67 protein-coding genes, 3 tRNA genes and 1 pseudogene (2 of these 71 only partly in view) are annotated in these 54,666 nt (G+C 51.9%); 53 read left to right on the plus strand and 18 right to left on the minus strand.

All coding sequences use genetic code 11. The features are described from left to right. The 6 genes from lolD to JOE25_RS04240 form a co-directional block, all read left to right on the plus strand. Positions 1–389, plus strand: the 3' portion of a protein-coding gene (gene lolD, locus JOE25_RS04215; RefSeq protein ID WP_209632859.1) for a lipoprotein-releasing ABC transporter ATP-binding protein LolD. Its footprint begins 316 nt before the window's first position; only the last 389 of its 705 coding nucleotides appear in the window; its start codon lies off the left edge, out of view; it ends in the stop codon at positions 387–389. Further along, on the plus strand, positions 389–1,636 hold the full coding sequence (lolE, locus tag JOE25_RS04220; protein ID WP_209632860.1) for a lipoprotein-releasing ABC transporter permease subunit LolE: 1,248 nt from the start codon (positions 389–391) through the stop codon (positions 1,634–1,636). Before lolD ends, lolE begins: the two co-directional genes overlap by 1 nt. A 55-nt stretch (positions 1,637–1,691) precedes the next feature. Continuing rightward, the gene (nagK, locus tag JOE25_RS04225; RefSeq protein ID WP_209632861.1) at positions 1,692–2,612 is read left to right on the plus strand and encodes an N-acetylglucosamine kinase; all 921 of its coding nucleotides are present in this window, start codon (positions 1,692–1,694) and stop codon (positions 2,610–2,612) included. Between the two features lie 11 nt (positions 2,613–2,623). Further along, positions 2,624–3,460 (plus strand): Sir2 family NAD+-dependent deacetylase, encoded by an 837-nt coding sequence (gene cobB, locus JOE25_RS04230; protein ID WP_209632862.1) that lies wholly within the window; start codon positions 2,624–2,626, stop codon positions 3,458–3,460. 257 nt (positions 3,461–3,717) lie between these two features. Further along, the gene (gene pepT / locus JOE25_RS04235; RefSeq protein WP_209632863.1) at positions 3,718–4,947 is read left to right on the plus strand and encodes a peptidase T; all 1,230 of its coding nucleotides are present in this window, start codon (positions 3,718–3,720) and stop codon (positions 4,945–4,947) included. An 85-nt stretch (positions 4,948–5,032) separates the two neighbouring features. Then, entirely contained in the window at positions 5,033–6,121 is a 1,089-nt protein-coding gene (locus JOE25_RS04240) for a malate/lactate/ureidoglycolate dehydrogenase (protein WP_209632864.1), read from the plus strand. Positions 6,122–6,171: 50 nt separating this feature from the next. Here the strand turns inward: JOE25_RS04240 and JOE25_RS04245 are convergent, their stop codons facing one another. The 3 genes from JOE25_RS04245 to phoP all read right to left on the minus strand — a co-directional run bounded on the left by JOE25_RS04245 (position 6,172) and on the right by phoP (position 9,713). Beyond that, the gene (locus JOE25_RS04245; protein WP_209632865.1) at positions 6,172–7,293 is read right to left on the minus strand and encodes a cupin domain-containing protein; all 1,122 of its coding nucleotides are present in this window, start codon (positions 7,291–7,293) and stop codon (positions 6,172–6,174) included. 285 nt (positions 7,294–7,578) lie between these two features. After that, complete coding sequence (gene phoQ / locus JOE25_RS04250) at positions 7,579–9,036, minus strand: two-component system sensor histidine kinase PhoQ (RefSeq protein WP_209632866.1); 1,458 nt, start codon at positions 9,034–9,036, stop codon at positions 7,579–7,581. 5 nt (positions 9,037–9,041) lie between these two features. Further along, positions 9,042–9,713, minus strand: a complete 672-nt coding sequence (gene phoP / locus JOE25_RS04255; RefSeq protein ID WP_020826469.1) for a two-component system response regulator PhoP — start codon at positions 9,711–9,713, stop codon at positions 9,042–9,044. Between the two features lie 411 nt (positions 9,714–10,124). Here phoP and JOE25_RS04260 point away from each other — a divergent pair, with 411 nt between their 5' ends. From JOE25_RS04260 to JOE25_RS04270, 3 genes are all read left to right on the plus strand, one after another. Then, entirely contained in the window at positions 10,125–11,642 is a 1,518-nt protein-coding gene (locus tag JOE25_RS04260; RefSeq protein WP_209632867.1) for a PLP-dependent aminotransferase family protein, read from the plus strand. A 121-nt stretch (positions 11,643–11,763) separates the two neighbouring features. Next, a complete protein-coding gene (locus tag JOE25_RS04265; RefSeq protein WP_209632868.1) occupies positions 11,764–12,216 on the plus strand; it encodes a GNAT family N-acetyltransferase in 453 nt (150 codons plus the stop codon). Positions 12,217–12,229: 13 nt separating this feature from the next. After that, positions 12,230–12,931, plus strand: coding sequence for a GNAT family protein (locus JOE25_RS04270; RefSeq protein ID WP_209632869.1), 702 nt, complete (start codon positions 12,230–12,232; stop codon positions 12,929–12,931). Positions 12,932–12,976: 45 nt separating this feature from the next. On the opposite strand, the gene purB is transcribed toward JOE25_RS04270, so the two are convergent. From purB to rluE, 6 genes are all read right to left on the minus strand, one after another. Continuing rightward, a complete protein-coding gene (gene purB, locus JOE25_RS04275; RefSeq protein WP_061807620.1) occupies positions 12,977–14,347 on the minus strand; it encodes an adenylosuccinate lyase in 1,371 nt (456 codons plus the stop codon). 22 nt (positions 14,348–14,369) lie between these two features. Continuing rightward, complete coding sequence (gene hflD, locus JOE25_RS04280) at positions 14,370–14,996, minus strand: high frequency lysogenization protein HflD (protein ID WP_209632870.1); 627 nt, start codon at positions 14,994–14,996, stop codon at positions 14,370–14,372. Between the two features lie 2 nt (positions 14,997–14,998). Next, complete coding sequence (gene mnmA / locus JOE25_RS04285; protein WP_209632871.1) at positions 14,999–16,102, minus strand: tRNA 2-thiouridine(34) synthase MnmA; 1,104 nt, start codon at positions 16,100–16,102, stop codon at positions 14,999–15,001. 95 nt (positions 16,103–16,197) lie between these two features. Then, complete coding sequence (locus JOE25_RS04290) at positions 16,198–16,644, minus strand: NUDIX hydrolase (RefSeq protein ID WP_209632872.1); 447 nt, start codon at positions 16,642–16,644, stop codon at positions 16,198–16,200. Between the two features lie 9 nt (positions 16,645–16,653). Continuing rightward, positions 16,654–16,989, minus strand: coding sequence for a hypothetical protein (locus JOE25_RS04295; protein WP_209632873.1), 336 nt, complete (start codon positions 16,987–16,989; stop codon positions 16,654–16,656). 21 nt (positions 16,990–17,010) lie between these two features. Next, on the minus strand, positions 17,011–17,637 hold the full coding sequence (gene rluE, locus JOE25_RS04300) for a 23S rRNA pseudouridine(2457) synthase RluE (protein ID WP_209632874.1): 627 nt from the start codon (positions 17,635–17,637) through the stop codon (positions 17,011–17,013). 132 nt (positions 17,638–17,769) lie between these two features. Between rluE and icd the strand changes: the two genes are divergently transcribed. Continuing rightward, positions 17,770–19,023, plus strand: a complete 1,254-nt coding sequence (icd, locus tag JOE25_RS04305; protein ID WP_037420531.1) for an NADP-dependent isocitrate dehydrogenase — start codon at positions 17,770–17,772, stop codon at positions 19,021–19,023. 123 nt (positions 19,024–19,146) lie between these two features. Here the strand turns inward: icd and JOE25_RS04310 are convergent, their stop codons facing one another. The 8 genes from JOE25_RS04310 to JOE25_RS04345 all read right to left on the minus strand — a co-directional run bounded on the left by JOE25_RS04310 (position 19,147) and on the right by JOE25_RS04345 (position 26,056). Beyond that, a complete protein-coding gene (locus JOE25_RS04310) occupies positions 19,147–20,274 on the minus strand; it encodes a phage integrase Arm DNA-binding domain-containing protein (protein WP_209632875.1) in 1,128 nt (375 codons plus the stop codon). After that, on the minus strand, positions 20,255–20,500 hold the full coding sequence (locus tag JOE25_RS04315) for an excisionase (RefSeq protein WP_209632876.1): 246 nt from the start codon (positions 20,498–20,500) through the stop codon (positions 20,255–20,257). Before JOE25_RS04315 ends, JOE25_RS04310 begins: the two co-directional genes overlap by 20 nt. A 261-nt stretch (positions 20,501–20,761) precedes the next feature. Further along, positions 20,762–21,265: a siphovirus Gp157 family protein gene (locus JOE25_RS04320; protein WP_209632877.1), complete on the minus strand. Its 504-nt coding sequence runs from the start codon at positions 21,263–21,265 to the stop codon at positions 20,762–20,764. Continuing rightward, positions 21,262–23,379: a hypothetical protein gene (locus JOE25_RS04325; protein WP_209632878.1), complete on the minus strand. Its 2,118-nt coding sequence runs from the start codon at positions 23,377–23,379 to the stop codon at positions 21,262–21,264. The genes JOE25_RS04320 and JOE25_RS04325 overlap by 4 nt, the downstream gene beginning before the upstream one ends. A 14-nt stretch (positions 23,380–23,393) precedes the next feature. Beyond that, the gene (locus JOE25_RS04330; RefSeq protein WP_209632879.1) at positions 23,394–23,714 is read right to left on the minus strand and encodes a hypothetical protein; all 321 of its coding nucleotides are present in this window, start codon (positions 23,712–23,714) and stop codon (positions 23,394–23,396) included. A 98-nt stretch (positions 23,715–23,812) separates the two neighbouring features. Then, positions 23,813–24,250, minus strand: coding sequence for a hypothetical protein (locus JOE25_RS04335; protein ID WP_209632880.1), 438 nt, complete (start codon positions 24,248–24,250; stop codon positions 23,813–23,815). Between the two features lie 124 nt (positions 24,251–24,374). Beyond that, positions 24,375–24,668, minus strand: a complete 294-nt coding sequence (locus tag JOE25_RS04340) for a hypothetical protein (protein WP_209632881.1) — start codon at positions 24,666–24,668, stop codon at positions 24,375–24,377. An 812-nt stretch (positions 24,669–25,480) separates the two neighbouring features. Beyond that, positions 25,481–26,056 (minus strand): helix-turn-helix domain-containing protein, encoded by a 576-nt coding sequence (locus JOE25_RS04345; protein ID WP_209632882.1) that lies wholly within the window; start codon positions 26,054–26,056, stop codon positions 25,481–25,483. A 104-nt stretch (positions 26,057–26,160) separates the two neighbouring features. Between JOE25_RS04345 and JOE25_RS04350 the strand changes: the two genes are divergently transcribed. From JOE25_RS04350 to JOE25_RS26720, 27 genes and pseudogenes are all read left to right on the plus strand, one after another. Then, positions 26,161–26,397 (plus strand): YdaS family helix-turn-helix protein, encoded by a 237-nt coding sequence (locus JOE25_RS04350; RefSeq protein ID WP_089187134.1) that lies wholly within the window; start codon positions 26,161–26,163, stop codon positions 26,395–26,397. 10 nt (positions 26,398–26,407) lie between these two features. Then, positions 26,408–26,839, plus strand: coding sequence for a toxin YdaT family protein (locus JOE25_RS04355; RefSeq protein ID WP_209632883.1), 432 nt, complete (start codon positions 26,408–26,410; stop codon positions 26,837–26,839). 215 nt (positions 26,840–27,054) lie between these two features. Beyond that, positions 27,055–27,285, plus strand: coding sequence for a cell envelope biogenesis protein OmpA (locus JOE25_RS04360; RefSeq protein WP_209632884.1), 231 nt, complete (start codon positions 27,055–27,057; stop codon positions 27,283–27,285). 39 nt (positions 27,286–27,324) lie between these two features. Next, positions 27,325–28,254, plus strand: a complete 930-nt coding sequence (locus JOE25_RS26545; RefSeq protein WP_245209694.1) for a hypothetical protein — start codon at positions 27,325–27,327, stop codon at positions 28,252–28,254. Next, entirely contained in the window at positions 28,255–28,653 is a 399-nt protein-coding gene (locus tag JOE25_RS04370) for a zinc-finger-containing protein (RefSeq protein ID WP_085337051.1), read from the plus strand. 16 nt (positions 28,654–28,669) lie between these two features. Beyond that, a complete protein-coding gene (locus JOE25_RS04375; protein ID WP_209632885.1) occupies positions 28,670–29,095 on the plus strand; it encodes a hypothetical protein in 426 nt (141 codons plus the stop codon). 7 nt (positions 29,096–29,102) lie between these two features. Then, positions 29,103–30,725: a class I SAM-dependent methyltransferase gene (locus tag JOE25_RS04380; protein ID WP_209632886.1), complete on the plus strand. Its 1,623-nt coding sequence runs from the start codon at positions 29,103–29,105 to the stop codon at positions 30,723–30,725. A gap of 4 nt (positions 30,726–30,729) precedes the next feature. Beyond that, positions 30,730–31,569, plus strand: a complete 840-nt coding sequence (locus JOE25_RS04385) for a chromosome partitioning protein ParB (protein WP_209632887.1) — start codon at positions 30,730–30,732, stop codon at positions 31,567–31,569. Beyond that, positions 31,562–31,741, plus strand: coding sequence for a hypothetical protein (locus JOE25_RS04390; RefSeq protein ID WP_209632888.1), 180 nt, complete (start codon positions 31,562–31,564; stop codon positions 31,739–31,741). Before JOE25_RS04385 ends, JOE25_RS04390 begins: the two co-directional genes overlap by 8 nt. After that, positions 31,734–31,964, plus strand: coding sequence for a hypothetical protein (locus JOE25_RS04395; RefSeq protein WP_209632889.1), 231 nt, complete (start codon positions 31,734–31,736; stop codon positions 31,962–31,964). Before JOE25_RS04390 ends, JOE25_RS04395 begins: the two co-directional genes overlap by 8 nt. Continuing rightward, positions 31,961–32,191: a hypothetical protein gene (locus JOE25_RS04400; protein WP_048796141.1), complete on the plus strand. Its 231-nt coding sequence runs from the start codon at positions 31,961–31,963 to the stop codon at positions 32,189–32,191. The genes JOE25_RS04395 and JOE25_RS04400 overlap by 4 nt, the downstream gene beginning before the upstream one ends. Beyond that, positions 32,188–32,838, plus strand: coding sequence for an HNH endonuclease signature motif containing protein (locus JOE25_RS04405; protein ID WP_209632890.1), 651 nt, complete (start codon positions 32,188–32,190; stop codon positions 32,836–32,838). Before JOE25_RS04400 ends, JOE25_RS04405 begins: the two co-directional genes overlap by 4 nt. Further along, entirely contained in the window at positions 32,828–33,157 is a 330-nt protein-coding gene (locus JOE25_RS04410; RefSeq protein WP_209632891.1) for a hypothetical protein, read from the plus strand. Before JOE25_RS04405 ends, JOE25_RS04410 begins: the two co-directional genes overlap by 11 nt. A 693-nt stretch (positions 33,158–33,850) precedes the next feature. Continuing rightward, positions 33,851–34,450: a DUF1367 family protein gene (locus JOE25_RS04415; protein WP_048796143.1), complete on the plus strand. Its 600-nt coding sequence runs from the start codon at positions 33,851–33,853 to the stop codon at positions 34,448–34,450. Then, positions 34,447–34,743, plus strand: coding sequence for a Ref family recombination enhancement nuclease (locus JOE25_RS04420; protein ID WP_209632892.1), 297 nt, complete (start codon positions 34,447–34,449; stop codon positions 34,741–34,743). Before JOE25_RS04415 ends, JOE25_RS04420 begins: the two co-directional genes overlap by 4 nt. Then, positions 34,740–35,420: a bacteriophage antitermination protein Q gene (locus JOE25_RS04425; RefSeq protein WP_209632893.1), complete on the plus strand. Its 681-nt coding sequence runs from the start codon at positions 34,740–34,742 to the stop codon at positions 35,418–35,420. Before JOE25_RS04420 ends, JOE25_RS04425 begins: the two co-directional genes overlap by 4 nt. A gap of 105 nt (positions 35,421–35,525) precedes the next feature. After that, positions 35,526–35,801 carry a hypothetical protein gene (locus tag JOE25_RS04430; protein WP_209632894.1) on the plus strand — a complete coding sequence of 92 codons (276 nt, stop codon included), beginning with the start codon at positions 35,526–35,528 and terminating at the stop codon, positions 35,799–35,801. A gap of 62 nt (positions 35,802–35,863) precedes the next feature. Next, positions 35,864–35,940: transfer RNA gene (locus tag JOE25_RS04435), tRNA-Ile, on the plus strand. Positions 35,941–35,942: 2 nt separating this feature from the next. After that, positions 35,943–36,017: transfer RNA gene (locus tag JOE25_RS04440), tRNA-OTHER, on the plus strand. Between the two features lie 2 nt (positions 36,018–36,019). Further along, positions 36,020–36,094: transfer RNA gene (locus JOE25_RS04445), tRNA-Gly, on the plus strand. A 273-nt stretch (positions 36,095–36,367) separates the two neighbouring features. Further along, complete coding sequence (locus JOE25_RS04450) at positions 36,368–36,745, plus strand: putative holin (protein WP_048794968.1); 378 nt, start codon at positions 36,368–36,370, stop codon at positions 36,743–36,745. Next, a complete protein-coding gene (locus JOE25_RS04455) occupies positions 36,735–37,013 on the plus strand; it encodes a phage holin family protein (RefSeq protein WP_061069060.1) in 279 nt (92 codons plus the stop codon). The genes JOE25_RS04450 and JOE25_RS04455 overlap by 11 nt, the downstream gene beginning before the upstream one ends. Before the next feature lie 5 nt (positions 37,014–37,018). Further along, on the plus strand, positions 37,019–37,405 hold the full coding sequence (locus tag JOE25_RS04460; RefSeq protein WP_209632895.1) for a M15 family metallopeptidase: 387 nt from the start codon (positions 37,019–37,021) through the stop codon (positions 37,403–37,405). Then, positions 37,402–37,788: a DUF2570 family protein gene (locus JOE25_RS04465; RefSeq protein ID WP_209632896.1), complete on the plus strand. Its 387-nt coding sequence runs from the start codon at positions 37,402–37,404 to the stop codon at positions 37,786–37,788. Before JOE25_RS04460 ends, JOE25_RS04465 begins: the two co-directional genes overlap by 4 nt. A 153-nt stretch (positions 37,789–37,941) precedes the next feature. After that, complete coding sequence (locus JOE25_RS26550; protein ID WP_245209696.1) at positions 37,942–38,349, plus strand: hypothetical protein; 408 nt, start codon at positions 37,942–37,944, stop codon at positions 38,347–38,349. Positions 38,350–38,695: 346 nt separating this feature from the next. Beyond that, positions 38,696–39,136: pseudogene (locus JOE25_RS26715) on the plus strand (ParB/Srx family N-terminal domain-containing protein); the annotation flags it as partial. Positions 39,137–39,430: 294 nt separating this feature from the next. After that, positions 39,431–40,123 (plus strand): DNA methyltransferase, encoded by a 693-nt coding sequence (locus JOE25_RS26720; RefSeq protein WP_348539681.1) that lies wholly within the window; start codon positions 39,431–39,433, stop codon positions 40,121–40,123. On the opposite strand, the gene JOE25_RS04480 is transcribed toward JOE25_RS26720, so the two are convergent. After that, entirely contained in the window at positions 40,120–40,344 is a 225-nt protein-coding gene (locus JOE25_RS04480; RefSeq protein ID WP_209632898.1) for a hypothetical protein, read from the minus strand. The two genes, JOE25_RS26720 and JOE25_RS04480, sit on opposite strands and share 4 nt — an antisense overlap. A 68-nt stretch (positions 40,345–40,412) precedes the next feature. On the opposite strand from JOE25_RS04480, the gene JOE25_RS04485 reads away from it, so the two are divergent. The 16 genes from JOE25_RS04485 to JOE25_RS04560 all read left to right on the plus strand — a co-directional run. Beyond that, positions 40,413–40,676, plus strand: a complete 264-nt coding sequence (locus JOE25_RS04485; protein WP_209632899.1) for a hypothetical protein — start codon at positions 40,413–40,415, stop codon at positions 40,674–40,676. Next, entirely contained in the window at positions 40,676–41,680 is a 1,005-nt protein-coding gene (locus JOE25_RS04490; RefSeq protein ID WP_209632900.1) for a terminase small subunit, read from the plus strand. The genes JOE25_RS04485 and JOE25_RS04490 overlap by 1 nt, the downstream gene beginning before the upstream one ends. Continuing rightward, positions 41,670–42,941 (plus strand): hypothetical protein, encoded by a 1,272-nt coding sequence (locus tag JOE25_RS04495; RefSeq protein ID WP_209632901.1) that lies wholly within the window; start codon positions 41,670–41,672, stop codon positions 42,939–42,941. The genes JOE25_RS04490 and JOE25_RS04495 overlap by 11 nt, the downstream gene beginning before the upstream one ends. Positions 42,942–42,952: 11 nt before the next feature. After that, positions 42,953–44,374, plus strand: a complete 1,422-nt coding sequence (locus tag JOE25_RS04500; RefSeq protein WP_209632902.1) for a phage portal protein — start codon at positions 42,953–42,955, stop codon at positions 44,372–44,374. Next, complete coding sequence (locus JOE25_RS04505) at positions 44,371–45,192, plus strand: hypothetical protein (RefSeq protein ID WP_209632903.1); 822 nt, start codon at positions 44,371–44,373, stop codon at positions 45,190–45,192. Before JOE25_RS04500 ends, JOE25_RS04505 begins: the two co-directional genes overlap by 4 nt. Positions 45,193–45,204: 12 nt before the next feature. Then, complete coding sequence (locus JOE25_RS04510) at positions 45,205–46,827, plus strand: NUDIX hydrolase (RefSeq protein WP_209632904.1); 1,623 nt, start codon at positions 45,205–45,207, stop codon at positions 46,825–46,827. 15 nt (positions 46,828–46,842) lie between these two features. After that, positions 46,843–47,703 (plus strand): hypothetical protein, encoded by an 861-nt coding sequence (locus JOE25_RS04515; RefSeq protein WP_209632905.1) that lies wholly within the window; start codon positions 46,843–46,845, stop codon positions 47,701–47,703. 16 nt (positions 47,704–47,719) lie between these two features. Beyond that, a complete protein-coding gene (locus tag JOE25_RS04520; protein WP_209632906.1) occupies positions 47,720–48,751 on the plus strand; it encodes a DUF2184 domain-containing protein in 1,032 nt (343 codons plus the stop codon). 66 nt (positions 48,752–48,817) lie between these two features. Beyond that, the gene (locus JOE25_RS04525; protein WP_209632907.1) at positions 48,818–49,300 is read left to right on the plus strand and encodes a hypothetical protein; all 483 of its coding nucleotides are present in this window, start codon (positions 48,818–48,820) and stop codon (positions 49,298–49,300) included. Beyond that, entirely contained in the window at positions 49,297–49,725 is a 429-nt protein-coding gene (locus JOE25_RS04530; RefSeq protein WP_197837755.1) for a hypothetical protein, read from the plus strand. The genes JOE25_RS04525 and JOE25_RS04530 overlap by 4 nt, the downstream gene beginning before the upstream one ends. Beyond that, positions 49,722–50,156, plus strand: a complete 435-nt coding sequence (locus tag JOE25_RS04535; protein ID WP_201895423.1) for a hypothetical protein — start codon at positions 49,722–49,724, stop codon at positions 50,154–50,156. Before JOE25_RS04530 ends, JOE25_RS04535 begins: the two co-directional genes overlap by 4 nt. Further along, positions 50,140–51,081: a hypothetical protein gene (locus JOE25_RS04540; protein ID WP_209632908.1), complete on the plus strand. Its 942-nt coding sequence runs from the start codon at positions 50,140–50,142 to the stop codon at positions 51,079–51,081. The genes JOE25_RS04535 and JOE25_RS04540 overlap by 17 nt, the downstream gene beginning before the upstream one ends. A 4-nt stretch (positions 51,082–51,085) precedes the next feature. Continuing rightward, positions 51,086–52,480: a hypothetical protein gene (locus tag JOE25_RS04545; RefSeq protein WP_209632909.1), complete on the plus strand. Its 1,395-nt coding sequence runs from the start codon at positions 51,086–51,088 to the stop codon at positions 52,478–52,480. A gap of 3 nt (positions 52,481–52,483) precedes the next feature. Then, on the plus strand, positions 52,484–52,921 hold the full coding sequence (locus tag JOE25_RS04550) for a hypothetical protein (RefSeq protein WP_201895420.1): 438 nt from the start codon (positions 52,484–52,486) through the stop codon (positions 52,919–52,921). Continuing rightward, positions 52,921–53,508 carry a hypothetical protein gene (locus JOE25_RS04555; RefSeq protein ID WP_201895419.1) on the plus strand — a complete coding sequence of 196 codons (588 nt, stop codon included), beginning with the start codon at positions 52,921–52,923 and terminating at the stop codon, positions 53,506–53,508. The genes JOE25_RS04550 and JOE25_RS04555 overlap by 1 nt, the downstream gene beginning before the upstream one ends. 123 nt (positions 53,509–53,631) lie before the next feature. Beyond that, a protein-coding gene (locus JOE25_RS04560; RefSeq protein ID WP_201895418.1) for a lytic transglycosylase domain-containing protein crosses the window boundary here: on the plus strand, positions 53,632–54,666 show its 5' portion. The gene runs 987 nt beyond the window's last position; the window shows 1,035 of its 2,022 coding nt (coding positions 1–1,035); the start codon lies at positions 53,632–53,634; its stop codon lies beyond the right edge, outside the window.

A 54,666-nucleotide genomic window follows, 5' to 3' on the forward strand; every position in this document is an offset into this window, starting at 1 on the left:
TGGAAAACGCCGCAATGCCGCTGTTGATCGGCGGTATAAAGCCGGCACAGGCGCAAGAAAAAGCGCTGGAGATGCTGGCGGCGGTCGGGTTGGCAAAACGCAGCAAGCACCGGCCTTCAGAATTGTCCGGCGGTGAGCGCCAGCGCGTGGCCATTGCGCGTGCGTTGGTGAATAACCCGTCGTTGGTGTTAGCGGATGAGCCGACCGGTAATTTGGATAAACGTACGGCCGACAGCATCTTTGATCTGCTCGGTGAGTTGAACGTGCGCCAGGGTACGGCGTTCCTGGTGGTAACCCATGATCTGCAACTGGCGAAGCGTCTTAGCCGCCAATTGGAAATGGCCGACGGCCATCTGCAGGCCCAGTTGACCCTGTTGGGGGCTGAGTAATGGCGGGTGCGTCACTTTCCTTTCTGACGGCTCTGCGTTTCAGCCGTGGGCGCAAGCGCGGTGGCATGGTGTCGTTGATCTCGGTGATCTCCACCATCGGGATCGCCTTGGGCGTTGCCGTGCTGATTGTTGGCCTGAGCGCGATGAATGGTTTTGAGCGCGAACTGAAAAACCGTATTTTGGCCGTGGTCCCCCATGGCGAAATCGAACCGGTGAAACAGCCATTTAAAGATTGGCCGTCGATTCTGCAACGGGTAGAAAAAGTGCCAGGCATAGCGGCTGCCGCGCCTTATATTAACTTTACCGGCCTGATGGAAAATGGCGCGCAACTGCGTGCGGTCGGGGTCAAAGGGGTTGATCCGCAGCAGGAAAACCAACTCAGTGCGTTGCCGAAATACGTCCAAGGCGATGCCTGGGCTAATTTTAAAAGCGGTGAGCAGCAGGTGATCCTGGGTAAGGGCGTTGCTGATGCATTGGGCGTCAAGCAGGGCAGCTATGTGACGGTGATGATCCCTAACAGCGATCCGCAAATGAAGCTGTTGCAACCGAAGCGTATCCGTTTGCACGTAACGGGTATTTTGCAGCTCAGTGGCCAGCTCGATCACAGCCTGGCGATGGTGCCCCTGGCCGACGCTCAGCAATATCTGGATATGGGCGACAGCGTGACGGGGATTGCCATCAAGGTTAACGATGTGTTTGCCGCCAATAAGCTGGTGCGCGATGCGGGCGAAGTCACCAACGCTTATGTTTATATCAAGAGCTGGATTGGTACCTATGGCTACATGTACCGTGATATTCAGATGATTCGCGCCATCATGTATCTGGCAATGGTGCTGGTGATCGGCGTCGCCTGTTTCAATATCGTCTCCACGTTGGTGATGGCGGTGAAAGACAAGAGCGGTGATATTGCGGTGCTGCGTACTCTGGGTGCCAAAGACGGCTTTATTCGCGCCATCTTTATCTGGTACGGTCTGCTGGCCGGGCTGGTGGGCAGCGTCAGCGGGGTCGTGGTGGGGGTTATCGCGTCGTTGCAACTGACCAACATCATTAAAGGAGTGGAAAAACTGATGGGGCATTCATTCCTGTCGGGCGATATCTACTTCATCGACTTCCTGCCTTCTGAGTTGCACTGGCTGGACGTGTTGATTGTACTGGTGACGGCGTTGGTGCTCAGCCTGTTGGCAAGTTGGTATCCAGCCAGGCGTGCCAGCCGTATTGATCCGGCACGCGTATTGAGCGGTCAATAATCAAAATCAGGGGAGGCAGCGATGCCGCCCCATTTTTTTAGCCTAAGGGTGGGTTATGTACTACGGTTTCGATATGGGCGGCACCAAGATTGAGCTGGGCGTGTTTGATGCAGACCTGCAACGCATTTGGCAAAAAAGGGTGCCGACACCGCGTGACGATTATCAGCAGCTGCTGGCAACGTTGCGCGATCTGACCTTTGAGGCGGATGCGTTCTGTGGCCAACAGGGCATGGTGGGTATCGGCATTCCGGGGCTGCCCAACGACGATGATGGTACGGTATTCACGGCTAACGTCCCGGCGGCGATGGGGCAACGCTTACCACTGGATCTGGCTGAGCTGATTGGTCGTGACGTGCGTATTGATAACGACGCCAACTGTTTTGCGCTGTCGGAGGCCTGGGACGACGAGTTCCGTCACTATCCAACGGTGTTGGGCATTATCCTTGGCACCGGGGTGGGCGGCGGGTTGATCGTCGACGGCAAAGTGGTCTCCGGGCGTAACTATATCGCTGGCGAATTTGGCCATTTCCGCCTGCCGGTGGATGCGCTTGACGTGCTGGGGCATGATATACCTCGCGTTCCTTGTGGCTGCGGCCATCAAGGTTGCATCGAAAATTACATTTCTGGTCGCGGTTTTGAGTGGATGTACGCCCACTTTTATCAGCAGCACTTGCCTGCACAGCAGATTATTGCGCATTATCAGTCGGGTGAGCCGCAGGCGGTGGCTCATGTCGAACGTTTTATGGATGTTCTGGCGATATGCCTGGGCAATTTACTGACCATTATTGATCCACATCTGGTGGTGATTGGTGGCGGGTTATCGAATTTTGAAGCCATCTACCAGGCGTTACCCGAGCGTTTACCCGCGCATCTGTTGCGTGTGGCCAAGTTGCCACGAATTGAAAAAGCGCGCTATGGGGACGCGGGTGGCGTACGTGGGGCTGCGTTCCTCAATTTGGTTCACAGGGAAAAGTAAGGAGAGAGTTAATGCACACTCGCCATCGGCTGTGTCAGTTTCGCAAGAGTAAGCATGTGCTGCATCAGCGCTTTCGTTCGCGGATTTTTCATCGCGATACCATGGCGGCGGCCGAGCTGAAGAAGCCGTTTGTCGTGGTGTTGACCGGGGCCGGGATCTCGGCCGAGTCAGGTATCCGTACTTTCCGCGCCGCAGACGGTTTGTGGGAAGAGCACCGTGTGGAAGATGTCGCTACGCCGGAAGGCTATCAGCGCGATCCGCAACTTGTGCAGGCGTTTTACAATGAACGCCGCCGGCAGCTACAGTCCCCGGAGATTGCCCCTAATGCGGCACACCGCGCATTGGCGGATCTGGAAGCCTGGTTGGGGGATAACTTCCTGCTGGTGACGCAGAATATCGATAATCTGCATGAGCGTGCCGGCAGTTCGCGCGTGTTGCATATGCACGGTGAACTGTTGAAAGTCCGCTGCACCAGTTCCGGGCAGGTATTCGACTGGCCGGAGGATCTCAGCGTGGACGATCGCTGCCATTGCTGCCAATTCCCGGCGCCTTTGCGGCCACACGTGGTGTGGTTCGGCGAAATGCCGCTGGGCATGGATGAAATCTATCAGGCGCTGGCCAAGGCCGATTTCTTTGTGGCTATTGGCACTTCGGGCCACGTTTATCCGGCTGCGGGTTTTGTACACGAGGCACGCTTGGGCGGCGCGCACACCATGGAACTGAATCTGGAGCCCAGCCAGGTAGAAAGTCAGTTTGATGAAAAACACTATGGTCCTGCCAGTGCGGTAGTACCACGGTTCGTGCACAAATTCCTGGTTGGGAAAGTCGAAAGAGCCGATCAACCTTAACGCTGGTTTCAGGGCGCAGCCTGTGGCGTCCTGAACTTTCTCCTTCACACCTTGATGTTTGCCCGCCTGCTTAGCCGCTTTGCGCCACCGGCCTACCCATGTTGTTCAACGCTCCACCATCGATGAACGAACCCGCACCGCTGTAATTATCACTGCAATTAATGATTTCCGTTAAATCTGGGTAAAAATGACCTGTCTCAATATTTGATCCGAACCGGTTCCGCATAATGAAACGCGATATTCTGAGGGCGGATACCATGGATAAACTACTAGATCGCTTTTTTAACTACGTCTCATTCGACACGCAATCTAAAGCGAACGTCAAACATGTGCCGAGCACCGACGGGCAATTGAAGCTGGCGCGCGCGTTGCAGCAGGAAATGATTGAATTGGGGTTTGAACGGGTGTCGCTCAGCGAGCATGGCTGCGTTATGGGCACCTTGCCGGGGAACGTTGCCTGGCCCGTGCCGGCAATTGGGTTTATTTCGCATCTGGATACGTCACCAGACTTTAGCGGAAAGCACGTTAACCCGCAGATCGTCGAGAATTACCGCGGTGGCGATATTGCGCTCGGCATCGGCGATGAAGTGTTATCACCGGTGATGTTTCCGATCCTGCACCACATGTTGGGGCAGACACTGATCACCACCGACGGTAAAACGCTGCTCGGTGCTGATGATAAAGCGGGTATTGCCGAGATATTGACCGCCATGGTGCGGCTACAACAGCGTAAGATCCCACACGGTGATATCCGCGTGGCCTTCACGCCGGATGAAGAGGTCGGTAAAGGCGCTCGGTTGTTTGACGTTGCAGAGTTCAATGCCGAGTGGGCCTATACCGTAGACGGTGGCGGCGTGGGTGAACTGGAGTGTGAAAACTTCAATGCGGCGTCAGTAACGGTGAAAATTGTCGGTAATAACGTGCACCCGGGGAGCGCCAAAGGGGTAATGGTGAACGCACTGTCTCTCGCGACCCGTATTCAGCAGGCACTACCGGCGGACGAAACCCCGGAAACCACCACGGGTTATGAGGGGTTTTATCATCTCAGCAGCCTTAAGGGGAGCGTTGAACGCGCCGAGATGCACTACATTCTGCGAGATTTCGAGCGTGACGGTTTTGAAGCGCGCAAACGCCGGATGATCGAGATCGCTCAGCAGGTGGGTAAAGGCCTGCCGCGTGATTGCTATATTGAGGTGGCGATCGAAGACAGTTATTACAACATGCGCGAGCAGGTGGCTGAGCATCCCCATGTGATTGCGCTGGCGCAACAGGCAATGCGCGACTGTGATATTGAACCTGTCATGAAGCCCATTCGTGGCGGCACCGACGGGGCACAGCTGTCGTTCCGCGGTTTGCCGTGCCCGAACTTGTTTACCGGCGGTTATAACTACCACTGCAAGCATGAGTTTGTTTCCCTGGAAGGGATGGAGCAGGCGGTGGCGGTTATTATGCGCATCGCGGCGCTGACGGCCGAACGCGCAAAATAACACCGATTACACTCGTTATAATTGCTTGCCGCAACAAGGGTTTGCTCCTAGTGTGGGACATATATCCAGCACTAGGAGCCTTATCATGAGCACTGAACACCGTATCGATCGCCAATGCCTTGAACAGTTTGTACAGGCTATTTGGCGCCATGCCGGCAGCACGGAGCGGGAAGCCGCACTGGTGGCGGATCATTTAGTCCAGGCCAATTTGGCTGGGCACGATTCGCATGGCGTCGGCATGATCCCAAGCTACATGGCATCGTTGGCGCAAGGGCATTTACAACTGAATGTCCATGCTCAGGTGGTGCGCGATGCGGGGGCCGTGCTGACGATTGATGGTGGCCAGGGATTTGGCCAGGTGGTGGCCAGCGAAGCGATGGATAAAGGGATTGAACGCGCTCGGCAATTGGGGCTGGCGGCGGTGGCGTTGCATAATTCACACCATATTGGCCGTATTGGTCACTGGGCTGAACAGTGTGCACGTGCCGGTTTTATCTCCATTCATTTTGTCAACGTGGTGGGCGATCCCATGGTGGCGCCGTTCGGTGGCAGCGATCGTCGTTTTGGCACTAACCCATTCTGCGTCATTTTTCCCCGTCCCGATAAACAACCGCTGTTGTTGGATTTTGCCACCAGTGGCATTGCTTTTGGCAAAACGCGCGTGGCCTACAACAAGGGCCAGAGCGTCGCGCCTGGTTATCTTATCGATCACCAGGGGCAACCAACGACGGAGCCTTGCGTGATGCACGAGCCGCCGTTTGGCTCGCTGTTGCCCTTCGGTGCGCATAAAGGGTATGCGCTGGCCACGTTGTGCGAAATTCTCGGTGGTGCGCTGTCCGGTGGGCGTACCACCCATGACGCGACGTTGAAATCTGACAGCGACGCCATATTCAACTGTATGACCACCCTCATTCTCAACCCGGAGGCCTTTGCTGCGCCGGAAATGCAGAATGAAGCAGAGGCGTTTATCGACTGGGTGAAGGCTTCTCCCCCAAGCGACGGACAGCCGATTGCAGTTCCCGGGGAATGGGAGGCGGCGAACCGCGTGGCGCGGTTGCAACAGGGCATCCCGATAGATGCAAATACCTGGCAGCAAATCTGTGCGGCAGCGCAACAGGTCGGAATGCCGGACCATGAACTGGAAAACTACCGGACGAAGGTCTTACGGGGATAAAAAAAGCCACCCGCCGAAAAGCGGGTGGCTTGATGAGACAGTACTCAGCTTCAGTCTTTAAAATACCAATAACCGTTATTAACCAGCGCGGTCAGCAGCGCCAGGAATGACGGGTCGTCAATGGCATCGCCGAGCATGGCAGCATCAACGCTGAAGTTCTGGCACATGGCATTGGCAGCCTGCAGGTGCTCGGTATCCATCAGTTCACCGTTCGCAAAGCACTGGTCGCCTACGCGCAGTACGCGCAGTCCACCCAGGCGTTGCAAAGGTTCGCCCTGTTGCAGCAGTTCGTAAATTTCCCCGGCTTGATAAGGCGGCTCCGGCGGCGCAGCATCCAGTTCGTGGCGCGTCTGGGAGATAAACTCGCCGAACCACTGTTGGAAGTGCTCGGGTTGCTGAACCAAATCCAACATCATCTGGCGTAATGCGTCGACTTCCTGCGGTAACACCTCTGCCGGTTGTTCACGCAGTTGGATCTCCGGGTCGCTGTAGCGTTTACTGCCCAGTTCGCGTGCAAGTACATAGTCAGCAAAGCCGCTGACCAGCTCACGAGCATTCGGTGCGCGGAAGCCTACAGAGTAATTCAGGGCATTTTCCAGCGCGTAGCCTTCATGTGGGAAACCTGGCGGGATATACAGAATGTCACCCGGTTCCATTTCTTCATCAATAATGGCGTCGAACGGTTCTACCTGCAGCAGGTCAGGATGAGGGCAGTGCTGTTTCATCGGCACTTTTTCGCCCACACGCCAGCGGCGACGGCCCGTACCCTGAATGATAAAGACGTCGTACTGATCGAAGTGAGGACCAACGCCACCCCCCGGGACCGAGAACGAAATCATCAGGTCGTCCATTCGCCAGTCAGGCAGTTGACGGAATGGGCGCATCAGCGTGCTGGAGGGCTCATGCCAGTGGTCGACTGCCTGAACCAGCAGTGACCAGTTGTTTTCGCTCAGGTGGTCAAAACTCTCGAATGGGCCGTGCGCAACCTGCCAGCGGCCGTCCTGGTGGCTGACCAAACGGCTGTCCACTTCGTTTTCCATCGCCAGCCCAGCCAGCTCGTCCGGGGAGATCGGATCGATAAAGTTTTTGAAGCCGCGCTTCAGAATCACCGGACGCTTTTGCCAATAGCGTTGCAAAAAATCGTTCCAGTCCAGATCTAATTGATAATCCATGTTCTATTCCAGGATAGAGGAGTGAGCCTGAGTGCGATTATACTCGTCATACTTCAAACTGCATCTTTGTTGGCTACGCTTAGTTACGTGGCCCGTCCATGGGCCACGCCCCTGCGGGGCCGCTGCAACCAGCGTTCAAATCTGCTCCCGGCAGATTTGTCACCCAAATCACTGACTTTAGTCAGCTCACCGGGCTTTGCTCGCTTGCCGTCGCCATGCCATTCGAATTATGTAGAGTATATAACGGAAGATTGGCCCCGGGGATCGGGGCCTGAACAACAGAATTTACTCGTGGTGGTGAGAGTCGTGCTGGCGAGCGAAAGTGACCTGCATGCGGGCCCCTCCCAATGGGCTATCGCTAATGGTGATAGAACCGTCGTACTGCTCAATGATCTCCGCTGCGACTGACAATCCCAGACCCTGGCCAGGGCGAAGCGTGTCTACCCGCTGGCCGCGTTGGAAGATCAGTTCGCGTTTGCTTTCCGGAATGCCTGGGCCATCGTCATCGATGACGATAGTGAGGAATTTATCGGAGTGGAGGGAGGTGATTTCAACGAACTCCAGGCAGTATTTACAGGCGTTTTCCAGCACGTTGCCCATGACTTCCATAAAGTCGTTTTTCTCCCCCATAAAAGTCACTTCTGGTGAGATATCCAGCGTGATCACCACGCCTTTACGTTGATAGACCTTGTTCAGCGCCACGGTGAGGCTGTCCAGCAGTGCTGGCACCGAATGGATTTCACGCGTCAGTACCGTCTGCCCCGAGTTGATACTGGCACGGTGCAGGTAGTAACCAATTTGCTGGGAGATACGGCTGATCTGATCGAGCATGATAGGCTCAACTTCCTCAATCGTGGTCTGCTTGCCGGTACGCAGTGAACGTAACGTGGTTTGCAGCACCGCCAGCGGCGTCTTCAGACTATGCGTGAGATCGGAAAGCGTGGTGCGATATTTGGTGTAACGTTGACGTTCGTTACGCACCAGAATATTCAGATTGCGCACCAGCCCGCGCAACTCACTGGGGGGATTCTCGTCGAGTTGGTCACGTTCACCGTTTTCCAGCTCTCCGACCTGATTCACCAGTGCCTTGATGGGGCGCAGGCTCCAGTAAGCCGCCAGCCAAAGCAAGGGGACCACCAGCAGTAAGTTGGCCAGCAGCACATAGCTGAACCATTCCCAAACCACATCCGAACGCTGAAGCTCTTGCGGAATGGTGTCGACCACCACGATGCTCAGCGCCGGTAACCTGGCCGTTGCCGCGTAGGTGTTGACCGCCACGGAGTGGGTCAATGCGTTTTGATCGTTGTCGTCATAATCTTTGAGCTGATCTTGCGTTTTGGGATTGTTGCCCAGCACTTCGCTACTGACGCGGGTATCAGTATCAATTTCGTAGAAACCGGATTCCTCCAGCCACTCTTTATTGATGCGTTTTTCCAACTCTGGCACCTGACGCTGGCTCCACAACAGGTTGCCTTTATCATCGTAAATGAAAACCAAAGTAGGGAAGTTGAGATCAATATCCGGTGGAATGGCGATGGTTAACTTGTTGTTATTCCATTGAGCCAGGCTGAAGAACAGATTGCTTTCACCGCGCAGCAAACGAAAGGCGGTTTTGTCGAAACTGACAATATAGCCCACCACGGCCACCAGACCATAAGACAGCGACAGCGCCAGGATCACCCCGGCGGTTGCCATCAAAAAGCGGGCGCGCAGTGAAAACGGTTTTTTATCCTTGTTGAACATGATGTTCACTTCGCATCAAAACGATAGCCCTGGCCACGTACTGTGGTGATCACTTCCTGTGGGTATTCCGCCTGCAGCTTTTTACGCAACCGGCCCATTAGCACGTCGATGGTATGGCTTTCACGCAGTTCAGCATCTGGATACAGTTGCAGCATTAAGGAATCTTTGCTGACCACCTTGCCGGCGTTGCGAATTAAGGTTTCGATAATCGTGTATTCAAACGCGGTCAGTTTAATTTGCTGTTCGTTGACGCTGAGCTCGCGACGCGAGAGATCAATTTGGAACGGCGGTAAAACGATGACCTGTGAAGCAAGGCCGCTATTGCGACGCATCAACGCCTGCATACGGGCGATGACTTCTTCCAGATGGAACGGCTTGGTGACATAGTCGTCGGCGCCGGCTTCCAGCACGGCCACTTTGTCTTGCCAGCTCTCACGCGCAGTCAGTACCAGAATCGGCAGCTTCATCTGGTGGGCACGCCAGCGGCGGATCAGGCTCAGACCGTCTTCACCGGGCAGGCCAAGATCGACAATGGCGATGTCTGGCGCATGTTCTTGCAGGAAATAGTCGGCTTCCTTGGCATCTTCCGCTGCATCAACCTGGTGGCCCATTTCACGCATCTGTACAGAGAGGTGGTGGCGCAACAAACCATTATCTTCAACAACCAGTACTCGCATGACAGACTCCTGTAGAGTGGCGGGTGAACATCCTGTCACCCGCGCTATAAAAGGTAACACGCTCTTTGGCGTATACGGGATAGCGCGGTAACCATACCCATCTGATCGTGTTGACGTTATGGTAGGTATAACCTGCACTTATCGCAAGGGACGCAGAACCTTGGTTAAAAATAAGCGCTATCTATTTTTTGTACGCCGCCATTATCGGCAACGCCCGATAAACGCAGGATAAACAATGGCGGGGCAAAGCTAAACCAAACTTAAACAGAAGAGGCCGTTAACCAGAAAACCCAGGCATTTTGTTCAGGTTACGTCAGGGCGGGTACCGCGCTGTACGGTTGTGACATAATTCCCTGTATCACAGTAACTCTTGGTGTGGGCCGCACCGGCCTATCTTTGACTCGGAACACTATGAAGCCCAGCAGCGACAATAAGCAGCACGCGACGCAGGATGCGATACACGTGACCTTTACCCGGCATTTACGGCAAGGATTGACGCGTAAAGCCGCGTTGCACCTGACGATTAAGCAACTCGCGATCGCCGGAACGCTGGGGTATTTGGCTAAACTTCCGCCCAGCCGCACGTTGGCCGTACGGCTGGCTATTTCGCGCGATACCGTCGAGTTAACCTATGCCCAACTGGAAGCCGAAGGCTACATTGCCCGAGCCGTAGGGCGTGGCAGCTTTGTCAGTTATCAGCAAAATACGTTGATCGGCCGTGAGTTGTTGGCTTCGGAGAAGACTGAAAGCACCCTCTTGGTAGAACGGGAGCTTAGCGCACATGGCCGTTCTCTGCTGGTTGCTGCGCATACTCCCCATACCTGCCGTAATGGTGCACTGACCCCTTCATTGCCCGACTTGCGGCTGTTCCCCATCGAAAGCTGGCTACAGCTCGAAAGACAGGCCGTGCGTCAGGGAGCCGAGTCTCTGTTAGGCTATGCCGATCCTCAGGGGCTGGTGGAGCTAAGAGCAGAAATTATTGACTATCTGCGCCGTGAGAGGGGGGTTAAAGCCAGTGCGGAGCAGGTGATCGTGGTGACCAGTTCCCAGCAGGCGTTATCGCTGTGTACCCAGGTCCTGTTTAACCCCGGCGACAGCGTCTTCGTTGAGGAACCCGGTTATCAGGGGGCTAAAAAATTGGCTCAGTCTGCGGGGTTAATCACATATCCGATCGGTGTGGATCAATCCGGTATGGATATTGATGCGCTGATTCAGGCGGACGCGGGAGCCCGGGGGGTGTATATCACGGCCTCTCACCATTATCCGTTAGGCCATTCGCTCAGCATAGAAAGAAGGCTGAAACTTTTGGCGTGGGCACAGCATGAAAAAGCCTGGATTATTGAAGATGATTACGATTCTGAATTTAATTATAACGGCCTGACGACCGCCTCATTGCAAGGGTTGGATCAATATCAACGGACTTTATATATTGGCACCTTCAGTAAAACCTTATTCCCGGGATTGCGTATTGGATTCCTTATCGTTCCTCCGCAGTTAATTAAACCTATGGTGGCGGCAAAGCAATTTCAGGATGGTTATACGTCTGCATTACCACAAATGACGTTATTCAAATTCTTACATGGCGATTTTTATGCCGAACACTTAAGGAACATGCGCAAGATATATCAGGCTCGGCTTGAGATTTTGCATGCTGCAGTTCATCAGTATCTTGGTGCCTGGACTCAGCCGCTGTTGCCGCAGGGCGGTCTGCAGCTGGTATGCCCGCTGGCAGACGCAGCCACCGAGCGGCGGTTGATTCATGCTGCCGCGGCCCAAGGAATGAAAGTCTACGGGCTGATTGACTTTTATACTCATAAACCCAGTAAAGGGGCATTGGTCTTCGGCTTTGCTGCCTATACACCGGATGAGATTGTAAAATTTATCAAAAGGTTATCATCTATTTTTGGCGAACTTCAAGCACCTGCTTAAAGGTGATAGTCCCGCCAAATTGGTCTGCTTACTGTTATTAATTGGTCTGTATTCAGCCTTGAGTGGTGGGTGTATCCTGCTGGTATTACGTTATTTTTTCTCAGAAAACCCGCGAGGATCTATGCGCCCAATCAACAATGAAGTTGTAGTACGAAAAATACAAAGCGATGACAAATCACAGTGGTTGGATCTTTGGCAAGGCTATCTTCATTTTTACCGTGCGGAGGTTCCGGCGCAGGTCACCGATCATACCTTTGAACGGTTATGCGAAGGGCATCAGGTTTACGGCCTGGTGGCGGAAGATAAAGACGGCACATTGTTGGGATTAATGAATCTGATTTTTCACCCATCAACCTGGAGCTCTGCCGGTTATTGCTATATTGAAGATCTTTATGTTTCACCGGCGGCGCGGGGTAAGAAAGCGTCCGAAAAGTTATTCGAGCAAGCTTATCTGCTGGCGAATGAAAAAGGCAGCGATAGGGTTTATTGGATGACACAAGAATATAACGCCCCAGCGCGCTCACTGTACGACAAAGTAGGCCAAAGAAGCTCGTTTATTGTTTATAACCGTTAGCGGCGGAGAATATATGATGATCAATCAATTCGGGCAGCCGGTCGGTGAGTCATTATCCGAGTGGCGAGCGGCGAAACGGCCCGCAGGGGAAACCCTGGCAGGGCGCTTTTGCCAGCTGAAGCTGCTTGACCCACAGCGAGATCATGCTGCGTTGTTCCACGCCTTCCAGCAGGCGCCGGATGGCCGGGACTGGACCTATTTGTCGATAGAACGGCCTGAGAGCCCAGCGGCGATGTTGCAACACCTGACTGCGCTGCAGGCGAACCCCACACTGGTGAATTTGACGGTGTTTGACCGTGAAAGCGGGCTTCCGGTTGGGACGGTGGCTTATATGCGTATCGACGAAGGCAACGGCGTGGCGGAAATTGGCCATGTCAGCTGGTCACCGGCGATGAAGCAGCGTTCAAGCGCCACCGAAGCGATTTATCTGATGTTAAAGCACGTGTTTGAGGATTTGGGCTATCGTCGCTGCGAGTGGAAGTGTGACAGCCATAATGCCCCCTCCAGGCAGGCCGCGGCGAGATTTGGTTTCAACCATGAGGGGACATTCAGGTATGCAGTGGTCACCAAAGGCCGCAGCCGGGATACCGACTGGTTCGCGATGACGGTTGACCGGTGGCCGGCTATCAACGCCGGGTTTGAGCAATGGCTAAACCCCGATAACTTTACTGCGAACGGGCAGCAGAAAAAACGATTGCAGGATTTTATGGAATAAAAAAGGCGGCCAAACGGCCGCCTTTTTTGACTTGAAACCAAGCCGTTACTTCAGTTCATCAACCATGGTCGCGGCGCGACCGATGTAATTCGCTGGAGTCATGGCTTTCAGGCGCGTTTTCTCTTCTTCCGGCAGGGCCAGCCCATCGATAAATGCCTGCATGCCCGCGGCATCCACACGCTTGCCGCGAGTGAGCTCTTTCAGCTTTTCGTACGGTTTTTCGATGCCATAACGGCGCATCACGGTTTGGATAGGCTCGGCCAGCACTTCCCAGTTGTGATCCAGTTCGTCTAACAGGTGTGCCTGATTCACTTCCAGCTTGCTGATGCCTTTCATGGTCGCCTGGTAGGCGATCAGCGCATAACCCAGGCCAACACCCAGATTACGCAGCACGGTGGAGTCAGTCAGGTCGCGCTGCCAGCGGGAAACCGGCAGTTTGCTGGCCAAATGACCCAATACCGCGTTAGACAAGCCCAGGTTACCTTCAGAGTTTTCGAAGTCGATCGGGTTGACCTTGTGCGGCATGGTAGAAGAACCGATTTCGCCAGCGATGGTTTTCTGCTTGAAGTGATTCAGGGCGATATAACCCCAGATATCACGATCGAAGTCGATCAGGATGGTGTTGAAACGCGCCACGCAGTCAAACAGTTCTGCGATGTAGTCGTGCGGTTCAATCTGCGTGGTGTACGGGTTCCAGGTGATGCCCAGAGACGTAACGAACTCTTCGCTGAAGACATGCCAGTCCACTTCAGGGTAAGCGACAATGTGGGCGTTATAGTTGCCGACAGCACCGTTAATTTTACCCATGATTTCCACGCGCTCAAACTGACGGAACTGACGTTCCATACGGTAGGCTACGTTGGCGAATTCTTTCCCGACGGTAGACGGCGTTGCCGGCTGGCCGTGGGTACGGGACAGCAACGGAATATCACGGTATTCCAGCGCCAGGCCCTTGATTGAATCGATGATTTTACGCCAGTACGGCAGCACCACGTCCTGACGCGCGGTTTGTAGCATCAGTGCGTGCGACAGGTTGTTGATGTCTTCTGAGGTACACGCAAAGTGGATAAACTCGGACACCGCCTGCAGGGCAGGGATCGCTTCCACTTTTTCTTTCAGGAAATACTCAACCGCTTTCACGTCGTGGTTGGTGGTGCGTTCGATAGTCTTGATGCGTTGCGCGTCTTCTTCGCTGAACTCTGCGACGATTTTGTCGAGGAAAGCGTTTGCGTCGGCGTCAAAAGCCGGAACTTCCTTGATTTCTGCGCAGGCGGCCAGTTTTTGCAGCCAACGTACTTCAACCTGCACGCGGAATTTCAGCAGACCGTATTCGCTGAAAATGGCGCGCAGTGCGCTGACTTTATCACCGTAGCGTCCATCAACGGGTGAGACGGCGGTCAGTGAGGATAATTCCATCGGTAGCAACTCCTGGGATCTATTAACAATGAGCAACGATATTTTGCGCCTGTTTGAACAGACGATTACGGGAAAACATTAACTGCAGGCGGCTGCCGCCAACCTGTTGCCACAGCACGGCGGCACGGATGCCCGCCAGCAATGTGGCACGAACCTTGGCCTGCACCTGCGGGTTTTGCAAGATAGCCGGCGAGCCGGTGACCTGGATACGTGGCCCGAGCGGACTGACCACGTCGACATAAATGCCGGCCAGTGCGCTGATAATAGTGTCGGATTCCAGATCAAAATGCGCCAACTGACGTTCAAGTTGACCAAGACGTTCACCAAGCTGGTTCATCGCCTGTTTATTGGCGTTGAGTTTGCGCTCCAGCACCATCAAGCTGATGGTGTAGCGAGTCAGTTCTGCCCCCAACCCTTTATTATTGGCATTGAGCACGCTCATCAGCGTCTCAAGACCCACTTTCAGATTACGCTCTTCACCACCAAAGACGGCCAGCGTGGAAGACGGGTCCATCTGCAGCAGGCTGCTTAGCGAGAGATGAAAGGCGTCGCGATCGCATTGGCCTTCGTGCGCCAACTGTTGGACCATACGCGCGGCCTGGCTGATTCCGGCCATCGCCAGCGTAATGTCATAATAATTCTTCGCCACGATTACTCCTGTAAACGCTGTTCGATAATGCCGCCGCCGAGACAGATTTCATCCTGATAGAACACGGCAGACTGGCCTGGGGTGACAGCGGCGACCGGCTCGTCGAAACGCACTTCAATACGTTCTTCGTCAAGCGGGGTGACTGTGCATGGAATATCCTGTTGGCGGTAACGCGTTTTCACCGTACAACGGAAGGGGCCAGTCAGTGGCAGACGGTCGACCCAATGTAGCTGTTGTGCGATCAGACCGACGGACATCAGACGCGGATGCTCATGCCCTTGGGCGACCACCAAAATGTTGTTGGCAACGTCTTTGTCGACGACGTACCACGGATCTTCACTGCTGTCCTTCATGCCGCCAATGCCCAGCCCTTTACGTTGACCCAGGGTGTGGTACATCAAGCCCTGATGTTCACCGACGGTCTGGCCGTCGACAGTGACAATGGGGCCTGGTTGTGCAGGCAGGTAGCGGCCGAGGAAATCACGGAATTTGCGCTCGCCGATAAAACAGATACCGGTAGAGTCTTTTTTCTTGGCGGTGACCAGCTCAAGCTGTTCGGCGATGCGACGCACCTCAGGCTTTTCCAGTTCACCGACCGGGAACAGGCTTTGTGCAACCTGCTCGTGGCTCAGGGTATAGAGGAAATAGCTCTGGTCTTTGTTACCGTCGACACCGCGCAGTAAGCGGCTTTTGCCCTCTACGTCCTGGCGACGTACGTAGTGACCGGTGGCGATAAAATCGGCGCCCAGATCTTCTGCGGCGAATTCCAGGAACGCTTTGAATTTGATTTCTTTATTGCACAGAATGTCTGGGTTCGGCGTACGGCCGGCTTTGTACTCTTCCAGGAACAGTTCAAAAACGTTGTCCCAGTACTCTGCCGCGAAATTCACCGTATGCAGTTCGATACCGAGTTTGTCGCATACTGCCTGCGCATCGGCCAGATCGGTCGCTGCGGAGCAATATTCTTCGTCATCGTCTTCTTCCCAGTTCTTCATAAACAGCCCAGCGACCTGATAGCCCTGTTGCTGTAACAGATAGGCAGTAACGGAAGAGTCGACGCCGCCGGACATACCGACGATTACTTTTTTCTGGCTGTTGTCTGACATGGGGATCTCACGAACTTGAACACGAACCGTGCTGATAAAAAACAAGCGCAGGATTTTACCACGTTGGCCGCGCCGGCGCACGGCACTTATTTATCTTAGAACGGCCAGTTATAGCTACTGACCAGCGACAGCGGATAACGTTCCGGCTGTTGATAACAACGAACGCTTTCCGCTACCAGCGCGGAACGCAGGTTAGGGGCCTGCAATATTTCGTCGGCAGTCAGCCACAGACAGCGATCGATATCGCTGTCGTGCGGCGCTGTTGGCAATTGCTGCTCCAGCTCGATAACAAAGCAAAAGCGCAGAAACGGCGTATTGTCCGGTGCGATCCATTGATGCAGCTTGAGGAATGATTGCGGCGTGGCACGGATGCCGGTTTCCTCCCACAGTTCGCGTTCAGCGGCCTGCACCAAGGTCTCGTCAGCCTCGAGATGACCGGCTGGCTGGTTCCATAATGCCTTGTTGTTGATGGTTTCTTCGACGATCAAAAACTTTCCAGCGGCGTGAACCACGCAGGCAACGGTGACGTGCGGTTTAAACATGGCGGCCTCTTACAGCGGTTTGTTAATGTGCTGATAGATATCATCCAACTCGGCAATGCGAGTTTTGTAACTGGCGGACAGGCAATTGACGTCGCTACCGCACAGTTTACGCTGCTCTAACCAGCTTTGTTGTTGGTCTAGCATCTCTCCGCTCACCCCCATGGCGAACAGGCCGTGCAAAAACTGGTATTTTGTGGCCATTTCCACATCTTTGTCGCTTAGTGTACGGCTGGCGCAGATCGCCTTTTCATCGGCGTTGACGGCTTTGGCGCAGTCGAAACTGGCAGCCTGTGCGACAGAGACGGAAAGCAGAGTGGTGAACAGTAGCGCGGTTAATGTTTTCATCGTTGCTGCTCCAGAGGCCAATTACAGTGAATCCAGGATTTTCCATTCACCGGGTTGCAGTTCACCCAATGAAATATCGCCCATACTGTAGCGAATCAGCCGCAGGGTAGGAAAGCCGATATGTGCAGTCATGCGACGCACTTGGCGGTTTCGGCCCTCATACAGGGTGATTTTTAGCCAGGCGGTAGGGATCGATTTACGTTCGCGGATTGGCGGGTTGCGTGGCCACAACCATTGTGGTTCTGCGACCAACTCCACACCGGCAGGCAGCGTAGGGCCATCTTTGAGCGTGACACTGCTGCGCAAGGGCGCCAAATCGCTTTCCTGCGGCGTACCCTCGACTTGTACGTAATACACTTTGCCGGTGCGTTTACCCGGTTGGGTAAGCTGTGCCTGTAGCTTGCCGTCATTGGTTAATACCAATAACCCTTCACTGTCGCGATCCAGGCGTCCGGCGGCGTAAACATCAGGAAAAGGAATGAATTCTTTCAGCGTCGCGCGGCCTGCTTCATCGGTAAATTGCGGGAGCACATCGAATGGCTTATTGAATAACACGACACGACGCGGGCCCTGTGCTACAGCGGGTTTAGCGGACTCAGGCTTGCTGAATCGTTTAACTTTGTGATTTTTAACAGAGAATTTTTTCATAACAGTTGAGATTACGGATGATAGGCGCATTATAACCGAATCCGTTTCGGATTGGCGCGGACAGAAAATTCCAGTAGTATCTACACGCATCTTACAAAGCATTAACAAAAATTGCGCTTGAAGGAGAGGTTGATGGAAAGCAAAGTAGTTGTTCCGGCAGAAGGTAAAAAGATTACGGTCGATGCCCAGGGTAAACTGGTTGTTCCGAATAACCCGATCATTCCGTTTATCGAAGGCGACGGTATTGGCGTTGACGTTACCCCTGCTATGATTCACGTGGTTGATGCAGCAGTGAAAAAAGCCTACCACGGCGAACGTAAAATCTCCTGGATGGAAATCTACACCGGCGAAAAATCCACTCACGTTTACGGGAAAGACGTGTGGCTGCCGGAAGAAACCCTGGATCTGATCCGTGACTACCGCGTTGCCATCAAAGGCCCGCTGACGACCCCTGTCGGTGGCGGTATTCGCTCCCTGAACGTGGCCCTGCGCCAGCAACTGGACCTGTACGTGTGTCTGCGTCCAGTGCGTTACTACCAGGGCACCCCAAGCCCGGTTAAACAGCCAGAGCTGACCGACATGGTGATCTTCCGCGAAAACGCCGAAGACATCTATGCGGGTATCGAATGGAAAGCCGGTTCTGCTGAAGCAGACAAAGTGATCAAGTTCCTGCGCGACGAAATGGGTGTGAAGAAAATCCGTTTCCCAGAGCAATGCGGTATCGGCGTGAAGCCATGTTCTGAAGAAGGGACCAAACGTCTGGTTCGTGCAGCGATCGAATACGCTATCACCAACGACCGTGACTCTGTGACCCTGGTTCACAAAGGCAACATCATGAAGTTCACCGAAGGTGCCTTCAAGGATTGGGGCTACGAACTGGCACGCGAAGAGTTCGGCGGTGAGCTGATTGACGGCGGCCCATGGCTGAAAATCAAGAACCCGAACACCGGTAAAGAAATTGTCGTTAAAGACGTGATCGCCGATGCCTTCCTGCAGCAAATCCTGCTGCGTCCGGCTGAATACGACGTGATTGCGTGTATGAACCTGAACGGTGACTACATCTCCGACGCCCTGGCCGCACAGGTTGGTGGTATCGGCATTGCACCGGGTGCCAACATTGGTTCTGATTGCGCACTGTTCGAAGCGACCCACGGTACTGCACCTAAGTATGCTGGCCAGGATAAGGTGAACCCAGGTTCCATCATCCTGTCTGCAGAAATGATGCTGCGTCACATGGGCTGGTTCGAAGCGGCTGACCTGATTGTTAAAGGCATGGAAGGCGCCATCGCTGCCAAGACCGTGACCTATGACTTCGAACGCCTGATGGATGGCGCTAAACTGCTGAAATGTTCAGAGTTTGGCGACGCTATCGTTAAACACATGTAATTGTGTTTTAGCGTTGAATGATTACGGGAGCTTATGGCTCCCGTCTCTTTCCCCCCTCCAAAAATTCTTCTGCAAAACCCCTGCAAAACTCTTCTGCAAAACGGTATGAAAAATAACCGTATTTTACGCCCCTACAACTCTCCATTCTTTGCCTCGGTCATCGTTGTATCGATCAGTTTGACGCTGGCTTTTATGCCCAAGTAAATCCCGAGTATTGATTTTTTGTTCCCGGTATAAGCGTTCGGCCAGCGAACGGATTTCGTGAAAGCTGGGCGGAGTTCCTTTGCTCCAAGACAATCCAGATAGCTCACGAATCTTTTTAAAACTTGTGCTGATAGTGTTGGGCTTAACCATGCCCCCACGCCTGGCCATTGCCGTGTTGTGCGTGTAGTGGACGAGGTAAGGACTGACAATATGATCTCGACACTGAGTGATTACCTGCTCCAGGGTCATGCCAATGGCATCACAGCGAAGCGAAAGGGGGATCGCGACCTTAGCCCCGGTTTTTATTTGTTCAACGTGTAGATGCCCGTCCCAGACGTCAGAAAACTGCATTTTGCTGATGTCGCCTTGTCGTTGGGCCGTAACGAGGCCCAGTAACATTGCATTTTTCATGTACTCTAACGGTGCTGGCGTCACGCTAAGCATGGTATTGAATTCATCTAAAATCATACGTTCACGACCTATACGGTTATGTGGGTTTTTCGTCGCCTCGGCAGGGTTGTAGCCTGGAGGGACTTCGCCGGCATGTTGCGCTTCTTTGAAAACATCGATCAGTGTTGTCCTGACCACCTGGGCCATTCTGGAGTGCCCCTGTTTTTTGTAATCATCCAGAATGTCCGCAATATCGCGGGTATCTACATCGCGGATCGGTTTAGCCGCCAACGCGTTACGCATCGCTTTAACTGGTGCGATTTTTTGTTTAACGGTGTTTTCAGTAATTTCATTGGCTGTTTTGCGTTCCTCCTGGATAACCAGATAACGATCTAGCCATGTTGAAACGCTGATGCTCCCGCCAACAGCACGGCTCAGTTTGTCCCGCACGGCCAGTGTGTTTCGCAGTTGCTGTTCTGATAATCTGTTATTAGCTTCGATTGCTATCGCTTTTGCTTCTTCGGCATTAGTCCCTAAACCATGGACTGCACCGGTAAGGGGGTGCTTATATTTCCAATATATGCGCTGAGTTCGCTTGTCAGTGCTGCAATAAAGTCCTGGAATGTTCAATGCAAATTTACGAGGCCTGCCCATCATTTAAAATCCTCAACAAGCGGGGATCGTCGTTTTTCTTTGTCACAGGTTTACATGAAAGACCGATATACCTGGCCCCTTTGTCAACGCGCCAATAACGACCGGCTTTCTTCGCCGGTGGTTCAATCATGTTGTTCTTTGCATAAGAAAGAATGGTTGTATAACTAGGGCAATCGTCTTCGCCGAACTCCTCTTTAGCCCAGTCCATTAATAACTGAGTACGTGCCATTGGTCATACCTCGAAGCGATATGACCGACCAGCAGAGTAGCGCGCTGGTCGGTACTGTTTTGACTTTTTAAAATCAATTCTAGACGCGTAAAAAAAGCCGCCCTTGTATAAGCATTTTTTTCATTTTGCCATTACCGGCAGAGCCCACTCTGACTCTCTTCCCACTGAGTGCTGATATGTAATAGAGCTGGCCGCAGTCACGCAGGTTGCGCAAAACTTTTTCACCTCGGACTGTTCGCAGACGGCAATAGATGGCTTTTTTCATCGCACTTGCAAAGCTCGTGGGCCAGTTTCAAGGTGCGCGCCTTTAATTTCAGTACCGGCCAGGATTGCCTTTTTAAGTTCATCTTTCTTCACCTTATTAACCACTTCAGTGAATGATTCAACGAACTCATCCGGCAACAGCTCCTCGTCATCGATAACCAACGATTGAGAGCCTTTACGTGCAGTAAAGGTATTCAGATCCGTTTTAATCGTGTCAGAACCGGAGGTGAGCAGACATTCAAGGATGTATTTTTTAAGCAAGGCAGCCTGATTATCCCAACTCTTTTTACGAGCTGCGAGGCGTTTTGATTCTGCATCGCAGACGTTGGCCTGCCCCTCAAAGCCGCGCACAACAGCTATTGTTGCGTCCAGTTTGTCACCGATCATTCCCTCAAGCCCTTCGAGGGTGTCTTTGATCATTTCTGGGGTAAGTTCGCCGTCTTCGGCTAACGCCTGCAGCTTTTTCATCTCAAATGCTAAATCTATTGTTCTGGCGCTCATGCTTCTTTCTCCTCTTGAAATTTAGCCAGGCATTCCGCTTTAATTTCTTCCAAACGTGTCAGGCGGCTTTCGAGATATTTAGCATGTCCTGTATCGCCGATGGCTTTGGCGCTCTTAATGTGGGTGCCAATAACACGTGTTAGGGAAGAACTTATTTTGGTTACCTCGCTGCTGCTGATAGCGCTGCGCATTGTTTCGGTATTAGCCTTGAACCTTTCATCCAACTCTTTACGAAGTCGAACCGAGTCTTCCGCCTTATCACTGGCATTTTTAATACTGTGTTCATAAGCGTTATCTTGTGAATACTCGGTGTCATCGAACATCCCCAAATAAACGTCAGCGCTAAAGCCGAGTGATGAAAGTGCTTTGGTTGTGGCATCGGTGAGACTTTTTTTACTTGGCTCTTCGTCAACACTCAGGCCGAACCTGCTGGCATAGAGGTATTTGGTATGGCCATAGGCGATGATCTCCCCACGAGCACCGTTATGGACGTACCAAAGCATGATTTTCATTGTGTGGTTGAGTGACGTCAGGATCTTACCGTCGCCATCACGCATGACTTTCTTGCCAGTTTCACGACCAGCACTATCAACAACGGCCTCCATGAGTGGAATTCCGGGATCAAACCGTTCTTCCAGAACGTCCACACCCCAGCCAATACCAAATGGACCAAAAATTTCAGTGGCTCGCATATATTGATATGTTGGGCGAATGCTCGTCACAGTGCGGATAACTTTGCCGCTATTATCCTTTGTTTCCTTCTTTTTGGTTCGTGCGGGGTCAGTTCTTTGGACGCGCTTCCAGATGTCGAGGTTTTTAGCTGCATCACCTTCTTTGGCGGCAAGTTCTCGTTCCAAGACTGCGGCGCGGGTTTCGAAATCGTCCGCTGGTACGGTATCTGTATCAACTGGTAACGGATCTGCCGGTTTTGGTGCGGTTTTTGGCTGTTCTGTTGCAGAAATTGGTGGTTTTTTCTCGCTTCCAAGTGTTTTTGTTGCAGCCTTTGGTTCTTGAGCCGCGCCCACCAATCCATCTATGCTGAACTTACCTCCACCCAGATTGTGCACTTCCGTTTTTTCACCATCATTTGAGGCGGTTGTTTGCGTTGCTTCTGCTGCTTGGCTTCCCTCGGTATTTACTGGTTGGTTTGCGTTGTCAAACGTCATCCCACAGTGTTTAGTTAGGCATTCTTGAATAAACTTTGTCCGCAACTCAGTCCTCGTTGCGAAATCTGGATGTGCTAAACCAGCGCTGAGAAGGTCATAAATAAGTTCCCGATCAACATCCAGAATACCTACGATGATCCGTAGTGACATACTCCATGCACGCCAAACAGGATTACGCTGTTCTATCAGCTCTTTTGCTGACTTAACATCAGCTGCTTTGGCATTTATTGGGTTAACGCCGATGATAGCTAGGGCAACTTCGTTATCGAGCATGCTGTATGTTCGGGTGATGTTGCTCTCGGTCGATTGTTGCCGGTCGCTATTTGCTGTGTGCACCCAAGAATCGGCAAATTTTTTCACTTCCGGCCACGAGACCATGGCTGGCGACTTCGCCTGGATTGCTTCGATCAGCTTTTCAACTGAGGTAACCAGCATTGATTTAACTTGAGGGACGCGGGGCAGTGCGTCGACGATGGCGCGTAGGCGTGGTTCCGCTTCATCATCATTGATCAGGTCATACGCGTTGGATAAATGTTCCTGATCGACTGTCTCCGGCTCTGCTCCGTACATAAGTATATAAGCGACACGAACATCGACAGGCAGTTCGAATATCGTTTTTGAAGTAGTGAAAGTTTCTTCCTCCTCCTCTTCTTCATCATCAGGTAAAACGATGGGTTCGAACTCTTTGGTTTCATCGTTCCATTGGTTGAACGTCATCCAGTCAGCGTCAAATGTATCAATTGGCGGACGGGGTAATCCTTCGCGGTCAGCACAAATCTTTGGTTTGAAAAAGTTATTGGTGGAATCTGGGAATGATTCTTCCAATAACATTGTTGCTTTCATTTCTGCCAGTTTGGCGTTTTTTGCTTCGACTGCGATAGCTAACGCAATTGTCCCATTAGCAGCTGCTGATTTCTTTGGTGGGAAACCACAAGTAAATAAAGGCATTGGTCATTCCTCGCTTACAATTCTTTCGAAATGGATTTATGTGCTGTTAGTAATTCATTAAGTACGGCATGTGGTAAAACATGCCTCAATGAAATCGCATCACAGTTTTTTACCTGCTCAACTGCCAGTGAAAGCAACTCTTCGACGGTAATGAAGCCGACTTCCACCAAATCTTTAACGGTTGAAATAACCGCATTATTGGATGTAGTGATTATTGCCTGCATCGGCGGGTTGCTTTCTGAACTGACGATGTTCACAGAGCAGGCTAAAACGCTAAATGTTGTCTTTCTCATCTGAATCTCGCTATACTTGCGGCGTCCAGTGGTGGAAGCCATTGGTCATACCTCGCAGGAGTCGGTTTGGTCGCTGACTCCGCCGTCACCGGGACGTTAAGCCGGTAGACTGGCCCGCCACGTGCGGGCCTTTTTACGTTTCAATCGCAGTAACTTCGGCTGCAGTGCGGGCAGCCAGTGACCAACTGAGAACTAGCACGACGAACAGAAATACCGGTGACGGAAAAGCCATTATCAATTCGTACGTAAATATCCTTTTTGCAGCGAAAGCAAATGCCATCTAATGGCGCAAAGTGCGGAGCGTGTTTTTCTTCACAATATTTCTTTTGAGCTTGTCGAGCCGATTCGGAATCAAATACATTTTCAGTGTTCAAAAACTCAATACCTGCCGGAGTCGCGATAGCACCGAAAAATGGTACTTGGTCGCTACCGTCTCCCTCATATGCCATTGGCTTGCAAATATCGATATATTCAGGGTGAAGTTTCTGTATTTCACGCAATTGCATGGCGATGTGACGGGCATATATATCAGCCCCATCACGAATACCATCTAATGCTTCAATTAATCGTTGTTCCATATACTTCTCCTTTTGTTATTGAAATGCGCCCTGCGAGTTGACGCCCCGGATGGGAAACGCTGGACGCATATCAATAACTTTAAAAAGCCCCGCCAGCGACGGCGGGGAAGACTACCCACAGCAATTAGTGAATGGAGACAACGCTGATACTGACTGAGCGAACCGCCTCTTTAGGAGTTATTAAGTCGATCTCTTTGCTCAGTGGTATGCGTTCAAAGCGACGGATAACAGCTTCAATTGCACAAACTTCACAGTGTTGGTAACCAATATCTTTACCGCTATGTGTAATAGCAAATGGGTGTGGGTTTTGATGTTCATTTTCTTGCACCGCAATATAACCAGCAGTTTCGCCGTTAGAAAAAACCTTAGCTACGTTATTGCTGATTTGTTCTAATTTAAAAATTATGGTTTTGCTCATTGGTCATACTCCAATTTTAGGTAATAGGATTCCGTGGCTGAATTACTCAGCAAGATAAAATATTAAGTAGGGTGCCGGTTACGTTTCCGGCGTCATAATACCTGCCTCTATGGGCGGGAATATACGACCGTTCCCTGGTGTTGCATTTTCAATGAGTGCCGGCCGGCTCGAAAAAAGGTGGAATGCTACGAGTCTCAAATGGAGACTTAATTGCTCGTAGATTTCCTGTAGGCTCGAACCGATATACTTTGCAGTGAATATCGTAATGAGCCACCCATGCTGCGCCGGTGCGTTTATTACGATATCGGGCTTGTTTGCCGCTATGTGGAATAGTTGTGTTGATCATTGGTCATACCTCGTTAATTCTCCGCGATCCGGGCGCGGTGGGTGTTAGTACGTTAAGTTGCGAATCAGAGGCGCTGCCGTTGATCCGCCGCTCATCTGCACGCGAACGCGGCTTACTGACGGCTTGGCGCGTTCATCGCCGGTGTAGCTATTGAATGTGCATGGCCCCAGCACAAGGCGGGGAACGCCGCGAAGAATTACGGTTTCACCGACTTTTGGATGCTTGCGATATGTCTTGCGGCGTTGTGCTGCGTTCATCGTGTAACCCTCTGCTGTGTGTGGTTGCCATTGGTCATACCTCGCCGTCTTTCCGGCTGTCAGAACTTTGTACCTGAGCACTGCTGTGCTGTTGATGTGCAAATTAAACATTAAGGTTAATTAAAATGCAATCATTATGGTTATAAAAATTCGGAGGGACGAAAAAAACCGCCAGCGAGGCGGTTATAAGTTATTGAACTTGTTAATATTTACTGTCTAATTTTTTTTAATTCTTCAAACATCCTGTCAAAAAAATCAGCTTTATCCTTCACTAAATCAAGGATTTCATCTTTGGCTTCATTGGTAAGTTTATGAAAGTAATAAAGTAATTGCTTGTCTTGGTCTGTCATCTTTTGCGGAGAGGATGGGTCATAACCTAGGTCTAGATGATTTACAGGTAGCCCATATTCCTTTTCAATCCGGCGTGCTGTCTTGTCAGTGAATGCAGCAGTGCCATCAATCAACCGCTGGAAAAATTCAGCTTCCCCTTGAGGAAGGCCCCCGTGGTTATCGAACCATTCAACCAGCCGTTTTCCACGATGCCCGTTAAGCTCGTGCAGTTCAGGCCCACCCTCAAGTATCCAGTCAACTGAAACGCCCGTAGCCAGGGCTATTTTCATTGCAGATGCTTTACCAACTTCTCCACGATCGAACCATTTTGTTACCGCTTGAGGCGTAACGCCGGCTATACGAGCGAGTTTCGATTTATTGAGGCCGCGCATCTCAATAAGTTGGAGCAGTCTTTCTTGGATTGAGCTGTTTTTATCAACAATTTTTTCTTTCATATCATGATTATAAGCATTTTGTTTACACCATCAATTAATCATGTTGTTGACATTTGATGTAACCTTAATGTTTAATTTGGTGGTCATCAATTTGGGAGAAGCATATGACACCGTTAGAAAGAGCAATAAACATCGCTGGGAACCAAACGGCCCTGGCAACTGCACTTGGCGTTGAGCCAATGACAGTGAGCAACTGGAAAAAAAGAGGAGTACCTCCTGCTCGGTTGTTGAGCATTTTCCTTGTTACGGGCGTAACACCTCACGAAATTAGGCCGGATATTCATCCGACTCCTACCTCTGGCATCCCCGAAGATCTGCAAGGTAGCAGCATTTCTGCTTAAGGACTGACTTATGGAAATCAATTATGAAGCGATCTGCATTGAGCTACGCCGCTGGGCCAATGCAACAAAGCGGGAGACGGTGGCTGCTGAGATTACTCAGCACTATTTCGAATTGGGTGGCGGTGATCTGCCGTTGTATCCGATCGAGGCTCCTGGGGCGACACATAACAACATGCAAAACATTTTCCGCTGGCTGGATAGTGGCAGTAGGAAGGCGAAAGTGAAAATCGAAGCTTTAAAGCCTGCAATTTTTAGGGCGTTGGAGCAACGGCGTTACGGAACGCTCCAGTACCTGGTCGCAAGGGCGCAAAAGGAGTTCGCTGAGGCTGTCGGTGCAGCGTTGCTGGAACTTCCGGAAGCTGACCAGGAAATCAACGACGCAATAGAAGCGTTGCATGTATTGAGAAGCAGACCCCATAGCGGCATCTATTGCCGGGGATAACGAGGTATGACCAATGGCAAATTACTGTGAAGACTGCGGCACGAAAAAATATAGCAGCGGGTTCTGTCCAAACTGTCAGGAAGAATCGTGCATTTATTACGACCAATACATGAATCCTGATTATCTCGGCGATGGGGAAATGATGACTCCACCTGACGCTGATTCTGAATTTATGCGGAAGGTTCGTGAACAAAGCATTTAACGAGGTATGCCCAATGGCTAATTTTACGAAAGAACAGGTTGAGACGCAGATCCGCGATCAATTAGTGCGTGATGGTATTTCAGTTGATGTGGCTCGATCGGCGGCAATGCGAGGTGCAGATCACTATACGAGCCGTAAGAATGCAACTATCGCAAGTAGCTTAGCGGTCGCTAAAACCTATGCGAAGCCATTAAAGCGGGTGAAAGGGAAGCCAAATTGCAACGCCAACTCTCGCAAAAAGTAACGCTGTCAGCGTTACAAAATTAATACAGTCGAGGCTTATATGGCATCAAGTTGGATAAAAGTCGAAGTAATTACTCCAGATAAGCCGGAGGTATACCAGCTTGCGGAATTGTTGGAATTAGATCCCGATGCGGTGCTCGGTAAGCTAATCCGCCTGTGGTCGTGGGCTGATCAACAAACAATCGACGGTAACGCAGACTGTAACGCAGTGAGCGTTACTAAAAGTGCGATAGATCGGATCACTTTTGTGAGAGGTTTCGCCGAAGCAATGCTGAGAGTTGGGTGGTTGGCATTGGATGGCGAAAAACTGATTTTTCCAAACTTTGAACGTCATAACGGGAATTCCACTAAAAAACGGGCACTTACAAATAGGCGAGTTGCAAATTTACGCGATTCGCAACGCAGTGAAGCACCAAATGGTAACGCTCAAGGCGTTACAAAAAAGACACAAAAGGAGTTACCAGATGAAGAGGAAGAAGAAGATATAAAAGATCCCCCCTTACCCCCCAAGGGGAACGGGGAGGGGCAATTTGATTTTAATTCGATTGAACTACCTGAATGGCTATCGCCTGAAATATGGCGTCAGTGGGGAGAGTTTTGCATCGAGCTGGGGAAACCGGTGAAAACAAAACGTGCGGCAATGGCGAACATTAAGCGGCTGGAGGAGTTTCGGCAGCAGGGGCATTCACCCGACTCGGTGATTTTGCACTGTATCGCGAACGACTGGAAAACGTTATCACCACCGCTTGTTTCGCATCCGGTATCAAATTTTATTGATTTCGATGGGGCGTTCAACCGGCTAATTACTTCTCGCAAGAAGCCTCAGAACAGGGCGGAAGAAATTGCCAAGGAAAAATACTCGAAAGCTGGATTGCGGATGGCGAAAGAATTCGAGTGCCGTAACGCATGGCGGGGCTATTTAAGCCTGGCATACAAAGAAACCGGCGAGCAGCCGTACGTGGGAGGTTAGATGGAAACAAATACTATTAATCGGCTAGTGACGTGTGATTACTGCGGGAAGCCTGCCGCGCTGGTGAGGGGCTTTGTTATTTACCCGCATCGGAAGGATTTGGCGAATGGGTATTACTGGTCATGTGATCCATGTGGAGCCTATGTCGGCTGCCATCGAGACAGTAACGCAATGCCACTTGGCCGATTGGCGAATGCCCAGCTACGCGCCGCCAAGCGGCTTGCACACGCTGCCTTCGATCCTTTGTGGAAAGAGTTCGGGATGAAGCGGGCGGACGCGTACCAATGGCTGGCTGAGCAACTCGGCATTCCTGGGGCTGAGTGCCACATCGGTATGTTCGATGTCGATATGTGCCGCCGTGTGCAGCGCGTAGCGACGGAATACAAGAATTCCCTGTAAGTACGAGGTATGACCAATGGCAGTAGAAATTAACAAATTAATCAACGAGCGTCGTATTGGCGTCGATGATGGGTGCGATTACGGTGCGGTAATCATCGATAACCTGAATGCTGCGGCACGAGCAAGGACGAGAGCGTGTTATCAACCACCGGCAAAGGCTCCGTTTGTCTGTCGGCCTCAAGGCGATGACAGCCCTGTGGTGAAGATTGGCAACCGCAATGTATACGGGCGCAAAGTCATTACCGGGATTTATCAGCTCCATCTTTCTGGCCGCACTCCAGTTCAAATCGCCCGACTGCTGAAGATGCCGTTACACCGGGTAGAGCATCTACTCCGACGGGGAACCAGCGTCCGCCGCGAAATTTTCCGGAATGTGTCAACCCAGCCGTTGCCGACAGAGGCTGAAATTATGCGCTGCCTGGCGGCTGAGTCGAAGGCGTGAGGTGAGCATGAGCGAATTAATTTTAACTGAGGAGTTTTTTGCTCCAGCAGCCACCGATCTCGTTGATGGATTATTGGGGCAGTACAAGCATCTGCGCGCTGATATTGAGCAGATGGCGGGTGTAATTAGCACGCATCATGCATCGGTGCATCATTTTCTGGAGGGGAATCAGAACCAAGACCGACGCCATTATATCGGGAGTGTCGACCAACTTTTTAAACTCGAAGGGGCCATTGCGAGCCTGAACTCTACGTTTTGGCAAAAAGCTCTGAATATGACCGACGTGTACGAATATATGCCAAACAATCGCCGCACAGAATGGAATGAGCAGATCCGCGAAATGAAAACGCCGGATTTTGAAGAGGAAACGGTGCGGCCAACAATAATGGAACTGCTGAACTCTCGGCAGCAATTTTTCGCTGAACGTGTAGACGGCATTTTCCGCGCCCTTTCCGGCGATCATGTTACTAACCGACCGGAGGGCTTCGGTAAGCGCATGATCCTCGCGCGCGTGTTTAACGAGTACGGATGGACCAATCACGATGTGAGTGGTTTTATCCAGGATCTCCGGCAGGTCATTGCTAAATTTATGGGCCGTGATGAACCCCGTTGGCGTGTAACCGATGACGCGCTCCAGGAGGCCCGTATCCGTCACGGTGAATGGCTGACGATGGACGGTGGCGCATTACGTGTCCGGGCCTATCTGAAAGGAACTGCGCACCTCGAAGTTCACCCCGAAATGGCCTGGCGGCTAAATTGCATTCTGGCGCACCTGTATCCGATGGCAATTCCGCCTCAGTTCCGCCAGAAACCGAAAAAGAAACTCAAAGATTTCACTTTGATGGACAAGCCGCTACCGTTCGCCGTTCTGGCGGTGCTTTCGGGTTTGAAAGCTGAATATCACACCCCGATACGACGCAACAAATGGGATGATCCTACACCACCACTGACAACCAATCCGTTTAACCGCAGATTCGATTGGCAAGATGAAGACAAGGCAATCCGCGGACAAGCCGGCAAGGTGTTGGAAATGATCGGTGGTGTACTTATCAAAGCCGGCCCCCAGAAAAATATCAACATCTGGGAGTTCGATTACGACCCATCCCGAGTGCTGGGTGAGATCGTTGCATCTGGCTGTATTCCAGACTATCAGTCGCACCAGTTCTACCCAACCCCGGAATCACTGGCCGAAAGGGTTGTATGTGAGGCCGAAATACAGCCGGGTGAAAAATGCCTGGAGCCGAGTGCTGGCACTGGAAACATTGCGATATTGATGCCGGCAGATCAAACCTGCTGTGTGGAAATATCGACCCTACATTGTCGGGTGCTGGAAGCTAAAGGATTACCCGTTGAGCAGGCCGATTTTATCAAATGGGCTACGTCCACCACCGAGCGTTTCGACAAGGTGGTAATGAATCCGCCTTTTAGTGAAGGGCGAGCCAAAGCACATGTGGAAAGCGCTGCCTCATTGGTAAATCGGGGAGGGCGTATGGTGGCGATATTGCCTCTGGGTATGAAAGGGAAAGAAATATTACCCGGCTGGAAGGTGAGATGGTCAGAAGAGATCAGCAACGAATTCGCGGGAACAAGCATTTCAGTAGTTATTTTGACAGCAGAAAGAGAGGTATGACCAAATGGCAAACTCATTTAACAAAATGATTGACGAGAAAGTAATTAAGCGTGGAAAAACAAGCATGCTTATACGTCTTGATGATATTCACATCAAAGAGGATTTTAATCGTCGTGTTGACAATGAGCGTTATCGTGAAGCTAATGAGAAGCTTTACCAATATATGCTCACGGGTGGGAAAATCCCCAACCTTGAGGTTGTTCCTCGTGATGAAGGTGGTGTTTGGGTTGTTGAGGGGCACCGTAGGACATTAACTTGCCATCGTCTTCGTGATGAAGCAGGCAAGCCTGTTGAATGGATAAAAATAGAGCCGTTCGAAGGTAACGATGTAGACCGTATCGCACGAATTAGAACCAGTAATGAGCAATTGCCGCTTACTGATTACGAAGAGGCATTATTAGTTAAGGATTTGCAGAATCTAAATTTATCAGCGGATAAAATTTCGGAAGTTTTGCATATTCCCCGCTATAAAGTCGACAATGCCCGCATCCTGATTAATGCCAATCATGATGTTCATCAATTAATTGAGCAGGGTGTGGTTGATATTCCTTTAGCAGTAGAAAGAGTGAAAAAACACGGTGAAAAAGCCGGTCAGGTTTTGAAAGATGATGCTAATAAAGCACAAACGAATGGAAAGGGTAGAGCGACTAAATCAACAGCCATTCCCCAATTCAGCGCCACAAAATCACGAAATGTATTGAAGGTATTGGCACAGGCTGAAGTTCGAGAAATTGACGGGCAAACGGCTTATTTCCTTCCTGCGGGAACGCAGCTCGATGTACTGGCGATCCTTGACGAATACCGTGCGACTAATGACAACGCTAGGGAGGCAGAACGTGGGTAATCAAAACTTCAAACCCGGCAGTCTGCGGTATTTCGATAAAGACTCTGAGGAGTTTGTTGTCGCCGAACCTAGTTCAAAAAATTACAGCACTACGGCAATGGTGGCTACTGAGTATTTTAACGGCATGGAGTGGCTTCCAGTAGATGCTGATGAGGAGACACAGCATGGCTAAACCTATCGTGAGAACAAAAACCGGCGCAAAGGTCACGCTCACTCTTGAGCTGACAAACCTCGGCTCGTGGGGGCCTGAATGCCAAATTAACCAGGTATACAAACAAGCGCTGGATCAAGCCGCCGGCAAACTGGGGCGGCTTTTAAATGGGCAGTCTGATATTCGGATTGTTGGCCGGCCGGTCGTTCAGGCCATCACAACAGATGTTGAGGTGAAATCGTGAAAAACTCACTCGCTGACCTGGTTAATCACCAGTTCATGATGCTTGAAAGGTTGGGCGACTTGTCGCTGAAAGGTGAAGAACTGGCGGAAGAGATCACTCGCGCTAAGGCCGTATCGGAAGTGGCCGGCACGATGATCCAGACCTACCGTGTCGCGTTGGATGCTCAGAAAGCTGTTTATGACGGCTATGCTGGGCGGGTGCCGAAAGTATTGGGGATCGAAGAATGAGTCAAAAATATACGGACGCGCAAAACTTATTTCTTGAAACTCATTGCAAAGGGAAAACATTTCGCGAAATTACCGATTTGTTTAATCACAAATTTGGGACAAATAAAAGGCCTGCCACAATGAGGGAAGTGCTACGCCAGCGTGGACTAGACCGGTATGCTGCAAAACAATATCGTTACAGTGAAGAGCAATTAACTTACCTTTTTGTTAATAGGGATGTTGGCTGGAAAAAATTGACTCAGATGTTTAATGAGCAATTTGGCGCGAAAAAATCCGTCGATTCTATCAAGGATGTAATGGCCAGCAGGGGATGGAATCAGAAATGTAGGCACGGAACAGGGAGGGGAATGAAATATATTTATGCCAATGATAAAAGAATGCGCCTCGACGTTTACGTATGGGAGTGTGTCAACGGGCCGCTTCCTACAGGTTACGGCGTTATTCATTTGGATAATGATGTGCAAAATAACCAGATTGGTAATCTCCGACTCGCACCGTTGCACATCAAATCGATGTTCGTACGCGCAGGCTATTCCGATGCACCGAAAGTCTTGGCGCCAGGACTATATGCAGCAGTGATGTTGAAGGACCTTATTGGGCAAATTGAAAGGAGACGATCTGGACAGGAGGCAGGCCGTGGAAAATAATCTGAGCAAGCCGGTGGCGTATGACTATCAGATTGCGAGTGCATGTATTGCAGATGGCCATAATGAAAATGGGAAATGGGTTGACTGGAATAATAAGTTAACTCGTCATTGCCCGCCTGATTGGATGATGGAAGAAGGGAAAGTCACAGGGCTCAAGCTGCTCTACTCGCAAGAGTACGTCTCCGCCCTGCTGGCAGAGCTGAAATCTTCACAGGCAATAGCCAATGAGTACCAGCAACTGATGTATCACATGGACGCCGGTGGTGACTTCTACGAGTTTCAGCGCGACAAAGCCATGAAGGAGCAGAGCAATGGATAAATTCAGCGAACTGAAAGCGGCCGCCGCGAAATTGGCAGTATCGCCTAAGGATGATAACTGATGGGCTTGTTTGCGTTGGGTGTTTTTTTTGTATTGGCGTTGTTCTGTGGTGGGGTGTTGCTGTTCGCCTGGTTAATGCTGAAGGTGATTTCTGATTGATGAATTGAGCTTTTGATCCTCACCATGAGTAGTTATGTCTCAAACCCGCAAATTTGCGGGTTTTTTGTTATAAATCAGACGAGTATAACAATAAACCATAGTTACTATGTGCTATCGATCGGTTTAAACGATCGAAGTACCAGTATTGATCTATGCGGCCTATTAGACAAAGCCGGTCCAGCGGCTTTACTGAAACATGGGAGTCCGTATATCCATGGTGTTTCGCCTCGATAGTGATTCTAACTTATTGAGGTGAAATATGATTTCTGAATGCCCGTTGTTTGATGTGCTTCGTGGTAGTTGCAGGTTTTGCGTTGAGGCTATTGTGGCTGATGGCATTATCATCAGGGAGATTGATACGGGGAGATGTTTCACGTTAAGTCCTGAGGTGTCGCGGCTCTCGCAAGCTGATCTGTGCGAGATTGCTGCGCAGGCGGGGTTAAATCTGGGTCTACATCAGGTCAAATGATGTTATAATTAGTCATCCAGTCTGAACAACTGGAACCTGAGCACTGCGCCATACCGGAGACGATCATGGCGCAGTTAATACAGTTAGTGAAATCCGCACCAACAATCCTGACCCCGGCGACGATCGAGGCCAGCGATTTCTTGCAACGTGTGAAACTCGGTGAATGGATACAGGCTGATTTTCGCCGTGTCCGTAACTATCAATACCACAAACGTTTTTTCAAACTTCTGCAATTTGGCTTCGACTACTGGACACCAACCGGTGGCGCATTAACGCTCCCCGAACGCCAGCTTATCGACGGCTTTGTCGGGTACCTCGTTGAAATGTCAGGTCAGCAGCATGGTGAAGTTATCAGTGCCGTTGCCGATGAATACCTGCTTAAGGTCGGCCAGCTTCGCACCCAAGAAATCGCGCTACTCAAATCATTTGAGCCATATCGGGCCTGGGCAACCGTCGAAGCAGGGTATTTCTATGAAGTAGTGCTCCCAAATGGGCTACGCCAGCGCATCCCTCAATCAATTTCATTTGCAAAAATGGATGAGGATACATTTCAGAGCCTTTATAAAGCAGTGTTTAATGTGCTGTGGAATTTCATTTTATTTCGGAAATTTAATACACAACGAGAAGCAGAAAACGTCGCAATGCAGTTGCTGGAGTTCGCATGAAAAAGGAAGATCGCGAACATCTCCAGCGTGTGGCTGAACTTGGCTGTGTCGTTTGTCGAAATCTCGGATATGGGGTTTCACCGGCAGAAATACATCATTTGCGAAAAGGGTGTGGGGTAGGACAGCGATCTTCACACAAGCGAGCTATCCCATTATGTCCCCCGCATCACCGGACTGGTGGCTATGGCGTCGCTATTCACGCTGGACAGAAAATGTGGGAAGGCATTTACGGAACAGAAGAAAGTCTATTAGCGCAAATTGATTCCGAATTACGCGGGGAGTTTTTGGCATGAACGCACAGCAGCTTGAATATATCCGTATTAATTTACGTGCTGCGCTGGTGGATTTATCAGGCGGAACGAAAGGGCAGCTAGAGGCATTTGCTGAGCATCCACCGGCAGATAAAGAACGAAACCCACGAAAACCTGTACACGTCGTTGCACTGGATGATGGTCGGGGAGGTGTTCGGCAGATTAAAGCAGAAAACTCAGCTTTGTATGTGCTGGAAACTCGCAGCAGGCGCAGGCCATTACCACCAATCAACGAGTACGAATTTGCTGCAGCACCTTGGCGCAGGGCTGTAAATTTACTGTCTGCACATGAACAGGCATGGGTACGTTATTGTTATGGTCATAACCTGGATTTTAAACTTCAGACACTTATTTGCCGGCATGTATGGGAGTCCTACGATAAAGAGTTAGCGGGCGTTAAACTACAGAAACGGGTGAAGTTACGGCTGATCTCTTTGGTTTGGTTGGCGGTACAAGACGTTGCAGCGAAAAACAAGAATGAGGAGTACCGAGAGTATGCCGCGACGGCACTGGCGAACTTATTGGCGATTAACCGTGATACTTGGTATCAAACTTATGCCGCTCCTTGGCGGGCCTTAAAATCGATAGCTACGAGTTTGGACGAAGAGGCTTTAGTGGAGGTGAAAGGAAAAGTTGTTATTGTCGAATCAGAGGGGTGATATTGCAAAACCCGACACTTTACGCTATATTTAAGCCTAATTTTGATATGTTGCCAAGATTATATAAACCCGCCATTGAGCGGGTTTTTGCGTTATGGAGCCAGTATGTCAAAGCACGTTACAGAGAGTCTTGTTTTCCGCCCCGTCAGTGAATTACCAACCGCTGACCTTGATGGAAAGGGCGTGCTGGTGCTCAATCCCTGCGATGGGTGGCACGAAGGACACATCCGGGTATTCGAAGAGGATGGTGAGGTTTACCACATTGGTATTCACACCTGGTTGATGGAAGAAATGACCCCACACGATTTCTACGTCGCCTGGGCTCTGTTGCCTGACGGTATCGCGTTAAGCGAGAAGTTCGAGTCAGAGAAGCACTGTTGATATGTAAAGAAATATCAATGGGTATTGTGTGGTTATGCTGCCTGCATTAGTATGCGCGCCTTGGCCCTTTAGCTCAGTTGGTTAGAGCGCGCGACTCATAATCGCTCGGTCGCTGGTTCAAGCCCAGCAAGGGCCACCAAACCGCCATTAGCTCAGCAGGAAGAGCAACGACCATTAAGTTGTAGGTACGGGGTTCGAGGCCTCGATGGCGGACCAATGCGGGCATCGTATAATGGCTATTACCTCAGCCTTCCAAGCTGATGATGTGGGTTCGATTCCCACTGCCCGCTCCAGAAAAAGCTTTTCAGCCTGCGAAGATGGGATTGCCCGGAGTGGCTGGAAAGCGCATCAGAAGGGCGCATTTGGTTTTGATACGCACTATCGATCCCTACCCTGGATTTTCTAAGTGCGCCCCTCGGTGTGAAGTGACAGTCGGGAAAGACCGGCAACCATTCTAACCCTGGCATCTGCCGGGGTTTTTCTATTTTAGGGCTGCGCTAACGCGTGGCCTTTTTTATGTCTGACGCCCGGCGTTCGCTGAGCGAAGCGAGCAAAGGAGCAAAAAGATGGCTGAGCCTGTAGGTACTACTGGTGCGGCGACAACAGCATTAACCGGTGTGACCGTAGTCGGGCTGTTATCGGGCGTGGACTCTGGTGTGTTAATTGGTGCATTTGCCGGGGCGGTAATTTTCGTTATGTCCGCCAGTGAGTTTTCGTGGCTAAAAAAGATGGCGCTATTCGTTGCCTCTTTGCTGGTGGGGATCCTTGCCGCACCGTTTGCAGCGGCGATTATCACGTGGGCAACCCCGGTCGGTATTGAGGCCCATGAACCAGTTGGTGCGCTGGTGGCCTCTGCAATAGCCGTCCGACTCCTGATGTCAGCAAGCCAAAACCCAACAGGATTTTTTGACCGGTTCCGGCGAGGGGGGAGCGATGCTAAATGAATACCTCTTAATCGTGAATGCCATCACCTGCGCGGTGATAGCCGCCAGAATGATGCTGTATCGCCGAAATGGTGCGACGCATAGGCCTCTCGCCGCCTTCTGTGCCTGGCTGCTGATTGTGGCTAGCGCCTCGGTGACCATCCGCATTCTGACTGGCGACTATCACTATTCGAACTGGTCGGAGACATTGATCAACATGGCGTTCTGCGTGGCGGTGATTGCATCGCGTGGCAACGTCATGACCCTGGCTAAACCCTTCCAACGGTAAATATCATGACTTATAAATTCAGCCAACGCAGCGAGAAAAATCTCGTTGGCGTCAATCCCGCATTGGTAGCGGTTGCCCGTCGGGCACTTGAGCTATCACCCATCGATTTTGGTATCACAGAAGGGCTTCGCAGCCGTGAGCGTCAAAAGCAGATGGTTGCCGCCGGTGCCAGCCAGACAATGAAAAGCCGCCACCTGACAGGTCATGCGGTAGACGTAGTGGCCTATCTCGGCAGCAACATTAGTTGGGAATGGAAATACTACGAACAGATTGCTGCAGCGTTTAAACAAGCAGGTGAAGATCTGGGGACTGCGATTGAGTGGGGCGGTGATTGGAAGACGCTGAAAGATGGCCCGCATTTTCAGCTCACTTTTCGAGATTATCCGGCGTGAATGGATGGCTGCAAAAATTGACAAGTGGGAGCTTATTGCTCCTGCTGGCGGTGTCGATCTGCCTGGGTGGATATAGCTCGTTGTTGTCACATCGGCTGGAACTGGCACGGCAACAGGTAGCACAACAGAAAAAAACGCTGGCGCAGCAGGCCGGACTGATCGTCACCATGCAGGAACAGGACGCCCGTAACCGCAAGCTGATGGCCGAACAGCAACAGAGAGAGCAGCAACTGCGCCAGCGGGGCGAAATCTACCAGAGGAAGTATGAGGATGCCATTAAAAACGACGAGTGTGCTCGCCGCGCTGCTCCTGTCGCTGTGCTTGACCTCTTGCGCGGAAAGGATACCGCCACCACCGGAACCAATCGTTCTGTTGCCCCCTGAGTCCGTATTTAAGCCATGCGAGATGCCAACGTTGCAAGGCGACACTTGGGGCGACATTGGAAGCCATACGCTGGCGCTCCAAACAGCTTTATCAATCTGCGCCGGTCAGGTGGCCACGCTTATTCAATGGCGGAAGGCCGCCGGGAGAAAATAATGAAAGTTGAGAATATCAAGTGTTGGAAAATCGAACTATTCGAAGAGCCGAAACCGTCAGCCTCTATTGTTAACAGTCTGATAGCGTCAGAAAGCAGGCATCCATTTTTTATTGGATATTCGAAAGATCCGGTAAACCTTGAGGAGCTGCGGGATGAACAGTTTATTACCATCCATCGCGATCTCGACAGCCTGGAGACTAGCACTTTCCGTATCAGCAGGGTTCATGAGGTCAAATGTTCACCAGTTCATGATGCTGATAATTCTTTCGAAGAGGCTGCAAAACCATTGATTAAATGGTTGGCGGAAAATGTACACCCGCATCACACCGCCATTGTCACCAGCAATAGAGCGGAGCTGCTGATGGGGGAGTCGGTAATCAACACTGACGAATATCTGAAAGATTAGCATTACAGGTGGCCTTTGCGAGGGCCATCGATAATGCGCAAGCAAAATCACCGGCGGATCCTACCTTGGTCACCCTGACCGTTATCTGCTGGTGGTTTTTATTTTGTTCTGAATTTTTGCGTTGGCCACAAAGAAAATCAGCATAAACGATCTGTATTCGTAGATGGTGGTTGGCGATTTTCCCGAGTGGGTATTCCAGAGGTCAGCAGAAAATTCTAAAGGAAGGTGGGCGGCCATCGGTAGTTGGAGCTACCGACAGCCATTCATACCCACAGATCGTCATGATGAGTACGAACCAAGGCCCACTTGCTTGTACAAGCGGGGTCATAGTATTGGATCCTCAGACATGACCAAAGAAAAAAATCAATCAACGCTCTCAATTGTTTACAAAACACGCGAGTCGTTGATGGCTTATGCCCGAAATGCCCGAACCCACTCCGATGAGCAGGTTCGACAGATTGTCGCCAGCATCAGTGAGTACGGGTGGACGAACCCGGTACTGATTGATGAAAACGAAGAAGTGATCGCCGGTCACGGCCGGTTGCTGGCGGCCGAACAGCTTTTTGTCGATGAAGTGCCGACTATCACGCTGTCGGGCCTTAGTGAGCAGCAGAAAAAAGCCTACCGCCTGGCGGACAACAAATTGCCGTTAAATGCTGGGTGGGACGATGAATTATTGAAGCTGGAATTAAGCGACTTACTGGACTGCGGTTTTGATATCGATCTGACTGGCTTCAATCAGGCCGAGATCGATGAAATTTTCAACGTCGATGACGTGTTGCCTGGTGAATCGAAAGCGGGGAACCTGACAGAAAAATTCCTCGTACCGCCTTTTTCCGTGCTTAATGCCCGCGAAGGCTGGTGGCAAGACCGAAAGAAAAACTGGATCGCGCTCGGCATACAATCCGAATCGGGCCGTGAAGACGAATTGTTGTTCGGCAAATCGACTCAAAGCGGCGCGATATACGGCAAGAAAAACGCGTATGAGGCAAAAATAGGTCGGGTGGTGAGCTGGGATGAATTTTTCCTGGCGCACCCAGACCTACAAACTTTGCCGACCACGAGTATTTTCGACCCGGTAATGTGTGAGCTGGCCTATCGCTGGTTTTCACCTGAGGGCGGAACGGTGGTTGATCCGTTTGCTGGTGGATCAGTTCGGGGCGTTGTCGCGGCAAAATTGGGGCGTCAATACCTTGGCTGTGATTTGAGAAGCGAACAGGTAGAGGCAAATCGTCAGCAATGGGGGCAGATTGATGCCGATAGCGGTATTGCCCCTCATTGGCACTGTGGCGATAGTCGTGACATTCATCAGCACTTCAAAGAAGCGCAGGCAGATTTTTTATTCAGTTGCCCGCCTTATGCTGATCTTGAGGTTTATTCTGACGATCCCGCTGATATTTCGACGTTGAACTACCCGGAGTTCGTCATCGCCTACCGGCAGATCATCAAAAATGCGCTGTCTTTGCTTAAAGAAGACCGATTCGCGTGTTTTGTCGTAGGGGAGGTGCGGGACGCGAAAGGCATCTACCGTAATTTTGTCAGCGATACCGTGTTGGCGTTTTGTGATGCCGGCGCAGTGTATTACAACGAGGCGATCCTTGTTACTCAGGCAGGGAGTTTACCTATCCGGGCTGGGAAAATGTTTTCCGCCAGCCGGAAGCTTGGTAAGACCCATCAGAATGTGTTGGTGTTTGTGAAAGGCGATCCCCGTAAAGCGGTTGAAGCCTGTGGCGTGGTCGACGTCACTGATATTTTCCCCGACGAGTCAGATTAAAGACGATATTTCGCCTTAAGGGCGTCAATTCCAGCGGCAATCAGTAAAGCCGGCTCTCTCCCCATCTGTATTTGAAACTCTGGTCGCAACACGGCTTCTTTAGCCCGTGTGATTACCCGCGCTTCATCACCCAGGCGAGGAAAGCCACCGGCAAGTTTGATAGCCGCTTCCCAATCGTTATTACTGGCAAGTTCCCTGAGAACGTCGATTTTCTTTTTCATGGCGTTTTCCTCCGTGTTTTGGACGATAGCGGAGTCACCGCCCCCGTTCGAGGGGATGCGGGGGAAATATGCAAACTTTACCCATAGCGAACATCGAAGCATTGGCTGCTCGTCGTTTGAACGAGCAGCAGATAGCTGACGTGTTGGATATTTCTCTGGAAGACCTGAAAAAGGACAGAGAGCAGATATCGCTATTTCGAGTCGCTATAAGGAAAGGGCGGGCAAAAGGAGAGGCTGAATTAAGGGGCGCGCTGTATAGGCGAGCCAAGAACGGGGACATACAGGCATACAGCGAATTGCTAAGGCGCGAGAAACAACAGGACAGTGACTGATGAGCAAGCCGGATGAGAAAGCAATCGAGCGTGATTTCTGTGCTGGTGAGCTTTCCCTCCAGGCTGTGGCGGATAAGCACGGAATCACGATAAAAGCCCTGCGTTACATGGCGGGTAAATACGGCTGGAAACGTACCAAAGGGGCAAGGGCAAAAACGGGGCAAAAAAACGGGGCAAAAAAAAGTTCTGCCCCAAAAAAAACGCCCCAAAAAAATCTGCAAGATAACGATGACCAGTCACGCCAGCGCGGGCAGATTACCAACGAAGAAAAAGAGCCAGGTGACGATTTCGATCTGGTTCTGGATCCCCATGAATTCGGATTAACGGAGAAAGAAGCCCTTTTTGCGTATGGCTGCGCTAAGACGAACAGCAGGATTGGCGGATACCGATTTGCCGGGTACAGCGACAACAAAAAAACGGCGTATGTAGAAGCGAGCCGTTTGTATAGAAAACCCAACATTGCCCGTGCTATCCGTGAAATAAAAAACAGGATGAGAAAGCGTTATACCGCTGACCTGGATGAGATAGTCGACCAACTGGTGGCGATAACGCGGGCCGACCCTAATGTGCTGACGCAATATCGCCGTGTGAATTGTCGCCATTGCTGGGGCGAAAATAATTTATATCAGTGGCGGGATATTCAAGAGTATGACCGCGCTGCAGCAAAAGCGATGAAGGACGGAAGGTCTGAACCTGACTACGGCGGTCTTGGTTTTGTCACTAACGCTGACCCTAACCCGGATTGTCCGCGCTGCAATGGCGAGGGTGAAGGGGATTTGTTAATAGGGGATACCCGCGACCTTGATGCTAATGAGCACGCTTATTTCCTTGGCGTGAAGCAGACAAAAAATGGCATTGAGCTTCTAACCGAAGATAAAAAATCAGCACGCCAAATGCTGATTCAATTAATGCAGCCCAAAGGAGGAAAAGCCGCCGCAGAAAGTAACGAGGGCGGTGAGCCTCAAATTATTATCAACCTGGTGAATTCTCCCGATGGCGACTGAACACACGATCACGTTCCTGCCGTTCCATGACGGGCAGAAGAAAATATATCGCTCGCCGGCGAAGCGGAAAGTGGTCCGTGCTGGTCGCCGCTTTGGTAAAACCACCATGTTAGAGCAGGCTGGCGGCAACTGGGCGGCAAAACAGATGCGCGTGGGCTGGTTTGCGCCGTCCTATAAAATCCTGCTGCCCTCGTTTAAGGCCATTCGGGATCTGCTCAAGCCGATCACCACTAGTTCCAGCAAGACGGATTCGATAATCGAAACGATTGGCGGCGGTCAGGTGGAATTCTGGACGCTGGATAACCCGGATGCCGGTCGTTCGCGTAAATATCACAAAGTCATCATCGATGAAGGCAGCCTGGTCAAAAAGGGCATGCGGGATATTTGGGAGCAGGCGATAGAGCCGACGCTGCTCGACTATGACGGCGATGCTGTTATGGCTGGCACACCCAAGGGCGTGGACGATGAAAACTTTTTCTATCAGGCCTGCAACGATAAATCGATGGGTTGGGAAGAGCACCACGCGCCCACGTCGGCGAACCCGACAATTAACCCCGAGGCGCTGGCGCGCATAATCGCAGGCCGTCCGCCGATGGTGGTTCAGCAGGAATACAACGCTGATTTCGTCGATTGGCGTGGGCAGAACTTCTTCAAGATGGACTGGCTTTTGGAGAATGGCGTCCCGGTCGATTACCCGGCGAGTTGCGATACCGTCTATGGCGTTGTCGATTGCGCACAGAAAGGTGATCTCCAGCACGATGGTTCAGCTTGCATCTGGTTCGCACTTAGCAACTTTCCAACGCCCTGTCTGGTCATTCTTGACTGGGACATTATCCAGATTGACGGATATTTCCTGAAAGACATAGTGCCGCAGTGGATTGGGAAAGCTAAACACCTCAGCGAAATATGTCTGGCGAGACTGGGTACTGGCGGCCTGTTTATCGAGGACAAAGCCACCGGCATCACGCTATTGCAGCAAGGGGCTAATGAGGGCTGGAACGTTCACCCCATTGACAGCGAATTAACATCGCTGCCCAAAGAGTCCCGCGCCATCAATATCTCCGGGTACGTGGCGTCGGGGAAAGTACGCATTTCGAAATACGCCTATGACAAGCTGGTGGAATACAAGCAGTCGAAGAAAAACCACCTTCTGACGCAAGTGCTCCAGTTCATCATTGGCGAAGAGAATCAGGACGATGACCTGTTTGACTGTTTCAACTATGGCGTCGCGCTTGGGCTTGGTAATGGCGACGGCTTCTGACGAGAAAACCAATGAACGAAGATGATTTCGAAATCGGCAGCTGCTCTCATTCAGAGTTGATGGCATTGCTGGACAGCGATGATATCCAGCCAGGATCTACGGCGGGCTATCAGACCTGCAAAACGGTCTACCTCTACCACCCGCTGGGCGGCAAGATGGTGGATCGCCCAATTAAGATGGCGATGAACGAACCGCGCACTGTGCATGTTGCTCAGTCTTATGGCCTTGAGCAGCGCCTGCGCGATGCGTTTGAGCGCGAATGGAAAGCCCTGGGAGCTAACCAGCTCATTGCCAACGCCGCCCGCATTGCCCGAATTTACGGTGTATCAGCGGTTGCGATGCTGGTGGACAACCAGGCGCCCAATGAGTCACTGGACTACCGCACGCTGTACAAGCACAGCGTCAGTTTTAACATTCTTGACCCGCTAAACACCGCTGGCAGCATCGTGCTTAATCAGGATCCAAATGCCCAGGACTTCCAGAAAGTCGAGGGTATTCGGGTGGCCGGAAAGCCATACCACAAATCGCGCTGCGTCGTCGTGCAGAACGAGGACCCGATTTATCTGGCGTACAACCCGGCGGCGTTCGGCTTTACCGGGCGAAGCGTCTACCAGCGTGCGCTATATCCGCTGAAATCCTTCATCCAGACCATGCGTACCGACGATATGGTTGCGGTGAAAGGCGGTTTACTGGTGACGAAAATCAAGGGGCCAAGCTCTGTCGTCAACAACATGATGCAGAAGCTCAGTGGCATTAAGCGAATGATGTTGAAGCGTGGGAAGACGGGGGAAGTTCTCCAGATCGGTGACGCCGATACTGTTGAGTCTATCGACCTGAGTAATCTTAAGGATCCTCTCGACTCTGCCCGTAAGCACATTCTGGAGAACGTGGCCGCCGCTGCTGACATGCCGGCGATCATTCTCAACTCTGAGACGTTCGCCCAGGGCTTTGGGGAGGGCACTGAAGATGCCCGCTCCGTAGCGGTCTACATCGATAATATTCGTGAATGGCTGGACCAGCTTTATGCATTCTTCATTCGTGTTTGCCAGTACCGGGCGTGGAGCATTGAGTTCTTCCAGTCGCTGCGCGCCGACTTCCCAGAGCTGAAAAACACCTACAGCCTGCATTTCTCGATGTGGATAAATAACTTCGAGTACCGCTGGTCGTCCTCTCTCAAGGAGCCGGAGAGCGAGAAGGTGAAGGTAGACGAAACGCGCTTTAAGGCCATCGTCAGCATGCTGGAGGCGATACTGCCGCAACTCACGGCGGACCCAGAGAACCGCGCAACGCTGATCGAGTGGGCGTGTGAAAACGCCAACGCCAACGAGAATCTGTTCCCTCAGCGGCTTAACCTTGATTACGACTCGCTAAAAGATAATCCGCCGCCAGAGCCACCGAAGGCTGAAGAGCCGAGCGGTGGGATGATGCTATGAGGACATTTACAAGAACGGTTCGCGAGGCGGTGAAGTTCTTTCTTCGCAACGGCTACACGTCTCGCGAGGAGCTGGAGCGCTGGCAGAGCATCATCCGGCAGGCTGCCGAGAGTGAAACGGCGGACGACTACATGGCGATGGTCACGCGGAACCTGACTAAATCGTACGATCTGCAGGTGGGTCGCGCTGGCGCGCTGAAACGGCACCAGGGCATATCCCGCTTTACGCTCAACTACCTTGAGCCAAAACTGAGGACTGAACTCGACAGGCGGATCCTGTCCAGCGCCGACCTTATCCAGCTCAACCGCAAAAAAGCTATCGACACAACGTTGTCGCGTTTTAGCGGCTGGGCCAGCAGCATACCTTCTGCCGATAGCATCGCGCTGTCTGGCATTCAAGGGACGATGCGGGCAACAGCGGATCATATTCAGAAGGCTGCCGAGAAGGTGGACTATGAATCGCGCCGTGTGATGATCGACCAAAACCGCAAGCTGATAGCCAATATTGATAACGTGATAGCAACGAGCAATAACGCGATTGCGGCGATATGGCACAGCCACTGGCGCAGGCCTGGTTATGACTTCCGCGAAGACCACAAGGAGCGCGATCAGTTGTACTACCTGATCCGCGGGAACTGGGCGCAAAAAAACGGGTATGTGAAAGCCGGTCCTGCCGGGTATCTCGATGAAATCACTCAGCCTGGTGAAGAGGTTTTCTGCCAGTGCTATGTGACCTACATCTACAACATCCGCAGTATTCCTGAATACATGCTGACCCAGAAGGGTCACAAGTTCATGGAGTCAATGAAAGCAGCATAGGGGCATTAAAACGTGGCTATTTTTGGCAGCGGGATAATGTTCCGTCAGGGTAAGTTCGTCTTCCTGATCCAGCGCTCTGATGATGGAACGTGGTGTCAACCTGGCGGCTCGGTCGAGCCGGGCGAGCTCGCTATTGATGCCGCGCGCCGCGAAGTGCTGGAAGAAGTGGGTTATCAGTATGATGGCCCGCTGAACCCGCATAGCGTCTACGGTGATTACCTGACGTTTCGCGCTGAGGTGCCGGAGCAGTTCGAAGCGAAGCTTAACGACGAATCGCTGGCCGCCGGGTGGTTCCATATTGACGATCTGCCTAAACCGCTTCATCAGCCTTTTGCTGAGATGCTGGCGCAGCAGGCGCTCAATGAAACCGAAGTGGCCACGCTCATCGCTGATGGGACATTAAGCAGCCCGCAATACTTTATCAACATGTGGATGTTCGCCATCCGGGTGACCGGAACAGGGGTTACCTGGCGCTCTGCAGATCAACAGATGGCCTTCCGTAACCCGGATGACTATCTCACCCCTGAGTTTCTCCAACGCGTTGCCGGTGTACCGCTCATCTGGCTGCACCCGGAGAAAAACAAGCTCGATAGCGATGAATTTGCGAAGCGTGTTATTGGCACCCTGACGAACAGTTGGGTTGCTGATAATGGCGAGGTCTGGGCTATCGCCCGGGTGTATGACGTCGAAGCCGCCGGAATTATGGCGACCAGGCAGTTAAGCACCTCGCCAACCGTCACGTATAGCGAAATGCAGGACTCAATCATCAAAATCGACGGTCAGCCTCTATTGGTGGAAGGTTCCCCGGTATTGCTCGACCACGTTGCAATTTGTGAACAGGGGGTATGGGACAAGCTCCTATCCCCTACTGGTGTTAAATCTGATTCCATTCCAAATGAGGCTGAAAAGATGGACGAGGAAAAAATCGTAGCGCTTATCAACAAAGCGATCGATGCCCGCATGGCAAAAGCTGATTCTGAGGCAAAAGAGGCCAAGGAAAAAGCGGATGCCGAAGAGGCAGCCAAGAAAGAAAAGGCTGATGCAGAGGAGAAAACGGCAGAAGAGGCGAAAGCCAAAGCCGACGCGGAAGAGAAGGCCGCCAAGGAAAAATCTGACGCGGAGGCCAAAGAGAAAGCTGATGCTGAAGCTGCAGAAGAAAAGGCGGCAAAAGAAAAAGCAGACTCTGAACTTCGCCAACAAATCGCAGACCTTAAAACGCGTATACCTTCCGAACTTAGCGACGAAGAGCGTAACGAAGTCGCCGATGCCCAGGTAAAAGCCGATAGCGTTTTCTCCAGTTTCGGCAAACGCGCCCCGGTCCCGCTGTCTGGCGAAAAGCCACTGGCATACCGTCGCCGTCTGATGATCCAATTGCAGGAACATTCGCCGGACTTTAAGACCGTCGACCTGTCATCAATCGCTGATTCCGCGCTGCTTGGGTTTGCTGAAAAGCAGATTTATGCCGACGCGCAAAAATCGGCAAGCTTGTCTGTAGGCCCTGGCATGTTGCGTGAAATCAAACGCGCAGATGCAACAGGCCGCCAGATCAGCACATTCGAAGGCGATCCTGCTGCTACCTGGGCTCCGTTCCAGTCAGGTAAACGTCAGGTCACTAGTTTCAACAACCAGGCTTAACGGGAGCTCTAAAGCATGGCTAATTTATCTCTTAATCCGATGGCAACCACGAATGCGCTGGGTTCCTTCGGTGTGCAGTCCGACGGTTATGTTCAGGGCATTGCTCTGGATGACCCGGCTAACCGCTTTAATCTGGCCGCGGGTACCGTGGCGGCAACTGAAACTAAACCGCTCTGGGGCGGTCTGCCGGTGGCTGAACTTCTGTCAGGCACGCAGTCTAGTCCGCGTGGTTCATACATCCGCCGTGCAGCGTCTGTCGCTGAGTTGGAAGGTTTCACCGTATTCAACCAGGCGCACAACGGCCTGACCACTCCGCAGTCACCGGTGCCACTGTACGCATCCGGTATGAGCGTTTCGTACTATCGCCTCGGCTCAAACATGCGCGTTCCGCTGAAAGCGTCTGCGCAGGTTGTTGCGCTGGGCACCAGTGGCGCATCCGTTAAAACGGCATTGGCCTGGGACTTCGTCAACAACCAGATCACCACCGCGGCTGCGGCCGGTTTTGCTGGTGCTGATATTGCGACTACCGCTGTGACCTATGCCGCGGGTGTGGCAACGGCAACCACCGCATCAGCTCACGGCCTGAGCGCTGGTCAGTACGTGAAAATCAACGACGTTGTGCCGGCAGCGTACAACGGCACCGTTGTTGTGCTTTCCGTTACGAACTCAACCACCTTCACCTATGCCACAGCAACAGCACCGGGAGGCCCGGCTACTACGCAAGGCACTATAGGTGCAGTAACACCTTCCGACATCACGCTGCCGGTAAAAGTGATCGCCATCGAATCAGGAAATTCAAAGACTGTCAGCTATGACAGCGCGACGGGTTTCCTGACCTGGAATAACACCGACAGCTGCGCGCTGGTCTTACTTTAATCGGGAGCTGAATTAAATGGCTGCAATTACCCCCAGCTACACCATCGTCAATCCGTCGTATATCGCGCCGGAGATGATCATTGGTTATCAGCAGGCGTCTGGTGCTTTTGAAACCATCGCCAGCGGTAACCCGCAAGTTCGCCTCGGCGTTGGCGACCAGTACGTCTACATGCGCCGACTGGATATCCGTACCCAATCCACCTCCAGCCAGTCTGGAAACGGAAACCAGCTGCCAAGCGTGGCGATGGATGCGAAGATGATTTCTACCCCAACTTATCTGTTCCGCTGCCGTGGTATCTACGATCACCACGACATGGCAGCGGCCGGTAACTGGAACTTTGCTCTGCCGGAGGCCCAGCGCCTCGGTATGCGCCAAGGTATCTTCCAGCAGCTCCGCTCTGCTTTGTTGTACGGTATGAACCCCGCCGGTGGTGAAGGCCTGCTGAATACCGCGGGTGCGACCACCGAGTCTCTGCCGCCGGACAGCAACAACAACGCCACCGTGCTGACTTATGATCACGGTCAGATGGCTGTGTATCTGCTGGGCCATGTTCAGGCTGCGATGACCCGTACCATGCAGTTAGGTCGCCAGCAGCGTGTCGTTATCCTTGGTCCTCAGCGTATTTTGGGCGCAATGGAGATTCAGCAAATCGTTCAGCTGACTTCTTACCAGCGTCCTGGCGGCGGTACTGATACCGTTGGCGGCACGGTGAAAGAGGTTCTGAAGGGCGCAAACATCCAGGTTGACTGGGTGTATGACGACACCCTGATCGGTGCAGGCGCAGGTGGTACTGATGCTGTGGTTATCACCATCCCGGAAGTCGAGGTGCCAATGGTTAACTCGACTGTTAATACCAACGAATTCGCCAAGTTGACCCCGTCTCTTGCTGCGAACGCCCTGATGTTCTGCGACATGGCCGCGCCTCGTGAAATCCCGACGCCGATTGCTGGTGGCGCGATTGATGTTCTGTCCGAAATGCGTTCTACCGCAGGCTGGGCAGTGCGTCCGGAAGCCATCACCATCTTGTCGATGGCGTACAGCGCCTGATCCATTCTTGTAGTGATTAAGCCTCTGCCGGGGAAACTCTGCAGGGGCTTTTTTATGAGGTAACCAATGAAACTCTTTATCGCTAACACCACCAAACAACGCCAGATTTTTGCTTACCGCAAACTTGAGACCGGTCGGCTTGTCCAGATCCCGATTAACCACGGAGACCAGATGATGGTGCTCGACGGTTCCACTGACGAGGTGGAATCAGTTATTCAGCATCACCAGATGTATGGACTGATCGACTCGACGAAAATCGACCAAAGCCAGGCATTTGTCGGGCTTTGCTACAGCATCAATAAGCCAGTTTCAGCGTCGGTTATCGAAAAGACCATCCGCGATAACGATATCCATCTGACACGTGGTGCGCACAACCGTCGCCAGGCATCCGTGGCTGCGCTCGACAGCTCGTTGCGCGATAGCGGCACCGGCTATTCCGGTGAGATGGAAGTCAGCGCAGAGCAGGCGAAAGGCCGCGATGACAACGAAGACGCAGATGTGGTTAACGAAACCATCGTGACTGAAAAATCCGGGAGCAAGAAAAAATGACGACGAGCCTGTCGGGATTTATTGAATTCATTCGAACTGACATGAAGGTAACTGCTGAGCAGGTTCCCGACGACTCTCCATCATTTTCCCTGGCTTATGGCGGCGCGGTCGAATGGGTTAACCAGGATATCGCGTGCGTCATGCCGAACCTCTATACCGTGGCTGTTTACAACCTCGGGGCGTCGTTCCTGGTCAATTACGGCACTGAGTCGGTGTTTTCTGATTTCAGGAAAGAATATGGGTTGAATGATTTCAAAGCTGGCGTGATTACCGGAGCCGGAGACAACGCAACCAGTGCGCAGCGTCTGGTTCCTGACTTCTTCAAAGATTTGTCACTTGCTGACCTTCAAATGCTTCAGGACCCTTGGGGGCGTCGCTACCTGATGATTGCCCAGCAATTTGGCAGCCTGTGGGGGTTGTCATGATCACCTTCCATCTGGGTGTTATCGATATTCCTTACGGGGATGAGAACACCACAACCGGCGACGTTGCTGAATATCTGGAAGAAAAATACCAGATTATGCAGACCTTCTTCGATAGGTATGGCAATGACATTGCCGAGCTGATGAGTAAAGACCTCGCCGCAAATCTTGAAAATATGTTGGCTGGCGCACCGCCATCAAGAGATCCGCTTGCAGAATCCATGTCGCGGATCCACGACTTGTTTGTGGCCTTTCTGGATAACGACGAGATGAACGGTATGCAGGGCGTCCCAACCCGACGCGCGCTGCTTGGCATCTCGAAGCGCTTCAAAAACAAGAAAGGCGATCCGCGAGCATCATTTATCGATACAGGAAATTATCAGGCAGCCATGCGCGCCTGGGTAAGCGGGGTGTTAAATGCCTTCCCTGAGTGAACTGCAGCAGAATGCGAAAACCGAGCTTAACGCCACACTGACGCAGGGGCTTGACGACTTGAGTCGCTTTCAGGTGGTCACTTTCACGAAGTACATCAGGAAAGTACTTCCGCTGGATGGTTTCGTGTTTTGGGTAAATGCGTCGATTATTACCGATGATCCGGACAGTGAACCGGATACCAAGGACGTGAAAGGGTATCTGCACCTGACGACAGAGAGCATTCAGGATGAGGAGCAGCTCTACGACAAAAACGTGGTGACGTTTACCGCGCAGGCCGATATCGATCCCTTCAATGATATTGGCTCCGAGGTGCTTTACATCGGCGAGTTCTACGGCATCCGTTTTGCATTTTCCCGCCGCTCCGGGTTGAACGAACCGGCCAATATTTACCACTACACCGGGCACGCCATTTACCCGCACATGATGTCGCAGATCATCAACTCGCCGGCCGATATCGATCTGGCGGATGTGGTGGTTTCCAGTTCACTGCCGATCTGGCTGTCATTGAACCAGTACATGCCGATGTTTCCGGCCATGCTGTCAATGCAGAACCTGGCCCCGCCGTATGCCACGGTGAAATGCAGTGACCCGGTACCGGTCGCTGGCGCTTTTTACCTGGATGAAAAATCCAACCAGTACCAGCTGGTTTCCGAGGATGTGACGATCTCGGTAACTGGTCTGCGCAATGCATCCGTAGAGGACTTTCTCCGCTACGTCCAGCAATACACGCTCAGCGATGATGCCGAGATGGGCGTGATGAATATTCCCGTGGTGCAGGATGAGCGCGTGACGCAAAACGAGCTCAACATCATCGCCATGCGGAAGAAGATTAAATTTCGCGTCAATTACTATCAGCAGCGGATGAGGAATGTCGCCCGCCAGCTGATCACGTCTGCCATCCCGTCCATTTATGTGGAGAAATAATTAAATGGCCATTGTGAATATTAATGTATCGGTCACCAACCCACCGAAGCCGACCCAGCTGCTGAAATCTGGCGCGCTGGTCTCTGTCGGGGGGACGACGTTGGCACCAGGCAGTTATGAGTTGTTGACGTCAAAAGATGACCTGAAAACGATTGTCGCGTCGGCGAAAACGATGACGGCAATCGCCTGGGCGGCAAATATCGTTACGGTGACGCTATCCGAAGCGCATGGCTGGGCCAACGGGGATAAGGTGCCTGTGGTGATTTCCGGTGCGGCACCTGAGGGGTACAACGGTGCGCATACCGCCACGGTGACCGGTGACAAGGCGTTTACCTATGCGCTGAGCACAGATCCGGGTACCGCAACAACGATGGGGACCGTGCTTTCGGTGGCGGCCGGTGAAATCCAGCAGATGAATACTACCTACTGGGCGCAGGGAACCAGCCGAGCGGTTTATGTGTTGGAATTGGGCGAAATGAGTGCATCGGCGGCTGTCACGGCATTAAGCAAGTTTATCGACGAAGATATTTCGCTGGGTAACACCTATCAAAAATTCTTCTCCTACCTTGTTCCCCGCGAATGGGACGAAGAGGCCTCGTTCAAGACGCTGGCGAACAGCTACACCTCGCCCGGTGCGCTGGTGAAGTTTTTTGTCACCACCACCATTGCCACCTATGAAGCGTGGGCGTCGGGGAAATACCCGAATGTTTTCGCCGGCGTTGAAGCTCCAGGCATTGGCGCCACCGAGTTCTCTATGGCGGCACCGTTCCAGTCTTCGCTGGCCAACGATCCCAGCTCGTCGAATATGGTGCCGCCGATGGCGTTCCGCTTCATGTATGGCGTGACGGATTACCCGCCTTCAGGGAACGGCAAGTTGCTGAAAGCCCTGCAGGACAGCAACATCAACTACATCGGCACGGCTGCCGAGGGTGGTTTAAGCAACAAGATGCTGGTCGCCGGCCATATGCTGGATGGCATGCCGTTCAACTACTGGTATGCAGTGGCCTGGTGCGCTATCAATCTGGAGATGGATCTGGCCAATGAGATCATTAACGGCTCTAACACCACCGTCAATCCGCTCTACTACGAGCAGAACGGCATCGACCGCTTGCAGCGCCGCGGATTAAAAACGCTGCGTTCTGGCATCAGCTACGGGCTGATCCTCGGTCAGGTGATCGACACGAAACTCAACCAGGATGCCTTTAACGAACAATACGAAAAAGGTGCCTATGCCGGCAGCGCGGTGATCAACGCCGTACCGTTTGCCAACTACACCAGCCTGAATCAATCCGATTACGCCGATGGGAAATACAGCGGCCTGAGTGCGGTTGTCACGCCGAAACGCGGCTTTGAGTCCATTACCTTCAACCTCAACGTAACCAATTTTGTGGGGGCGTAATAAATGCCAAATCCATTAGTTCCGCAGGGATTCCTTAACCGCGTTCGGGGCGCGGTCAGTATTACCGACAATCCGGCGCTAAACGTCACGGCGTCATTCCTGGGCAAAGAGGGGATCAGCATGCGGCCGGATACCGTCGCCACTGACATTATCCCCACGATGACCGGTACCGTGGGCAGCCAGGCACCTTACCAGCAGGTGACCTTGACGGTACATTTGCTGAAAACGCAGGGGCTTGCTGCCAGTTATCAGCGGCAATTTGCCTCCGATACCGCATTGGGGGAGGTGGTGGTTACACCGGATGCGACCACCTTCGGCAACTACACCATCCTGAACTGCTACCTGGTGAATTTTAACGAAATCACCCTCAACGGTACGGATGCCGGCTTTGTTGCGACAATTTCCGGCTACCTCACCACCAACGACAAGATGTGGGATTGATGGGTATGAAAATTGATAAAAAACTGAATTTCGTCAGCACGATCACGCGCGACGACGGATCGCTGGTCTACCTGCACGTTGTGCCGTTCCCGTATGAAGTGGTGCAGGAAAACTGCGTGATGCTGGGGAATATGTTCCATAACTTCTTCACATCTGTGGGGGCGACGGGCGCGCCGCGTGTGGCCGCGATGATGCTGCGTAATATTCTCAAGGCACGGCAGGATACTGGGGGCGTCCCGGCGGGTGAACCGACCCTCGTTGACGACATTCAACGACTGACGACAGTAATTTTCAATGATAACGGCGTATGGCGTCCTGTGCCGCTTGAAACGGCATTTAAGCAGGCGGTTATTTCTCCGGACGAATACCGTGAAGTTGAGGGCGAAGTGGTGTTTTTTATGGTCGCCTCTGCCATTCAGAAAGCCAACTTGATAGCGGGGACTGTGGGGAAAGCGCTCGATATGTACAGTGGGCAACTCGTCTCATTGAGTGCTACGGCGTTTCGCGATTCTTTACCGACGTCGAAAACGGATACCGATACCCCGACCCCGCCAGCCCCGCAGGAACTGTCGTACATTCCCTCCTGACCTGGGCCTCCTGTGAGGGGTTCAGCGAACTCTGTCGGGAATTGGATTGCGGCAACTACAAAAGCCCGCTCCATTTCCGGCAGCGGTTCATTCTGGAAGAAATAAGACAGAAGGGCTATTTCAATGGCAGCTAAATCCGTTGTTGAAATTGATGTTCAGGACGAGAAGTTTCAGGCGTTCCTCGAAAAATTCAATGAGTACCAGAAAGCGCTTGAAGGTCTGCCTGAGCAATGGCGCGGCGCAGCTCAGGGCATCGGGGATTCTGCCAAACAGACTGAGAAGGTGCTGGGAAGCACGGAGGCGATCACCCAGTCGTTCAATGAAGGGGTGGCAGCCATCGCCTCTGTCAATGATGGCCTTGACCGTTTGAATGGAAACCTTGAGAAAGCCAATAAAACGCAGTCTGAATTTAACAAAAAAAATCGTGGTGCCAGTAAATTCCTGAGTAAAGCCAGCAAGGATGCCAAAGAGCTGGCCGGCCACATTAAAAACGCCACAACGAGTTTGCTCTCGTGGGGGACTGTGCTGGGGCTGTTTTCTGGGTTGGCCGGGGCCGGTGGCTTGTGGGGGATGAATCGCCTGGCTGGTTCGGCTTCTGCGCAGCGGTTCACTGCAATGGGGTTAGGTACTACCGCCGGAGGCCTTAACTCCAGCGCGGTGAATTACCAAAAGGTGCTCGGCAACCCTGTCGGCACCTTGGGTGCCATTCGTGACAGCCAACTGGACCTGAGCAAGCGCTGGCAGTTTAAGGCGATGGGGATTGATAACCCCGATCAGGATCCGGCGAAACTGTTGCCGCAGATGATCAAAAGCGCACGCGATATTTTTGTGCGCAATGGTAGCTCGCAGCAGGGAGCCGAGGCCTACGGCCTAACCAACTACTTCACACTTGACGATCTCAACCGCTTTAAAAAAATGAGCGATGCTGAAATCGACGCGATGACGAAGCAGGCCCAGAAAGACACACAACGCCTGCAGGTGACCGACCAGCAACTGAAACAATGGCAGGATTTTAATATTCAGTTGGATCGCAGCAAGGTCAGTATTGAAAACACCTTTATTCGTGGGCTCGCGCCATTGGCTCCCGAGTTAGGAAAGCTGTCAGATGCATTTTCAGAGGCAGTGGATACCGTCCTTAAATCACCTGAACTGGGTAAA

The sequence above is a fragment of the Serratia sp. PL17 genome (assembly GCF_017832355.1).
GTDB lineage: Bacteria > Pseudomonadota > Gammaproteobacteria > Enterobacterales > Enterobacteriaceae > Serratia.

Excerpts from the sequence above, each read along its gene's own strand:
- lolE (WP_209632860.1), top strand. The coding sequence starts at position 389 with ATGGCGGGTGCGTCACTTTCCTTTCTGACGGCTCTGCGTTTCAGCCGT.
- nagK (WP_209632861.1), top strand. The coding sequence starts at position 1,692 with ATGTACTACGGTTTCGATATGGGCGGCACCAAGATTGAGCTGGGCGTG.
- cobB (WP_209632862.1), top strand. The coding sequence starts at position 2,624 with ATGCACACTCGCCATCGGCTGTGTCAGTTTCGCAAGAGTAAGCATGTG.
- pepT (WP_209632863.1), top strand. The coding sequence starts at position 3,718 with ATGGATAAACTACTAGATCGCTTTTTTAACTACGTCTCATTCGACACG.
- JOE25_RS04240 (WP_209632864.1), top strand. The coding sequence starts at position 5,033 with ATGAGCACTGAACACCGTATCGATCGCCAATGCCTTGAACAGTTTGTA.
- JOE25_RS04245 (WP_209632865.1), bottom strand. The coding sequence starts at position 7,293 with ATGGATTATCAATTAGATCTGGACTGGAACGATTTTTTGCAACGCTAT.
- phoQ (WP_209632866.1), bottom strand. The coding sequence starts at position 9,036 with ATGTTCAACAAGGATAAAAAACCGTTTTCACTGCGCGCCCGCTTTTTG.
- phoP (WP_020826469.1), bottom strand. The coding sequence starts at position 9,713 with ATGCGAGTACTGGTTGTTGAAGATAATGGTTTGTTGCGCCACCACCTC.
- JOE25_RS04260 (WP_209632867.1), top strand. The coding sequence starts at position 10,125 with ATGAAGCCCAGCAGCGACAATAAGCAGCACGCGACGCAGGATGCGATA.
- JOE25_RS04265 (WP_209632868.1), top strand. The coding sequence starts at position 11,764 with ATGCGCCCAATCAACAATGAAGTTGTAGTACGAAAAATACAAAGCGAT.
- JOE25_RS04270 (WP_209632869.1), top strand. The coding sequence starts at position 12,230 with ATGATGATCAATCAATTCGGGCAGCCGGTCGGTGAGTCATTATCCGAG.
- purB (WP_061807620.1), bottom strand. The coding sequence starts at position 14,347 with ATGGAATTATCCTCACTGACCGCCGTCTCACCCGTTGATGGACGCTAC.
- mnmA (WP_209632871.1), bottom strand. The coding sequence starts at position 16,102 with ATGTCAGACAACAGCCAGAAAAAAGTAATCGTCGGTATGTCCGGCGGC.
- JOE25_RS04290 (WP_209632872.1), bottom strand. The coding sequence starts at position 16,644 with ATGTTTAAACCGCACGTCACCGTTGCCTGCGTGGTTCACGCCGCTGGA.
- JOE25_RS04295 (WP_209632873.1), bottom strand. The coding sequence starts at position 16,989 with ATGAAAACATTAACCGCGCTACTGTTCACCACTCTGCTTTCCGTCTCT.
- rluE (WP_209632874.1), bottom strand. The coding sequence starts at position 17,637 with ATGAAAAAATTCTCTGTTAAAAATCACAAAGTTAAACGATTCAGCAAG.
- icd (WP_037420531.1), top strand. The coding sequence starts at position 17,770 with ATGGAAAGCAAAGTAGTTGTTCCGGCAGAAGGTAAAAAGATTACGGTC.
- JOE25_RS04310 (WP_209632875.1), bottom strand. The coding sequence starts at position 20,274 with ATGATGGGCAGGCCTCGTAAATTTGCATTGAACATTCCAGGACTTTAT.
- JOE25_RS04315 (WP_209632876.1), bottom strand. The coding sequence starts at position 20,500 with ATGGCACGTACTCAGTTATTAATGGACTGGGCTAAAGAGGAGTTCGGC.
- JOE25_RS04320 (WP_209632877.1), bottom strand. The coding sequence starts at position 21,265 with ATGAGCGCCAGAACAATAGATTTAGCATTTGAGATGAAAAAGCTGCAG.
- JOE25_RS04325 (WP_209632878.1), bottom strand. The coding sequence starts at position 23,379 with ATGCCTTTATTTACTTGTGGTTTCCCACCAAAGAAATCAGCAGCTGCT.
- JOE25_RS04330 (WP_209632879.1), bottom strand. The coding sequence starts at position 23,714 with ATGGCTTCCACCACTGGACGCCGCAAGTATAGCGAGATTCAGATGAGA.
- JOE25_RS04335 (WP_209632880.1), bottom strand. The coding sequence starts at position 24,250 with ATGGAACAACGATTAATTGAAGCATTAGATGGTATTCGTGATGGGGCT.
- JOE25_RS04340 (WP_209632881.1), bottom strand. The coding sequence starts at position 24,668 with ATGAGCAAAACCATAATTTTTAAATTAGAACAAATCAGCAATAACGTA.
- JOE25_RS04345 (WP_209632882.1), bottom strand. The coding sequence starts at position 26,056 with ATGAAAGAAAAAATTGTTGATAAAAACAGCTCAATCCAAGAAAGACTG.
- JOE25_RS04350 (WP_089187134.1), top strand. The coding sequence starts at position 26,161 with ATGACACCGTTAGAAAGAGCAATAAACATCGCTGGGAACCAAACGGCC.
- JOE25_RS04355 (WP_209632883.1), top strand. The coding sequence starts at position 26,408 with ATGGAAATCAATTATGAAGCGATCTGCATTGAGCTACGCCGCTGGGCC.
- JOE25_RS04360 (WP_209632884.1), top strand. The coding sequence starts at position 27,055 with ATGGCTAATTTTACGAAAGAACAGGTTGAGACGCAGATCCGCGATCAA.
- JOE25_RS26545 (WP_245209694.1), top strand. The coding sequence starts at position 27,325 with ATGGCATCAAGTTGGATAAAAGTCGAAGTAATTACTCCAGATAAGCCG.
- JOE25_RS04370 (WP_085337051.1), top strand. The coding sequence starts at position 28,255 with ATGGAAACAAATACTATTAATCGGCTAGTGACGTGTGATTACTGCGGG.
- JOE25_RS04375 (WP_209632885.1), top strand. The coding sequence starts at position 28,670 with ATGGCAGTAGAAATTAACAAATTAATCAACGAGCGTCGTATTGGCGTC.
- JOE25_RS04380 (WP_209632886.1), top strand. The coding sequence starts at position 29,103 with ATGAGCGAATTAATTTTAACTGAGGAGTTTTTTGCTCCAGCAGCCACC.
- JOE25_RS04385 (WP_209632887.1), top strand. The coding sequence starts at position 30,730 with ATGGCAAACTCATTTAACAAAATGATTGACGAGAAAGTAATTAAGCGT.
- JOE25_RS04395 (WP_209632889.1), top strand. The coding sequence starts at position 31,734 with ATGGCTAAACCTATCGTGAGAACAAAAACCGGCGCAAAGGTCACGCTC.
- JOE25_RS04405 (WP_209632890.1), top strand. The coding sequence starts at position 32,188 with ATGAGTCAAAAATATACGGACGCGCAAAACTTATTTCTTGAAACTCAT.
- JOE25_RS04415 (WP_048796143.1), top strand. The coding sequence starts at position 33,851 with ATGGCGCAGTTAATACAGTTAGTGAAATCCGCACCAACAATCCTGACC.
- JOE25_RS04420 (WP_209632892.1), top strand. The coding sequence starts at position 34,447 with ATGAAAAAGGAAGATCGCGAACATCTCCAGCGTGTGGCTGAACTTGGC.
- JOE25_RS04425 (WP_209632893.1), top strand. The coding sequence starts at position 34,740 with ATGAACGCACAGCAGCTTGAATATATCCGTATTAATTTACGTGCTGCG.
- JOE25_RS04430 (WP_209632894.1), top strand. The coding sequence starts at position 35,526 with ATGTCAAAGCACGTTACAGAGAGTCTTGTTTTCCGCCCCGTCAGTGAA.
- JOE25_RS04450 (WP_048794968.1), top strand. The coding sequence starts at position 36,368 with ATGGCTGAGCCTGTAGGTACTACTGGTGCGGCGACAACAGCATTAACC.
- JOE25_RS04455 (WP_061069060.1), top strand. The coding sequence starts at position 36,735 with ATGCTAAATGAATACCTCTTAATCGTGAATGCCATCACCTGCGCGGTG.
- JOE25_RS04460 (WP_209632895.1), top strand. The coding sequence starts at position 37,019 with ATGACTTATAAATTCAGCCAACGCAGCGAGAAAAATCTCGTTGGCGTC.
- JOE25_RS26550 (WP_245209696.1), top strand. The coding sequence starts at position 37,942 with ATGAAAGTTGAGAATATCAAGTGTTGGAAAATCGAACTATTCGAAGAG.
- JOE25_RS26720 (WP_348539681.1), top strand. The coding sequence starts at position 39,431 with ATGTGTGAGCTGGCCTATCGCTGGTTTTCACCTGAGGGCGGAACGGTG.
- JOE25_RS04480 (WP_209632898.1), bottom strand. The coding sequence starts at position 40,344 with ATGAAAAAGAAAATCGACGTTCTCAGGGAACTTGCCAGTAATAACGAT.
- JOE25_RS04485 (WP_209632899.1), top strand. The coding sequence starts at position 40,413 with ATGCAAACTTTACCCATAGCGAACATCGAAGCATTGGCTGCTCGTCGT.
- JOE25_RS04490 (WP_209632900.1), top strand. The coding sequence starts at position 40,676 with ATGAGCAAGCCGGATGAGAAAGCAATCGAGCGTGATTTCTGTGCTGGT.
- JOE25_RS04495 (WP_209632901.1), top strand. The coding sequence starts at position 41,670 with ATGGCGACTGAACACACGATCACGTTCCTGCCGTTCCATGACGGGCAG.
- JOE25_RS04500 (WP_209632902.1), top strand. The coding sequence starts at position 42,953 with ATGAACGAAGATGATTTCGAAATCGGCAGCTGCTCTCATTCAGAGTTG.
- JOE25_RS04505 (WP_209632903.1), top strand. The coding sequence starts at position 44,371 with ATGAGGACATTTACAAGAACGGTTCGCGAGGCGGTGAAGTTCTTTCTT.
- JOE25_RS04515 (WP_209632905.1), top strand. The coding sequence starts at position 46,843 with ATGGCTAATTTATCTCTTAATCCGATGGCAACCACGAATGCGCTGGGT.
- JOE25_RS04520 (WP_209632906.1), top strand. The coding sequence starts at position 47,720 with ATGGCTGCAATTACCCCCAGCTACACCATCGTCAATCCGTCGTATATC.
- JOE25_RS04525 (WP_209632907.1), top strand. The coding sequence starts at position 48,818 with ATGAAACTCTTTATCGCTAACACCACCAAACAACGCCAGATTTTTGCT.
- JOE25_RS04530 (WP_197837755.1), top strand. The coding sequence starts at position 49,297 with ATGACGACGAGCCTGTCGGGATTTATTGAATTCATTCGAACTGACATG.
- JOE25_RS04535 (WP_201895423.1), top strand. The coding sequence starts at position 49,722 with ATGATCACCTTCCATCTGGGTGTTATCGATATTCCTTACGGGGATGAG.
- JOE25_RS04540 (WP_209632908.1), top strand. The coding sequence starts at position 50,140 with ATGCCTTCCCTGAGTGAACTGCAGCAGAATGCGAAAACCGAGCTTAAC.
- JOE25_RS04545 (WP_209632909.1), top strand. The coding sequence starts at position 51,086 with ATGGCCATTGTGAATATTAATGTATCGGTCACCAACCCACCGAAGCCG.
- JOE25_RS04550 (WP_201895420.1), top strand. The coding sequence starts at position 52,484 with ATGCCAAATCCATTAGTTCCGCAGGGATTCCTTAACCGCGTTCGGGGC.
- JOE25_RS04555 (WP_201895419.1), top strand. The coding sequence starts at position 52,921 with ATGGGTATGAAAATTGATAAAAAACTGAATTTCGTCAGCACGATCACG.